Source organism: Gordonia sp. 852002-50395_SCH5434458, from assembly GCF_001665905.1.
In the GTDB taxonomy this organism is placed as follows: domain Bacteria; phylum Actinomycetota; class Actinomycetes; order Mycobacteriales; family Mycobacteriaceae; genus Gordonia; species Gordonia jacobaea.
This window is the reverse complement of sequence record NZ_LZTC01000018.1, coordinates 1-57,671: the sequence shown is the minus strand read 5'-3', so window position 1 is coordinate 57,671 and position 57,671 is coordinate 1. Positions and strand designations below refer to the sequence as shown.

The 57,671-nt window shown below is 65.9% G+C and carries 56 protein-coding genes and 2 tRNA genes (1 of these 58 running past the window's edge); 20 read left to right on the top strand and 38 right to left on the bottom strand.

Annotated elements, in window-relative coordinates:
- From A5785_RS03690 to A5785_RS03630, 13 genes are all read right to left on the bottom strand, one after another.
- Window positions 1-515 carry the beginning of a ComEC/Rec2 family competence protein gene (locus tag A5785_RS03690; RefSeq protein ID WP_005205139.1) on the bottom strand. Its footprint begins 1,012 nt before the window's first position, so the window shows 515 of its 1,527 coding nt (coding positions 1-515); the start codon lies at window positions 513-515; the stop codon falls past the left edge of the window.
- A 7-nt stretch (window positions 516-522) separates the two neighbouring features.
- Entirely contained in the window at window positions 523-1,620 is a 1,098-nt protein-coding gene (locus A5785_RS03685) for a ComEA family DNA-binding protein (protein WP_082946525.1), read from the bottom strand.
- 76 nt (window positions 1,621-1,696) lie between these two features.
- On the bottom strand, window positions 1,697-2,578 hold the full coding sequence (locus tag A5785_RS03680; RefSeq protein ID WP_005205144.1) for a DegV family protein: 882 nt from the start codon (window positions 2,576-2,578) through the stop codon (window positions 1,697-1,699).
- 9 nt (window positions 2,579-2,587) lie between these two features.
- A complete protein-coding gene (octT, locus tag A5785_RS03675) occupies window positions 2,588-3,412 on the bottom strand; it encodes a diglucosylglycerate octanoyltransferase (protein ID WP_005205146.1) in 825 nt (274 codons plus the stop codon).
- The gene (locus A5785_RS03670; RefSeq protein ID WP_064863024.1) at window positions 3,409-4,122 is read right to left on the bottom strand and encodes a histidine phosphatase family protein; all 714 of its coding nucleotides are present in this window, start codon (window positions 4,120-4,122) and stop codon (window positions 3,409-3,411) included. The genes octT and A5785_RS03670 overlap by 4 nt, the downstream gene beginning before the upstream one ends.
- Complete coding sequence (rsfS, locus tag A5785_RS03665) at window positions 4,119-4,481, bottom strand: ribosome silencing factor (RefSeq protein ID WP_005205149.1); 363 nt, start codon at window positions 4,479-4,481, stop codon at window positions 4,119-4,121. Before rsfS ends, A5785_RS03670 begins: the two co-directional genes overlap by 4 nt.
- On the bottom strand, window positions 4,478-5,248 hold the full coding sequence (gene nadD, locus A5785_RS03660) for a nicotinate-nucleotide adenylyltransferase (protein WP_064864591.1): 771 nt from the start codon (window positions 5,246-5,248) through the stop codon (window positions 4,478-4,480). The genes rsfS and nadD overlap by 4 nt, the downstream gene beginning before the upstream one ends.
- A gap of 23 nt (window positions 5,249-5,271) precedes the next feature.
- Window positions 5,272-6,711 (bottom strand): vWA domain-containing protein, encoded by a 1,440-nt coding sequence (locus A5785_RS03655; protein ID WP_064864589.1) that lies wholly within the window; start codon window positions 6,709-6,711, stop codon window positions 5,272-5,274.
- Window positions 6,711-7,643, bottom strand: a complete 933-nt coding sequence (locus tag A5785_RS03650) for an AAA family ATPase (RefSeq protein ID WP_005205154.1) — start codon at window positions 7,641-7,643, stop codon at window positions 6,711-6,713. The genes A5785_RS03655 and A5785_RS03650 overlap by 1 nt, the downstream gene beginning before the upstream one ends.
- Window positions 7,643-8,926 (bottom strand): glutamate-5-semialdehyde dehydrogenase, encoded by a 1,284-nt coding sequence (locus A5785_RS03645; protein WP_064864666.1) that lies wholly within the window; start codon window positions 8,924-8,926, stop codon window positions 7,643-7,645. The genes A5785_RS03650 and A5785_RS03645 overlap by 1 nt, the downstream gene beginning before the upstream one ends.
- Window positions 8,927-9,076: 150 nt before the next feature.
- Window positions 9,077-9,835, bottom strand: a complete 759-nt coding sequence (locus A5785_RS03640; RefSeq protein ID WP_005205158.1) for an HNH endonuclease family protein — start codon at window positions 9,833-9,835, stop codon at window positions 9,077-9,079.
- Window positions 9,836-9,990: 155 nt separating this feature from the next.
- Complete coding sequence (gene recG / locus A5785_RS03635; protein WP_064864587.1) at window positions 9,991-12,273, bottom strand: ATP-dependent DNA helicase RecG; 2,283 nt, start codon at window positions 12,271-12,273, stop codon at window positions 9,991-9,993.
- On the bottom strand, window positions 12,273-13,934 hold the full coding sequence (locus A5785_RS03630) for a DAK2 domain-containing protein (protein WP_064864585.1): 1,662 nt from the start codon (window positions 13,932-13,934) through the stop codon (window positions 12,273-12,275). Before A5785_RS03630 ends, recG begins: the two co-directional genes overlap by 1 nt.
- 328 nt (window positions 13,935-14,262) lie before the next feature.
- Here A5785_RS03630 and rpmB point away from each other — a divergent pair, with 328 nt between their 5' ends.
- From rpmB to bluB, 3 genes are all read left to right on the top strand, one after another.
- On the top strand, window positions 14,263-14,454 hold the full coding sequence (rpmB, locus tag A5785_RS03625; protein ID WP_005180428.1) for a 50S ribosomal protein L28: 192 nt from the start codon (window positions 14,263-14,265) through the stop codon (window positions 14,452-14,454).
- An 87-nt stretch (window positions 14,455-14,541) separates the two neighbouring features.
- Entirely contained in the window at window positions 14,542-15,354 is an 813-nt protein-coding gene (locus A5785_RS03620) for an enoyl-CoA hydratase/isomerase family protein (protein ID WP_082946524.1), read from the top strand.
- Entirely contained in the window at window positions 15,351-15,983 is a 633-nt protein-coding gene (gene bluB / locus A5785_RS03615) for a 5,6-dimethylbenzimidazole synthase (protein ID WP_064864581.1), read from the top strand. Before A5785_RS03620 ends, bluB begins: the two co-directional genes overlap by 4 nt.
- Window positions 15,984-16,013: 30 nt before the next feature.
- Here the strand turns inward: bluB and A5785_RS03610 are convergent, their stop codons facing one another.
- The 3 genes from A5785_RS03610 to thiL are packed head-to-tail and all read right to left on the bottom strand — an operon-like array spanning window position 16,014 to window position 18,314.
- Window positions 16,014-16,694, bottom strand: a complete 681-nt coding sequence (locus A5785_RS03610; RefSeq protein ID WP_064863032.1) for a uracil-DNA glycosylase — start codon at window positions 16,692-16,694, stop codon at window positions 16,014-16,016.
- Window positions 16,695-16,696: 2 nt separating this feature from the next.
- Window positions 16,697-17,218 (bottom strand): gamma carbonic anhydrase family protein, encoded by a 522-nt coding sequence (locus tag A5785_RS03605; protein ID WP_064863033.1) that lies wholly within the window; start codon window positions 17,216-17,218, stop codon window positions 16,697-16,699.
- A gap of 34 nt (window positions 17,219-17,252) precedes the next feature.
- Window positions 17,253-18,314, bottom strand: a complete 1,062-nt coding sequence (gene thiL / locus A5785_RS03600; protein ID WP_064864579.1) for a thiamine-phosphate kinase — start codon at window positions 18,312-18,314, stop codon at window positions 17,253-17,255.
- A 214-nt stretch (window positions 18,315-18,528) separates the two neighbouring features.
- On the opposite strand from thiL, the gene A5785_RS03595 reads away from it, so the two are divergent.
- Complete coding sequence (locus A5785_RS03595) at window positions 18,529-18,774, top strand: Lrp/AsnC ligand binding domain-containing protein (RefSeq protein WP_049698379.1); 246 nt, start codon at window positions 18,529-18,531, stop codon at window positions 18,772-18,774.
- A gap of 46 nt (window positions 18,775-18,820) precedes the next feature.
- On the top strand, window positions 18,821-19,528 hold the full coding sequence (locus A5785_RS03590) for a DUF3515 domain-containing protein (protein WP_005205187.1): 708 nt from the start codon (window positions 18,821-18,823) through the stop codon (window positions 19,526-19,528).
- A 37-nt stretch (window positions 19,529-19,565) separates the two neighbouring features.
- Here A5785_RS03590 and A5785_RS03585 read toward each other — a convergent pair whose 3' ends face one another.
- Window positions 19,566-20,579 (bottom strand): NAD(P)H-dependent glycerol-3-phosphate dehydrogenase, encoded by a 1,014-nt coding sequence (locus A5785_RS03585; RefSeq protein ID WP_039855255.1) that lies wholly within the window; start codon window positions 20,577-20,579, stop codon window positions 19,566-19,568.
- A gap of 137 nt (window positions 20,580-20,716) precedes the next feature.
- Between A5785_RS03585 and cofC the strand changes: the two genes are divergently transcribed.
- The 3 genes from cofC to A5785_RS03570 are packed head-to-tail and all read left to right on the top strand — an operon-like array spanning window position 20,717 to window position 24,755.
- The gene (gene cofC, locus A5785_RS03580) at window positions 20,717-21,589 is read left to right on the top strand and encodes a 2-phospho-L-lactate guanylyltransferase (protein WP_231895422.1); all 873 of its coding nucleotides are present in this window, start codon (window positions 20,717-20,719) and stop codon (window positions 21,587-21,589) included.
- 7 nt (window positions 21,590-21,596) lie between these two features.
- Window positions 21,597-23,795, top strand: coding sequence for an RNA degradosome polyphosphate kinase (locus A5785_RS03575; protein WP_005205192.1), 2,199 nt, complete (start codon window positions 21,597-21,599; stop codon window positions 23,793-23,795).
- A 45-nt stretch (window positions 23,796-23,840) separates the two neighbouring features.
- A complete protein-coding gene (locus A5785_RS03570) occupies window positions 23,841-24,755 on the top strand; it encodes an NUDIX hydrolase (protein WP_005205193.1) in 915 nt (304 codons plus the stop codon).
- Between the two features lie 100 nt (window positions 24,756-24,855).
- Here A5785_RS03570 and A5785_RS03565 read toward each other — a convergent pair whose 3' ends face one another.
- From A5785_RS03565 to leuC, 3 genes are all read right to left on the bottom strand, one after another.
- Complete coding sequence (locus A5785_RS03565) at window positions 24,856-25,503, bottom strand: HU family DNA-binding protein (protein ID WP_005205195.1); 648 nt, start codon at window positions 25,501-25,503, stop codon at window positions 24,856-24,858.
- Window positions 25,504-25,679: 176 nt separating this feature from the next.
- A complete protein-coding gene (gene leuD, locus A5785_RS03560; protein ID WP_005205196.1) occupies window positions 25,680-26,273 on the bottom strand; it encodes a 3-isopropylmalate dehydratase small subunit in 594 nt (197 codons plus the stop codon).
- 70 nt (window positions 26,274-26,343) lie between these two features.
- A complete protein-coding gene (gene leuC / locus A5785_RS03555; RefSeq protein WP_064864577.1) occupies window positions 26,344-27,771 on the bottom strand; it encodes a 3-isopropylmalate dehydratase large subunit in 1,428 nt (475 codons plus the stop codon).
- A 114-nt stretch (window positions 27,772-27,885) separates the two neighbouring features.
- Between leuC and A5785_RS03550 the strand changes: the two genes are divergently transcribed.
- Both A5785_RS03550 and A5785_RS03545 read left to right on the top strand, forming a co-directional pair.
- Window positions 27,886-28,623, top strand: coding sequence for an IclR family transcriptional regulator (locus A5785_RS03550; RefSeq protein WP_005205200.1), 738 nt, complete (start codon window positions 27,886-27,888; stop codon window positions 28,621-28,623).
- An 18-nt stretch (window positions 28,624-28,641) separates the two neighbouring features.
- Window positions 28,642-29,157, top strand: coding sequence for a pyridoxamine 5'-phosphate oxidase family protein (locus A5785_RS03545; RefSeq protein WP_005205202.1), 516 nt, complete (start codon window positions 28,642-28,644; stop codon window positions 29,155-29,157).
- Between the two features lie 65 nt (window positions 29,158-29,222).
- Here A5785_RS03545 and A5785_RS03540 read toward each other — a convergent pair.
- The 5 genes from A5785_RS03540 to A5785_RS03520 all read right to left on the bottom strand — a co-directional run bounded on the left by A5785_RS03540 (window position 29,223) and on the right by A5785_RS03520 (window position 32,634).
- A tRNA-Glu gene (locus A5785_RS03540) sits at window positions 29,223-29,295 on the bottom strand.
- Between the two features lie 65 nt (window positions 29,296-29,360).
- A tRNA-Gln gene (locus A5785_RS03535) sits at window positions 29,361-29,432 on the bottom strand.
- Between the two features lie 85 nt (window positions 29,433-29,517).
- Window positions 29,518-30,996 carry a glutamate--tRNA ligase gene (gene gltX / locus A5785_RS03530; protein ID WP_064864575.1) on the bottom strand — a complete coding sequence of 493 codons (1,479 nt, stop codon included), beginning with the start codon at window positions 30,994-30,996 and terminating at the stop codon, window positions 29,518-29,520.
- 43 nt (window positions 30,997-31,039) lie between these two features.
- Window positions 31,040-31,864 (bottom strand): alpha/beta fold hydrolase, encoded by an 825-nt coding sequence (locus tag A5785_RS03525; RefSeq protein ID WP_005205204.1) that lies wholly within the window; start codon window positions 31,862-31,864, stop codon window positions 31,040-31,042.
- The gene (locus A5785_RS03520; protein ID WP_039855258.1) at window positions 31,861-32,634 is read right to left on the bottom strand and encodes a fumarylacetoacetate hydrolase family protein; all 774 of its coding nucleotides are present in this window, start codon (window positions 32,632-32,634) and stop codon (window positions 31,861-31,863) included. Before A5785_RS03520 ends, A5785_RS03525 begins: the two co-directional genes overlap by 4 nt.
- 170 nt (window positions 32,635-32,804) lie before the next feature.
- Here A5785_RS03520 and A5785_RS03515 point away from each other — a divergent pair, with 170 nt between their 5' ends.
- Complete coding sequence (locus A5785_RS03515) at window positions 32,805-34,022, top strand: MFS transporter (RefSeq protein ID WP_005205212.1); 1,218 nt, start codon at window positions 32,805-32,807, stop codon at window positions 34,020-34,022.
- Window positions 34,023-34,037: 15 nt separating this feature from the next.
- Here A5785_RS03515 and A5785_RS03510 read toward each other — a convergent pair whose 3' ends face one another.
- The 5 genes from A5785_RS03510 to serA form a co-directional block, all read right to left on the bottom strand.
- The gene (locus A5785_RS03510; RefSeq protein ID WP_064864573.1) at window positions 34,038-34,526 is read right to left on the bottom strand and encodes a hypothetical protein; all 489 of its coding nucleotides are present in this window, start codon (window positions 34,524-34,526) and stop codon (window positions 34,038-34,040) included.
- Between the two features lie 144 nt (window positions 34,527-34,670).
- Complete coding sequence (locus A5785_RS03505; protein WP_064864571.1) at window positions 34,671-35,663, bottom strand: hypothetical protein; 993 nt, start codon at window positions 35,661-35,663, stop codon at window positions 34,671-34,673.
- Window positions 35,660-36,010, bottom strand: coding sequence for a GntR family transcriptional regulator (locus A5785_RS03500; RefSeq protein WP_064864570.1), 351 nt, complete (start codon window positions 36,008-36,010; stop codon window positions 35,660-35,662). Before A5785_RS03500 ends, A5785_RS03505 begins: the two co-directional genes overlap by 4 nt.
- A gap of 277 nt (window positions 36,011-36,287) precedes the next feature.
- Window positions 36,288-37,298 (bottom strand): 3-isopropylmalate dehydrogenase, encoded by a 1,011-nt coding sequence (locus A5785_RS03495; protein WP_064864569.1) that lies wholly within the window; start codon window positions 37,296-37,298, stop codon window positions 36,288-36,290.
- Window positions 37,295-38,890: a phosphoglycerate dehydrogenase gene (gene serA / locus A5785_RS03490; RefSeq protein WP_005205222.1), complete on the bottom strand. Its 1,596-nt coding sequence runs from the start codon at window positions 38,888-38,890 to the stop codon at window positions 37,295-37,297. Before serA ends, A5785_RS03495 begins: the two co-directional genes overlap by 4 nt.
- 349 nt (window positions 38,891-39,239) lie before the next feature.
- Between serA and A5785_RS03485 the strand changes: the two genes are divergently transcribed.
- Window positions 39,240-39,902: a trypsin-like peptidase domain-containing protein gene (locus A5785_RS03485; RefSeq protein WP_064864568.1), complete on the top strand. Its 663-nt coding sequence runs from the start codon at window positions 39,240-39,242 to the stop codon at window positions 39,900-39,902.
- Window positions 39,903-40,091: 189 nt separating this feature from the next.
- Here the strand turns inward: A5785_RS03485 and ilvC are convergent, their stop codons facing one another.
- From ilvC to A5785_RS03470, 3 genes are all read right to left on the bottom strand, one after another.
- Window positions 40,092-41,105 carry a ketol-acid reductoisomerase gene (gene ilvC / locus A5785_RS03480; protein ID WP_005205225.1) on the bottom strand — a complete coding sequence of 338 codons (1,014 nt, stop codon included), beginning with the start codon at window positions 41,103-41,105 and terminating at the stop codon, window positions 40,092-40,094.
- Between the two features lie 98 nt (window positions 41,106-41,203).
- A complete protein-coding gene (ilvN, locus tag A5785_RS03475) occupies window positions 41,204-41,704 on the bottom strand; it encodes an acetolactate synthase small subunit (RefSeq protein WP_005205228.1) in 501 nt (166 codons plus the stop codon).
- On the bottom strand, window positions 41,701-43,671 hold the full coding sequence (locus A5785_RS03470; protein WP_005205229.1) for an acetolactate synthase large subunit: 1,971 nt from the start codon (window positions 43,669-43,671) through the stop codon (window positions 41,701-41,703). The genes ilvN and A5785_RS03470 overlap by 4 nt, the downstream gene beginning before the upstream one ends.
- A 336-nt stretch (window positions 43,672-44,007) precedes the next feature.
- Between A5785_RS03470 and A5785_RS03465 the strand changes: the two genes are divergently transcribed.
- From A5785_RS03465 to ilvD, 3 genes are all read left to right on the top strand, one after another.
- Window positions 44,008-44,517, top strand: a complete 510-nt coding sequence (locus A5785_RS03465) for a PH domain-containing protein (protein ID WP_005205231.1) — start codon at window positions 44,008-44,010, stop codon at window positions 44,515-44,517.
- 84 nt (window positions 44,518-44,601) lie between these two features.
- Complete coding sequence (mgtE, locus tag A5785_RS03460) at window positions 44,602-45,945, top strand: magnesium transporter (protein ID WP_005205232.1); 1,344 nt, start codon at window positions 44,602-44,604, stop codon at window positions 45,943-45,945.
- Window positions 45,946-46,273: 328 nt separating this feature from the next.
- On the top strand, window positions 46,274-48,118 hold the full coding sequence (gene ilvD, locus A5785_RS03455; protein ID WP_039855265.1) for a dihydroxy-acid dehydratase: 1,845 nt from the start codon (window positions 46,274-46,276) through the stop codon (window positions 48,116-48,118).
- Between the two features lie 102 nt (window positions 48,119-48,220).
- Here ilvD and A5785_RS03450 read toward each other — a convergent pair whose 3' ends face one another.
- On the bottom strand, window positions 48,221-49,423 hold the full coding sequence (locus A5785_RS03450) for a DoxX family protein (protein ID WP_005205236.1): 1,203 nt from the start codon (window positions 49,421-49,423) through the stop codon (window positions 48,221-48,223).
- Window positions 49,424-49,610: 187 nt separating this feature from the next.
- On the opposite strand from A5785_RS03450, the gene A5785_RS03445 reads away from it, so the two are divergent.
- From A5785_RS03445 to A5785_RS03435, 3 genes are all read left to right on the top strand, one after another.
- Window positions 49,611-50,780, top strand: coding sequence for a PQQ-dependent sugar dehydrogenase (locus A5785_RS03445; protein WP_082946522.1), 1,170 nt, complete (start codon window positions 49,611-49,613; stop codon window positions 50,778-50,780).
- A gap of 120 nt (window positions 50,781-50,900) precedes the next feature.
- Window positions 50,901-51,629 (top strand): TNT domain-containing protein, encoded by a 729-nt coding sequence (locus A5785_RS03440; protein ID WP_005205240.1) that lies wholly within the window; start codon window positions 50,901-50,903, stop codon window positions 51,627-51,629.
- A complete protein-coding gene (locus tag A5785_RS03435; RefSeq protein WP_005205243.1) occupies window positions 51,626-52,063 on the top strand; it encodes an Imm63 family immunity protein in 438 nt (145 codons plus the stop codon). Before A5785_RS03440 ends, A5785_RS03435 begins: the two co-directional genes overlap by 4 nt.
- 15 nt (window positions 52,064-52,078) lie before the next feature.
- Here A5785_RS03435 and gatB read toward each other — a convergent pair whose 3' ends face one another.
- From gatB to A5785_RS03415, 4 genes are all read right to left on the bottom strand, one after another.
- Window positions 52,079-53,581: an Asp-tRNA(Asn)/Glu-tRNA(Gln) amidotransferase subunit GatB gene (gene gatB, locus A5785_RS03430; protein WP_005205244.1), complete on the bottom strand. Its 1,503-nt coding sequence runs from the start codon at window positions 53,579-53,581 to the stop codon at window positions 52,079-52,081.
- Window positions 53,582-53,672: 91 nt separating this feature from the next.
- Complete coding sequence (locus A5785_RS03425; protein ID WP_005205247.1) at window positions 53,673-54,707, bottom strand: ATP-dependent 6-phosphofructokinase; 1,035 nt, start codon at window positions 54,705-54,707, stop codon at window positions 53,673-53,675.
- Between the two features lie 158 nt (window positions 54,708-54,865).
- Entirely contained in the window at window positions 54,866-55,561 is a 696-nt protein-coding gene (locus tag A5785_RS03420; RefSeq protein WP_039855305.1) for a response regulator, read from the bottom strand.
- A gap of 10 nt (window positions 55,562-55,571) precedes the next feature.
- Window positions 55,572-56,906 carry a sensor histidine kinase gene (locus A5785_RS03415; protein ID WP_082946528.1) on the bottom strand — a complete coding sequence of 445 codons (1,335 nt, stop codon included), beginning with the start codon at window positions 56,904-56,906 and terminating at the stop codon, window positions 55,572-55,574.
- Window positions 56,907-57,087: 181 nt separating this feature from the next.
- Here A5785_RS03415 and A5785_RS23615 point away from each other — a divergent pair, with 181 nt between their 5' ends.
- Together A5785_RS23615 and A5785_RS22790 are read left to right on the top strand one after the other, a co-directional pair.
- Window positions 57,088-57,342: a hypothetical protein gene (locus tag A5785_RS23615; RefSeq protein ID WP_231895420.1), complete on the top strand. Its 255-nt coding sequence runs from the start codon at window positions 57,088-57,090 to the stop codon at window positions 57,340-57,342.
- Between the two features lie 34 nt (window positions 57,343-57,376).
- The coding region (locus A5785_RS22790) for a helix-turn-helix domain-containing protein (protein ID WP_156527987.1) at window positions 57,377-57,671 on the top strand (295 nt) is incomplete at its 3' end.

Sequence of the window (57,671 nt, the reverse complement as noted above, 5' to 3'; positions counted from 1 at the left end):
CCCGACGCCGCCAACCTCGCAACACTGAGATCACCCCCTCGAGGTGCGCGCATACTCACCAGGACACGCACGCGCTGACCCGGCAACAATCCGACCCATCCGGGCGCGCGAGCGACGACATCGGCGACGGCGGAGGGAACTCGACGCTCCCCGACGGCCAGCACCGTCACCCGAGTGGTCACCTGACCCCGTTGTGCGGGCCCGAAGTTCCGCGGGTCGTCGCGAATCGACATCGTGACCGTCGCCTTGCCCGACATGCCCGACATCGGATGCGCGTCGCGTGTCTCGAGCCGAAGCCATAGCGCGAGTGCACATGTCACCGCCATCCCCGCACCGATCACCACGATGCCGACCATTCGCCAGGCCACATTCCACCGCCGATACGCGAACAGAGCTGCAGCACAGATCATTCCGCCGATCACCAGCACAGCAGGCATCGACCACGACGGCCCGTGCAGCCCGAGCAGCGTGACCAACCACACCACGAGCGCGGGTGTGACAAGCCGTAGATCCACCGGGGTGTCAACCTGCGGTCACGAGGTCGCGAAGCTTGGCGAGCCGTGCGGGTCCGATTCCGTCAACTTCGCCGAGTTGGTCGACGGACGTGAACTTTCCGTGCTGCGATCGCCAGTCGATGATGGCCTTCGCCGTGACAGGGCCGACCCCCGGGAGAGCGTCGAGCTGCTCGGCGCTCGCAGTGTTCAGATCGACCTTTCCGCCCGTGCCGCTCGCCGACCCCGAACCCGTTGTGCCAGTGCCCGACTCGGGCGCATCACCGGCCGTCGGTGGCGACGATGGGCCCGGCCTCCCTACACCCGCGGCGACCACCGCGCTGCGCAGTGAGGCGTTGCCGTCCTTGCTCGCGTAGCCGACAAGCACCTGGTCGCCGTCTCCCAACACCTGAGCGAGATTCAATGACGTCGTGTCGGCTCCCTCGCGGGCACCGCCAGCGCTCGACAGCGCGTCGGCCACCCGCGACCGCGGCGCCAATCTCACCAACCCGGGCTTCCGCACCAGTCCGACGACGCTCACCACGATCTGGGCTGGTGCAGCTGAGGGCGCGGCGTCAGACGGCACTGCGGCAGAAGACGCTGCAGCGTGGGACGGAATCGACGTCGACGGACCCGCCGATGAGGGGAAGGCAACGGTCGGCACGACGTCGTCGTTGCGGAGCAGTCCGAATCCCGCTATCACACAGGCGATTACACCCACACTGATCAGCGCGATGGCACCGGCGGGCGCCACCGCGAATCGGCGCCGGGGACGATACCCATCGTCATCTGCATCCGGGTCGAGGTCGAAATCATCTAGACGATCGTCGTCGAATCCGTTGGCATGTAGTCTTTCTCGACTATCGAGAGAACGCCTACGTCCCACCTCGGGAGCCAGCCAACCCGGCGTCGTGTCGATCTCCCAGGAATCAGGCGACACATCGTCGTTTGCAGCCGACGAGTTCGCGTCGGGTTCGGGCACCCGGGTGGCTCCGACAGGCGTGGGGGCGGTCGCCGACAACCGGTCCAGCGGGGAGCGCCCGACCGCGGTGGACCCGGTGCGCTGTCCGCGCTCGACAACACCTCGCGCGGCGAATCCACGTGCCGTCCGGATTGGTTTGTCGCTCATAGCCTCTGACGCTACGGCGGGCACACCACGCCTTGGGGTCGGCGGCCACGCACCGACGCAGCGCTGTGGACGACGGTCAGGTTGTGGACAACCCCTCGGCCACCGACGGGCCCCTGGTGATGGGGTCGAGTTGGGTACCGATCACGACGCCGACCGCTCCGGGGCCGACGTGACAGCCGAGCACGGGACCGAGATCGACCGTGATGCTCGACGTCACGCTCCGCAGGCTCTCCCGCAGTCGGACGACGAGATCGGCTGCGGCAGCAGGAGCTTGGCAATGTTGCACGCCAAGGGTCACCGCGCGGCCGTCGGCGTAATCGACTGCTGCGTCTGCCATCTTGTCCAGCGCCTTGGAGAAGGTGCGCGTGCGTTCCCGAAGCGTCAGCGTGCCGTCGACGACGTGCAGGATCGGTTTGATCGACAACGCGGAACCGAGCATCTTGCTCGCGGCGCTGATTCGGCCACTGTTGCGAAGGTTGTCGAGGTTCTGCACACAGAGCAGTGATTCGACGGTCGCCGCCTGGCGGATGGCGGCTTCGTACGCACGGTCCCGGTCGGCACCGTCCCGGGCGGCCTGCGCCGCGGCGATGGCCACGAACCCGACTGCCAGTCCAACTGACCGCGAGTCGACGACCCGCACCTGCCCCGAGTAGTCCTCTGCGGCGAGGCGCCCTGCGCTCCACGTGCCGGACAGTTTTCGCGACATGTGGACCGCGACGACGCCGTCGCCCTTACTGCGCTCGATGGCTTCGCCATACGCCCGCACCAGATCGTGCGGAGTCGCCCCGGCGGTGGTGACTCCCGGCGTCGACACGATATCGGCGGGGACGTTGTCGTCGTCTTCGAGATAGTCGACGCCGTCGAGCGTCAGATGCAACGGAACCTGGATGATGTCGTAGCTGTCAGCAACGGCAGCGGGCAACCGCGCGGAGGAATCTGTGACGACGACAACAGGCACCCGTCTACGTTAGCCGGTTCGCCGTGCGGCTCGGACATCCGGATCGTCGAGCACGCGCAGAATCGGCTCCGCCACCACATCGGCGACCGCCCGGTGGCACGCGAAGCCCCAGTGGATGCCGTCGGGGTTCATCACAGCATCTGAGTTCATCGCAGCGTCTGGGTTAGTCGCGGCGTCTGGGTTCACGGCATCTGGATCGTCGTATGCGTCGCGTGTCGGTGGATAGAAGTCGGCATAAGAGACGCCGTGCCGGTCGCACCACGCGCGCATCGCCGCGGTCGTCGGTATCCGCCCGGTGTGGACGTAGCCGTAGTAGGGGCTCCGATGCGTCGACGGCAGACACACGACCATCGGCAGGTCGGGGCGCAACTGGGTCAGCGCCTCGTGGATCTTGTCGAGGTAGTCGACGGTCACCGTCGGCGGCAGGGCCACCGGCCACCCGATCTTCGACGCACGCGGCTGGACCCACTGATACGCCGACCGGACGATCTGGCGCAGTCGGCCCGGCCGCACGTATCTGATCTGCTCGCGCAACGCGGTCGGAAGCGGCGACGGCAACGAATCCATTCCGCCGAACGCGAGGATCACCGCGCGTGCGTGCGGTACCGCGGCCCAGATGTTCGGGTCCTGGGTCATCGCCCACCAGACGTCCCGGCTGGTCCAGCCGATCCGTCCGAAGAGCCGCACCGGCAGACCACACCGCGCGCCGACGATGTTCGGCCAGATTCGAGCGTCGTCTGCGGGCAGCCCACCCTGCGGCCCGAAGTAGGCGAGCGAGTCGGAGAGGATGAGTAGGCAGTCGTCGGGCGTACCCGCCGCAACCGAGTCGGTCACTGCACCCCTGCGTCGGCAACCTCGGCCGAGGCGTTCCACACGTCCAGCCGCCACCGCGGCTTCTCACCGGGGAGTCCGTGGCCCGACAGTTGGACCCAGCTCGTGTTGGCCAGTCCGCCGAACACCGGCCAGTTGGCGACCGGAAGGTCGAGCAGTGCGGCGGTCATCGCGGCGATCACACCTCCGTGCGCGACGAGCACGACGGGCGACTCCGGGCTCGCGCCGCTCCCCCAGTCGTCCACACTCGCGAGCAGTTCATCGACGACCGGTAGGGCGCGGGCAGCGACGTCGACGCGGCTCTCCCCGCCCGGCGGGCGCCACGTGGCGTCGTCGCGCCACAGCGCGCGCGCACCGGGCATCACGTCGTCGACCTCGTAGTGCGTCATGCCCTGCCACTCACCGAGATGTGTTTCGCGGAGCCGTTGATCGGTCTCGACAGGCAGGCCGGTCAGCACGGCGAGCGCTTCCGCGGTGTCGCGAGCACGCCGCAGATCCGACGACCTGATGAGCATCGGATTGCGTTCGGCGAGTGCGGCGGCGGCCGACTTCGCTTGTCGCACACCGAGATCGGAGAGATCGGTGTCAAGTTGTCCCTGCATCCGACTCGTCGCGTTGTACTCGGTCTGCCCGTGCCGCAACAGAATCAGCCTGCGGACCACCGGGGTGAGTCGTTCGACGGAGGTGTCGTGGTCGTCGGGCGCTCCACTCACGCCTGCGGCTCCAGGTCGATGACCGGGCAGTCCTGCCACAGACGGTCGAGCGCGTAGTAGGCGCGCTCGTCGGCATGCTGGACGTGCACCACGATGTCGACGTAGTCCAGCAGCGCCCAGCGACCCTCACGTGTGCCTTCGCGTCGGACGGGCTTGTAACCCGCCTCGCGCATCTTGTCTTCGATCTCGTCGGTGACCGCGTTGACCTGACGCTCGTTGTCGGCCGACGCGATCACGAACAGGTCGGTGATCACGAGTTGTTCGGACACGTCGATCACCGTGACATCGGTGGCGACCTTGTCCTGCGCGGCAGCGACTGCCACCTTCGCCATGTCCAGTGACTCGGCTGCTGCTGTCACGTTCGTCCTTTCGAGCGTTGCGTTTCCGCACGGTGTGTTGAGGTGTCGGAGGTTGTCGGTTCATCGTCGGCGTCGCTCGCCAGTGGCGCCGAGACACCCGGCGAGTTCACCCGCGGCCTGCGGTAGAGCCTGCGTTTGGCGATGTACTGGACGACGCCGTCTGGCACCAGGTACCAGACCGGTCGTCCCGTCGCAGCGCGTGCCCGACAGTCCGTCGAGGAGATCGCCAGTGCGGGAATCTCCATCAGATGAAGCGTATCGGCTGGCAGATGTCGCAGATGCGTGGCCAGATGGCTGGCGTTCAACTCGTATCCCGGTCGGCTCACCCCGACGAAGTTCGCCAGTTCGAACAGTTCCTCCCAGTCCTGCCACGACAGGATCGACTCCAACGCATCGGCGCCGGTGATGAAGTAGAGCGCAGCGTCGGGAAGGGTTTTGCGCAGATCCCGCAGCGTGTCGACCGTGTAGGTGAATCCCTCTCGGTCGATGTCGACGCGACTCACGCTGAACTGAGGATTCGACGCCGTCGCGATGACCGTCATCAGGTAGCGGTCCTCGGGGGGACTGACCTGCTTCGTCCGGTCGGGAACCTCCCCGCCGTCTTCGGTCAGCTTCTGCCATGGCCGTCCGGTCGGGACGAAGATCACCTCGTCGAGCGAGAACCGGTTGGCGACCTCACTGGCTGCCACGAGGTGCCCGTTGTGGATGGGATCGAACGTTCCGCCCATCACACCGATCCGGCGTACACGCGGACGGTCATGTGCCATGAGGGGTCAGTTTACGCGAGCGATCACACCGGCAGGAGGTCGGCGATGACCGCGGACAGCTGCGTGGCGTTGCGACACTCGAACATATCGATGATCTCCGCGTAGTCGTCGGCCGCGGAATCGCCGGTACCCCAGTCGCCATGCGCCTCCGGGTTGAGCCAATACGCGTGACGCGCACGCTCCACCAACTCGCGCAGCGAGTCCTCGGAGGCGTCATGGTAGTTGTTGCGGGCGTCGCCCAGGATCAGGAGCGCTCCGCGATGTGTCAGCGTGTCGCCGTAGGCGTCGACGAACCCGCGCAGCATGTGCCCGTAGTCGGAATGACCGTCACGCGTGATGAGCCGGGCCTGCGTCAACATGCGATGCGTCGCCTCACCGATGTCGGTGCCGCCGAACCCCTCGTCGTCGGTGAAATACTCGGTGACGTCGTCGACAGTGTCGACGAATGCGAAGATCCGAACCTTCGCGAACTGCTGTCGCAGCGCGTAGACGAGTTGCAGCGTGAACTGCGAGAACCCGGACACCGAACCCGATACGTCGCAGATGATCACCAGTTCGGGGCGGCCGGGGCGGGGCTTGCGGTTCTTGAGTTCGATCGGCACCCCGCCCGTCGACATCGACGCACGCAGCGTCGCACGGACGTCGACAGCACCCCGGTGGGCGCGGCGTCGTCGAATCTCCAAGCGGGAGGCCAACAGACGCGCGAGCGGTGCGACGGTCCGTCGGATCTCGGTGAGGTCCTTCTTGCCTGCCGCGAGAAAGTTGATGTTCTCGGGCAGTGTCGGCACCGCGTAGTCGCTGACCTTCTCGCGTCCGTTGCGGTCGGCCATCCGACGCTGCGTCTCCACCTCGATCGCGGTGCGTAGTCGGTTGGCCCGTTCGCGGGCGGCCCTGCGGAACGTCGGATCGTCGCCGACGCTCAGGTCGTCACCCGATCCGCCCGCCATCGCGGCGGCTATCCGTGCGATCAGCGTCTGGGGATCGATACTCGAGAGTGCCTGATACGCCGAGTACGCCTCCCCGCGGCTCGACTGGTAGCGGCCCATCTCGTCGACCACCTGCGCGACCGCGGCAGACAGACGTCCGTCTGCGTCGGCCGACTCGTCGGCGAGCAACTCTGCGAGCATTTCGCGCACGGCAGCGACGTCGACCTCGCCGGAGGTGTCGCGCGGCAGTTCTTCCTCTGCGCTGCGTGCACCGATCGCGACCGGAAACCAGAGGTCGAAGATGCGGTCGAAGGCCGGCCGGTGCATGTGATCGTCGACGAGCGTCGCCGCGAGTCCCTCGCGCAGGCTGCTGCGATCGAGCAGGTCGAGCACCTCCATCGCCCGCGCGGCGTCGATCAGCGCCGACGGACCGACCGCGATCCCCCGTCGCCGCAACGCGTCGACGAAGTCGGTGAGATGAGCGACGAGCGGCACTGCTGTCGCGATGTCGCCCGTGGCGGGTTCGGCCCCGGACATCAGCCCAACTTGAGTTCTTTGACAGCGGTCTTCAGGTCGGGGCGATGCTTGAGCACGACGCCGAGCGTGCGTGCGATCAGGCCTTCGTCGAGTCGACCACCCTTCGAGCGTTCCTCGCCCGCGCCCAATGCGAGCAGGGTGTTGGCCCAGTCGATGGTCTCGGCGACCGACGGCTTCTTGCGAATGTCGAGGGTGCGCAGCACGCCGACGATGCGGACCAGTTCGGATGCCAGCGCGTCGGGCAGGTTCGGGACCCGCGACTCGAGAATCTCTTTTTCGCGCGCAGCGTCGGGGAAGTCGATGAAGAGGTAGAGGCAGCGACGTTTCAGCGCCTCCGACAATTCTCGTGTCGCGTTCGACGTCAGGATCACGATCGGCCGACGCGACGCGACGACAGTCCCCATCTCCGGGATGGTCACCGCGAAGTCGCTGAGCACCTCGAGCAGCAGCCCCTCGACGTCGACGTCGGCCTTGTCGACCTCGTCGATCAGGAGCACGGTGGGATCGGTGCGCGAGATCGCTGTCAGCAGAGGTCGCGGCAGCAGGAACTCCTCGGAGAAGATGTCGGTCTTCGCCTCGGCCCAGTCGCGCGTACCGGTCGCCTGGATGTGCAGGATCTGCTTGGCGTGGTTCCACTCGTAGAGTGCGCGCGCCTCGTCGATTCCCTCGTAGCACTGCAGACGCACGAGCTCTGCGTCGGTGGCCGCGGCGATGGCACGCGCCAACTCCGTCTTACCCACTCCCGCAGGGCCTTCGACGAGCAGCGGCTTACCGAGCCGGTCGGCGAGGAAGGTCGACGTCGCCGTCGCGTCGTCGGCCAGATAGCCGGTGGAGCGCAGCCGGTCGACGACGTCGGGCACGGCTGTGAACGAGGGGACGATGGGTGCCGCGTCTTGCGTCGCAGGGCCGTTCGTCGTTGCGCTGTCGGTCATCACGCGGGCCGGATCTGGCCGTCGCCCCACACGATCCACTTGGTGGAGGTGAGTTCCGGCAGTCCCATCGGTCCGCGGGCATGTAGCTTCTGCGTGGAGATTCCGATCTCCGCACCGAAGCCGAACTGCTCGCCATCGGTGAAGGCGGTCGACGCATTGACCATCACGGCTGCGGCGTCGACCCGGTTCGTGAACTCCTCGGCCGCGGCGAGGTCGGTGGTCACGATGGCCTCGGTGTGCCCGGTTCCATAGGTGTCGATGTGTGCGACAGCGGCGTCGAGTCCGTCGACCACCTTCATCGCGATGTCCATCGACAGGTACTCATCGGCCCAGTCGGACTCGCCGGCCGGCTCCATCCCCGGCTCATCACCGTGGATCACGACACCCTGCGACTGCAGCGCCTGGCTGATCTTGGGCAGCGCGTCGGCGGCGATCGCTTTGTCGACAAGCACCGTCTCTGCCGCGTTGCACACGCTCGGTCGCCGCGTCTTGGCATTGAGGATGATGCGGGTCGCGACACCGACGTCGGCGAGCGCATGCACGTAGACGTGGCAGTTTCCGGTTCCGGTCTCGATCGTCGGGACCGTGGCATTCGCGACGACCGCGTTGATCAGGCCCGCACCCCCGCGCGGAATGACGACGTCAACGAGTCCGCGCGCTCGGATCAATGCGGTGACACTCGAACGGTCGTCACTCGGCAGCAGCGACACGACATCGGACGGGATGCCCGCGCCCGCGACAACATCGCGAAGAATGCGAACAAGCTCCGCGTTCGACGACGCCGCCGACGACGAACCGCGAAGCAGCACAGCGTTTCCGGACTTGAACGCGATACCGAAGGCGTCGACCGTCACGTTCGGCCGCGCCTCGTAGACGATGCCGACCACACCGAGCGGCACGCGAACCTGCCGCAGGCGCAGCCCGTTGGGAAGCGTCTTGCCCGCGACGATCTCGCCGATCGGATCGGGGAGGATCGCGACCTGACGCAGACCGTCGGCGATCCCCGCGACGCGCTCGGTGGTCAGGCGCAGACGGTCGATCAGGTTAGCCTCGGTTCCGGCCTCCTCGGCGCGCGCAACGTCGTCGGCGTTGGCGGCCAGGATGGTCTCGGTATTCGCGTCGACGGCGTCGGCAGCGGCGAGCAGCGCAGCATTCTTGGCTGTCGTGGTGAGCGCTGCCAGCGCTCGTGAGGCGGTACGGGCCGCGCGGGCCTGCGCGTGCACGACCTCTTCGACGTCGGGCCCTGTCGCGGCCTGCCTTCCGGTCACGGTGGGTGCGCTCATCAATTCCTCGATTTCGAGTTCACGGCAGATGATTGCGTCCTGCGCGGCACTGCCGGCGGACAACATGTCCAGGGTACGTCCCGCACCAAGCCACCCCAAGATCGCCCACCCGAGAACGTCACCGCGGGCCGGACGTCGAGATGCCGCACGTCAGCAACGGTTGAGTATTCCGGCGAGCACGCTGCGGGACGCGGCATCGACCGCCAATCCGTAGGCGCGGCTCACCACGACGAACTCGATCGCGTACTGACAGTGGAAACCGCGATTGGGCGGCAGCCAACGGGCGGGTTCGCTGTCGCTCTTCTCCTGGTTCGACGCCGCGTCCACGGCGACGAGGTTGGCAGGGTCGTTCGCCAGGTCGACTCGACGCCGCGTCGACCACCCGAACGCACCCATGTCCCAGGCGAAGGCCAGGGGCACGATGTGGTCGATCTGAACCGCGGTCGCACTACGATCACGCCGAAACACCACGGTCTTGCCGGTATACGGGCTGCGCAGCTCGCCTGCGAGGACAGCGCGCGGACACGAGGTCACCGGGCCGATACGCACATCACCGAGGTCGCGGGTCAGCACGTCGTTTCGGGTATCGCAGCCGTTTCCGCCTCCCGTCACGCTCGCGTCGTCGGTCCACGACGCCCCGAACGCCGACCGTTCGTAGTCGTCGCGACCGCTGCGCGCCGCGACGACGGGCACCCCTGCGAGTTCGCGCAACGCCAGCTGCGCACCGGCGTGCCACTGCCCCGCTCGGGTGCGCGGCACATCGCGGTACACACCCACGGCCACGACGACCGCAGTGAGCACGAACGCGATCGTGACCACCCACCTGCGGGCGGGCCACTGCGCGTCGCGGCGGGCGTGTCGATAGCGCATCCGCAGCCGGTACAGCGGCACCGCGATGACGGGATTCACGCCATCTTCGACGCTGCGCGGCGGCCCGCGGTTCCACTACCCGCGAGCGGCGTCGCAGACGCGGTTCGATCTGGTAAACGCGGTTGGTACACCAGCCGCGTCTGCGGGTTCGGGCCGCGTTCGGCGCGCGGGTTCCGGGACGCAGGCGAGCCGGGTCAGGATTTGTCGAGGTAGCGCACCTTGTTGGGTACGAGAATGGCGTCGACGAGGTCGGCGAGTGGCCGGTGGTCGGCCAGCGGAAGGTCGGTTGCCACCACGGATTCGGCCAGCTCGCGAGCGTCGGCGATCACGTCGACGTCGTCGAGTAGCGAGAGGTGACGCAGCGACGACACCCCACCCGACTGCAGTGAGCCGAGCAGATCACCTTCGCGGCGCTGCAGCAGGTCGACGCGAGCGAGTTCGAATCCGTCGGTCGACGCCTCGACGGCACGCAGCCGCTCCATCGCCTGCGACACAGGCTTCGTCGACGTCATCAGGAGGCACAGACCGGGATGGCCGCCGCGGCCGACACGTCCGCGGAGTTGGTGGAGCTGGCTGACCCCGAATCTCTCTGCGTCGATGATGATCATCATCGACGCATTGGGAACGTCCACACCGACCTCGATCACGGTGGTGGCCACGATCGCGTCGATCTCGCCGCGCCCGAACGCGTCCATGACCTCGTTCTTCTCGTCGGCGGGTAGCCGCCCGTGCAGGACTGCCAGCCGATGGTGGCCGAGCGGTCCGACGAGCAGTTCGTCGTAGAGGTCGAGCACGGAGGTGGTCTGCTGCTGCGCGTCGGCTTCCTCGCCCGCCGTGCGCTTGCCAGCGCCGCGCTTCGGGGCGACCGGCTCGATGTCGCCGATACGCGAGCAGACGATGTAGACCTGCCGCCCGGCCTCGATCTCCTCCGCGGCGCGCCCCCACATGCGTTCGATCCATTGGGGTTTCGCCGTCGGCACCACGGTCGTGGTGATCGGCTGACGCCCCTGCGGAAGTTCGGTGAGCACCGACGTGTCGAGGTCGCCGAACGCCGTCATCGCCACCGTCCGCGGGATCGGCGTCGCCGTCATCACCAGGAAGTGCGGCATGAGGTGGTCACGACCGCGGCCCCGCAACACATCTCGTTGTTCGACGCCGAAGCGGTGCTGTTCATCGACGACGACCATGCCGAGATCGAAGAACTCGACCTTCTCCTCGAGCAGCGCGTGGGTTCCGACGACGATGCCCGCCTTGCCGGTCACCACGTCGAGCAGCGTCTGACGTTTGCCCTTGGTCTTCATCGAGCCGGTCAGCAACACCACACTCGTCGCGCCGTCGGCGGCGCCGAGTTCACCGGCAGTACCCAGATCGCCCAGCATCGTCGTGATGGTCCGAAGATGCTGCGCGGCAAGAACTTCCGTCGGCGCGAGAATCGCGCACTGATGGCCGTTGTCGACAACGCGCAGCATGGCGAGCAACGACACGAGGGTCTTGCCGGAACCGACCTCACCCTGCAGCAGCCTGCTCATCGGTGTCGGGTGGCCGAGGTCGTCGGCGATCTCGGCGATCACCAATTGCTGCCCATCGGTGAGAGTGAACGGAAGTCGTTGCAGGAGTCGGTCTTCCAGGCCGCCGGGAACGTGCGGGCACGCGGGTGCGGATTCGGCACGACCCGCGAGGCGACGCTGCGCGAGGACTGTCTGGATCGCGAGTGCCTCGTCGAATTTCAGTCGATCGTTCGCGGCGGTGACGTGTGCATCGGAGTCGGGGACATGAATAGTGCGGATCGCCTCGTCGAGCGACATCAACCCACGCCGTTCGCGTTCGTCGTCGGACAGCGGGTCGACGAACGACTCGACGTCGTCGAGAACCTGCCGAATCGACGCCCAGATGTCCCACGTCTGGATCTCGCGGTTCGCGGGATACAGCGGCACGATTGCTCGATCGAACGCGGCGGCGATGTCGGCCGACTGCGCTCCCGGGCGCCGCTGTTCGCCGGTGATCTCGGCCTCGGCCGCGTACATCTCGGCGAGCATTGCAGACCCGACGACACGATCGACCTCGACGTCGCCGTCCGGCAGGACCATCCACTCGGGATGGGAGAGTTGCGGCTGCTCGCGGAAGAACTTCACGGTTCCCGCCACCATGAGTCGGGTGCCGGGTTTGAGTGCGTTCTTGATGAAGCGCGGGTTGAAGAAGCTGACCTCGTAGGAGCGGTTGCCGTCGTCGACGGTCACCTTCAGGAACTGCCCGTGACGCTTCTTCATCCGGATCAGGTCGGCACGGGTGATGCGTCCGACGACCGTGACCCACTCCCCCTCGGTGAGGTCCTGCTCCTCCGACGGTTGGCCATGCGTGAGGTAGCGGCGCGGCGCGTACCGCAAGAGCTCTCCGACGGTCGCAAGCCCCAACGACGCGAGGCTCGCCGCGCGTTCGGTGGTGAAGACATCGGACAGGGAGTCGGATGCACGGACCACTACTCGATACCCACTTGCATGAGATCGTCGGTCTGGCCGGTCTCGTACACGGCCAGTTCGACGCCTGGATAGGCCCGACGGATTTGCGCCTCCAGCGCCGACAGCGCGTCGCGGTCGACGCCTGATCCGGCAAGGACGGTGACCATCTCGCCGCCGGTTGCCAACATGAGATCGACAAGCGACACGACGGCGGCCGTCTGCTCCGGTGCGATGACCAGCACATCAGAGCCGATGAGGCCCAACACATCGCCGACGTCGCACGTCCCGGCGAGAGTGATCATCCGCTCGTCGGCGAGCAGCAGCGAACCCCAGCGCGCACCTGCCGCGGCTTCGGCCATCGCGTAGGCGTCGGCGTCTGGCGACTCGGAGGGATCGTGGACCGCGAGGGCCGCGAGACACTGGGCCATTGATGAGGTCGGCAACGAGATCACCGACCGCTGTGCAGACCGGACCTCCGCTGCGACGCTCACCAGATCTTGCGACGTCAACGACCCATTGGCCATGACGACCACGTGCGCCGAATCGGTGGCGCGAATGGCCGCGGCAAGCGCTTCCGGCGTCACTCCGTCGTCGGCGCGCACCACTGCAGCCCCGGCCTCGGCGAAGAGTTCCGCGGCCCCGTCGCCACGCACGACCGCGACGACGGCGCGCCGGTGACGAGGCGGCGGCTCCATCGAATTGGCTTGTGCGCGAATCGAATCGAGGGCAAAGCAGGAGATCCGGATGTCGGAGACGTTCCCGAGCGCTATCGCTGCCTCGACTGCGGCGCCCGGGTCGTCGGTGTGGACGTGCACCGAGAACCGCTCACCAGAGGGCGAACTGTCTCCGACGATCACCACGGCGTCGCCGAGTTCGCCGAGTTCGGATCGCAGCGTCGCGATGCTCTCACCGGCAGCCCCGGTGAGTAGATACATCACCTCGAAGTCCATGTCGCCCGGGCCGTCGCACGTCTCGTCGACGGGATGACCGGGCTGGCCTCCTCCGGTGAGGATTCCGCGGTACCGGCGACGTCGCTGCGTGACACCGGTGAGCACGCCGACCATCGCGTCGAGCATGGCGAGAAAACCCCGACCACCAGCGTCGACAACGCCCGCAGACGCCAGTTCGGGAAGCTGTTCGGGAGTGCGCTCCAACCCATCGGCCACGTCGTCGGCGATCGCGCGGGCCTGATCGGCGGCGGTCTCACCGGAGTGACGCGCCGCGGACTCCGCGGCGATCGTCAGCAGCGTCAGGACGGTGCCCTCCCTGGGGTCGCTCACCGCGCGCTGCGCTGCCAACGATCCAAGCCTCAGACCCGATACCGCCAGCTGCGAAAAGGTCAACTGCCCGTCCGGTGCGCCGATCTCCACGGCGTCGGCGAGGCCGACCAGGATCTGCGACATGATGACGCCGGAATTGCCGCGCGCGTTGGCCACGGCACCTTCTGCCATGGCCCGCGTCACGGCGACCACGTCGGCGTCGGCGGGAAGCGCGGTGGCGGCGTCGGCGGCAGACCGCATGGTGAACAGCATGTTGCTGCCGGTGTCCGAATCGGGGATCGGGAAGACGTTGAGGTCGTTGATCTCGCCGCGCAGTTCTTCGAGCCGGGCCACACACCCCTGAGCCCAGTCGCGCAACACCTGCGGATTCATCACGCGAATGAGTCCACCGTCAGTCGACATGGGTCCTCCTTCACCGCGGGGGCTCACGCCGTGTCTCCACGTCATCGAAAAGTGCCTCATCGAAAAAGTGCCACGACACGTGCTGCCCAGGATGTGTGAGAGATTACTCGGAGTCGCCGACACGGTCGCCGTCGGCGGGTCCGGCGCATTCGTTGCCGACCCGACGCCACGCCGCGGCAGATCACGCTCAGCCCGGATTTGGTGGTGACGCACCTGGACGGTTACCCTTGCAGGGTTGCCTTGCCGCCGCCGTGGATGACTTTGCGTTTCTGCGAGCAGCGAGCTGGCATAACCGCAAGATCATTCCATCTATCAAGGGAGTTCGACAATGGCTGCCGTCTGTGACGTCTGCGGCAAGGGTCCGGGCTTCGGCAAGTCCGTTTCGCACTCGCACCGCCGTACCAACCGCCGCTGGAATCCCAATATCCAGTCTGTGCGTGTCGAGGTGGCCCCGGGCAACCGCAAGCGTAAGAACGTCTGCACCTCCTGCCTGAAGGCCGGCAAGACCACCCTCGCCTGATCGCGAGAACTGACAATCCGATCCCGACCGAGCGAACGCTCGGCCCCGGGGTCGGGTTGTCTGCATCTGCGGGTTAGTGTGTCGTCCATGACCTCGACCACAACGTCCCCGGCAGACTCGGCTGTGACACAGGACGGCGACGTCCTCGTCCTACGCATCTCCGATGCGAGCAAGGGCGGCGCACTCGACGACGCCTCACTGAAATCGGCAACCTCCGCTCTGCGTGAGATCGCACGCGGCGAACGCGAAGTCGGCGCGATCCTGCTGCTCGGCGCTGGCCGGAACTTCTGCGCGGGCGGCAATGTGCGCGATTTCGCCTCTGCCGAGCACCGCCCCACCTTCATCCGCGCTCTCGCCGACACCTTCCACGACTTCGTCACCGCCCTGCTCGACGCTGATCGTCCGGTCGTCGCGGGTGTGCGCGGATGGGCCGCAGGGGCCGGGCTGAGCATCGTGCTGCACGCAGACATCGCGATCGGTGGGCCGTCGACCAACCTGCGTCCCGCGTACACCGGGATCGGCTTGTCGCCGGACGGCGGCATGACGTGGACCCTCCCGCGCACCGTCGGAGCGGCCCGCGCCCGCGACATCATCCTCACCGACAGAGTCATCACCGCCGACGAGGGACTCGCGTGGGGCATCCTCTCGCGCCTCGTCGACGACACCGAGATCGACGACACCGCCGCCGAGATCGCCCGCACACTTGCCGCGGGTCCGCGCGCCGGACTGGCCGCGACGCGTGCACTCCTGAGCGCGTCGCCCACCGCGACACTCCGCGATCAGCTCGCCGCCGAAGCTCACGCGATCTCGACCAACAGCGGCTCCGCGGAGGGTGTCGAGGGCGTCGACGCATTCGTGGGCAAGCGGACCCCCGACTTCGCAGCGGCCCGCGAGCGGTGACGACGTTCGGCGCCTCCTTCATCGCAGACCTCGACACGTTGTTCGCGTGGCGTCGTGACGTCCGACATTTCCGCTCCGACCCACTCGAGCCGGGGCTGCTCGACGAGTTGCTGGCACGAGCCGAGCTCGCGCCGTCGGTCGGCAACAGCCAACCGTGGCGATGGGTGCGCGTCGACTCAGTTGAGGCCCGCGCTCACATTCGCCGCAACTTCGTCGCGTGCAACGCCAAGGCCCTCGACGGGTACGCGGGCGAACGCAAACGTGCGTACGCGGCGCTGAAGCTCTCCGGACTCGACGACGCTCCGATCCAGCTCGCCGTCTTCACCGACCATGCAGGCACGCAGGGGCACGGCCTCGGTAAGCGGACGATGCCGGAGACACTTGACTACTCGACGGTCACTGCCGTCGCGACCCTGTGGCTGGCAGCACGGGCGCGCGGCGTCGGAGTCGGCTGGATATCCATCCTCGACGCCCCCACCGCGGCAACCGATCTCGGTGTGCCCGACACGTGGCGACTCACCGCATACCTGTGCCTGGGTTATCCCACCGAGGCCGACGACGTCCCCGAACTCGAGAGAGTGGGCTGGCAGGAACGCACCGACGCCGAAGCCCGACGCTTCGTCCGCTGACAGGAAGGGGGCTTCAGCAGAGCAGGGGCTTCAGGAGGGTAGGCGCCAGTCGACCGGTTCGCCGCCGAGATCTTCGAGTTCGGTATTGGCCCGACTGAACGGACGCGAGCCGAAGAACCCCTTGCTCGCCGACAACGGTGAGGGGTGCGGCGACACGATCACCGGTACGTCGGGCATCCATTGCTGAAGGCCTGCGGCATCGCGTCCCCACAGGATTGCCACGAGCGGCTCGTCGCGTGACACGAGCGCTTTGATCGCGCACTCGGTCACCGCCTCCCACCCCTTGTTGCGGTGCGACGCGGGCTCGCCGGGAGCGACGGTCAACACTCTGTTGAGCAGCAGCACACCCGATTTCGCCCACGGTGTCAGGTCGCCGTTGGCCGGCTTGGGATAACCGAGATCGGCGCAGTACTCGGTGTAGATGTTGGCCAACGAGCGCGGAATGGGCGAAACATCCTCTGCGACAGAAAAACTCAGCCCGACCGCATGGCCGGGCGTCGGGTACGGATCCTGTCCGACGATGAGCACGCGGACGTCGTCGAAAGGTTGTGTGAATGCGCGCAACACATTTCGTCCGGCTGGGAGGTAGCGGCGACCAGCGGCATTCTCGTCACGCAGGAACTGCCCCATCTGCGCGATGTTCTCCTCGACCGGCGCGAGTGCCTGCGCCCAACCGGGATCGATGAGTTCGCTCAACGGTTGTGGGGTCATGATCAGTCGAGTCTCCTGAGCTTCGATCGGTAGTACAGCGAATTCTGGTGGTACATCTCGACGTTCAGGTCGATATGGTCGGCGGGCACCTCGAATCCCTCGCGGATACGCGCGGGCACACCGAGTGCCATCGCCCGTGCGGGAACCGAGAACTTGAAAGGCACAACGGCTCCCGCGCCGACAATGGCGCCGTCACCGACCGTCGACCCGTTGAGGACAACGGAACCCGACGCGATCAAACAATTGTCGCCGATCGTCGCACCCTCGATGTGGGCGTTGTGTCCGACGACGCAACCGGCACCGATGACCGTCGGATCGATCGGCGTGCAGTGGATGACCGTGCCGTCCTGAATGTTGGTTCGCCGACCGATGGAGATTGTCCCGTAGTCACCCCGCAGCACAGCCCCGGGCCACACCGACACCCCGTCTGCGAGGGTGACGGCGCCGATCACCGTCGCGTCGGGGTGGATGTACACGTCCTCACCGAGGATCGGTTCACGATCGTCGAGTGCGTAAATCGCCATGGGTCGATCTAATCACCGCGGTGACGGCCGCCACCTACTGGTGTCCGAAGGACTGCCATCCGCGCAGGTCACTCGTCGCGATGCCGTCGAGAGACACCGGTGCGCGATCTCCCGTGCGTTCGCGGACATCACCGATGACGACCCACCCCAGCGGAACGTCGTCGGCGGCGAACGCAGCCAGTAACTGGTGGTCTTCACCCCCGGTGAGTGCCCAGATGTCGTCGGACTCACCGAGTTCGGCCGCGGCACGGGTGGTCGCCTCTGTTCGCGGAACACTCGAAACGTCAACTGCGAGAGCCACATTCGACGCCGCCGCCAGGGTTTTCAGCTCCTCGACAAGTCCGTCGGAGACATCGGTCATGGCGTGAGCGCCTGCTCGCGCCGCCACCACACCCGCCGAGAGGTCGGGGTTGGGCAGACGGTGCGAATCCACCACCTCGGCGTGCTGCGCACGTAGTCGGTGGGAGCGCTCGGCACTCCGCTCGCCGTCTTCGTCGCATCCATCAGCGGCGAGCAGGACGGCGAGCCCGGCGGCGGCGCTGCCGAGTGGTCCGCTCACAGCCAGCACATCGCCGACCTGCGCGCCGGTCAACGCCACCGGGGTGAGTCCGTCGAGTGCGCCAACCGATGTGACGGTCAGCACCACCTCGTCTGCGGCGACGAGGTCGCCGCCGAGCACGCGACCGCCGAGACGATGGGTTGCGGCGAGGATGCCGTCATTGATCTCGGTCAGAGTGGCAGCGGGAGTGCTCACCGGACATGCGATCGATACGACGACGCCGACCGTACGTGCCCCCATCGCCGCGATGTCAGCCGCGCTCTGGATCACCGCCCGCTCTCCGATCTGGCGCGGCGTCGACCACTCGAAGCGAAAGTGACGGTTCTGCACGGCGGTGTCCGTACTGATGACGGTCGGACCACCCGCGTCGAAAATGGCGGCGTCGTCACCGGATCCGACGACGATGTCGCGGGACGTTGCGGTCGTCGCCGCCGAGGTGAACAGCGAGATGAGCGCCCGCTCACCCAGGTCACCGACTGTGACACCACTGGGCTCCGGGTGGTCGGGGGTCGTGGCGTTCTCGTCGCCACCTGCCACTGTCAACTCCTCGTCGGCTCCACGGTTATTCGTTTCGGTTCGCGCTCTCGCGGCGTTGTGGTGACAATATCCCCACAGTGTAGTGACTTCGTGTGGCGCTTCGACGCGCGAAGTGGTTTCCGGGAGACCGGAGCCAGATGCCTTCGGCGGCTTGCCGCGGGCGTCGACTCGCCGCTCCCCAGCCCGGGGCCGACGGCACAGTGGATACGAGAGGATGGCCGTGGTTCAGGCATACATACTGATCCAGACGGAGGTCGGACGAGCCGCATTGGCGGCTGCGACGATCGCAGAGATCTCCGGAGTTGCCTCCTCCGAGGAGGTCAGTGGGCCCTATGACGTGATCGTGCGGGTCGAGGCCACCGATGCGGGCCACCTGACCAACGACGTCGTACCTCAGATCCAGAAGGTCGACGGCATCACACGCACCCTGACATGCCCGGTGGTGAACGCAGCGCACTGACCGGCACGCCACAGGAGCTGCGCGGCGATGTCCTAGGGTTGTCGTCGTGACCCCACCCGGACCGGACGAACCCGACAACAACGCCGACCGCGCGGAAGAGACCGACGCCGAACGTGTCAGCGCGGCCGAAGGCGTCGAAAAGTCCGGCTCCGCCGACAGCGTCGAAAAGTCCGGCTCCGCCGAAAGCGTCGAAAAGTCCGGCTCCGCCGAAAGCGTCGAGGACACGACGCACGCGCGCTACGGCGACTCAGGACCGCGGCTGAGTCCGGCGCTGATCGCCACACTGGTGACGATTCCGGTGATGGTGATCGTGGGCTTCATCGTGTTCGCGGCGCTTCGTCCGGGCAACTCGGACTCGACGCCCGTCGACTCGTACGCCGCGGAGTCGTCGACTCCCGCCGAATGCCCGAAGTTCCTCGCCGCGCTGCCGCAGACCTTCGAGGGATACGGCAACAAGACGATCTCGGGAACACAGGCCAGTTGGCCTGCGAGCAAAGACGGCGATCCGGTGATCGTGCGGTGCGGCGTCTCGCGCCCGGCGGAGCTCTCCCCCACCAGCAACCTGCAGGTGGTCAACCCCGTGCAGTGGTTCATCACCGATTCCATCGAGGGTTCCGGGCAGGCGTTCATCTGCGTCGATCACCGCCCGTACGTTGCGCTGTGGGTTCCGGTGAACGCGGGCAACGGACCGATCACCGACGTCTCGGCCGCCATCGAACGGACACTCCCCCGAGGACCACTCGACTTCGGCTGAGCGGCAACCGCTTTCGTACCGTCCGGCCGCGGGTAGATCACGCGTCGCCGGCTCGGAACTCCGGTTTGGTCTTGCGACCCAGCAATGAGCTGACCGCGTCGGCGACGGGCAGGCCGTCGTGGCAGACACTGTTCACAGCTTCGGTGAGCGGCATGGAGACCTGGTATTTCTCGGCGAGTGCCGTGACGGACGTGCACGATTTCACGCCCTCGGCGACCTGACCCGACGCTGCGGCCTGCGCCTCTTCCATCGTCGCACCCTGCCCGAGATGGGCACCGAAGGTGCGGTTGCGCGACAGCGGCGACGAGCAGGTGGCGACGAGGTCGCCGATACCCGCGAGACCGGCGAGGGTCTCGATCTGCCCACCGACTGCGCTCGAGAGTCTGATGGTCTCCGCGAGGCCACGAGTGATGATCGTCGCGAGGGTGTTCTGCCCGAATCCGACGCCGCTGGCCATACCGCACGCCAGCGCGATCACGTTCTTGACCGCACCGCCGATCTCACAGCCGATGACGTCGGTGTTGGTGTACGGCCGGAAGTACCCGGTGTTGAACATCTGCTGTAGCTGTTCGGCACGCGCGAGGTCGGAGCACGCGATCACCGTTGCGGCGGGCTGGCCCTCGGCGACCTCACGCGCGAGATTCGGCCCGGTGAGCACCGCGATCTGCTCGGCGGGAACCTCTGCGACCTCGGCGATCACCTCGCTCATACGCATCAGCGTCGACGTCTCGATGCCCTTGGCCAGCGAGACCAGCGTCGCGTCGTCGCTCAGGTGCGGGCGCCAGTTGGCGAGGTTGTCGCGCAGCGACTGCGCCGGGACAGCACACACCACGAGATCGGCGTCGGTCAGCGCCTCGGCGATGTCGCTCGACGCCGTGAGATTCGCGGGAAGGGTGATTCCCGCCAGGTAGTCGGCATTGGTATGCGACTCGTTGATCCGATCGGCGAGTTCTTCTCGCCGACACCACAGGGTGGTGTCGGTCCCCGCGTCGCTGAGTACCTTCGCCGTCGCCGTGCCCCATGACCCGGCACCCATCACAACCGCCCGCACAACTCTCCTCATTCGCCCGACATCGCTTCGGTCAAGGGTAGACCGCCGACGATGCCCGTCCGATCGATTCGAGAACCTGCGACGCCGATCACCCCTCGCGTCCACACGTCCTCTCGTGCATGGGTCATCATGTCTACATGACCCTCTCCTGTGTACGCGGTCATCCGAACGAGCGACGACGCATGCCCGCCGACGCTCCGGTACCCGCCGATCGCGGGCAGCACTGCGGCGACTCCGGCGACGAGTGCGCGCTCGGCACCGTGGTCGCGGTCCTCGCGGTCAAACGACTCGGCGACGCCAAATCGCGTCTGGTCTCCACCATGAGCGACGCCGCAGGGGTTGAGACTCCCGAGACGTCCCTGATCGAGCTCTCCCCCGCACAGCGCGAGCGCCTGCGGGCCGATCCGGGCGCCTTCGTGCTCGCCATGCTCGCGGACACCATCGGCACCCTGCACGAAGCAGGAATTCGCGACGTCGTCGTCGTGACCCCGGACGACCGGGTCCGCGAGCGGGCCCAGCAGCTCTCGGCACACGTCGTCGACGAGCCCGGCGACGTCGCAGGCGACCTGAACGCGGCCTACGCGCTCGGCGCCGCGGAGGCTCGAACCATGTGGCCTTTGCATCGATGGGTCGTGATCGTCCAGGCCGACCTTCCCGCGGCGCAGCCGTCGAGTCTGCGCGAGATCGTCGACGCCGCAGTCGAGCGCGGCGAGTCGATGGTGACCGACCGCGCAGGCACGGGCACATCTCTTCTGCTGCGGCCGATGACGGCGCACGAATTGCCGCGTTTCGGGCCGGATTCGGCTGCGGCGCATCGTTCCGCGGGCGTTGTCGAACTCGACCCAGAGCATCTCCTCTGGCCCGACGTGCGCACCGACGTCGACACCGTCGATGATCTCGCCGCCGCACTGCGACTCGGCGTCGGCGAGCACACACTCTCTGTGCTCGGAAATGCCGAGATCTCCGACGCGACGGCCAGCGGTGTCGGCGATCAGTCCGATGCGTCATGATTGAACGGTGAGCACAGCTGACGACACCACGACGACTCCGGTCACCACACAACCGATCAGTGCGATTCCTGGTGCGCCGCCCGCGGCAACTCTCGAACCGGGCGAGTCAGCCGATCTTCCCGAGGACAGATACCTCAATCGCGAGCTGAGTTGGCTCGACTTCAATTCGCGTGTTCTCGCCCTCGCCGAGGACACGTCGATCCCGCTGCTCGAACGCGCGAAGTTCCTCGCGATCTTCGCGTCGAATCTCGACGAGTTCTTCATGGTCCGCGTCGCGGGTCTCAAGCGCCGTGACGAAACCGGCCTGTCGGTGCGCTCAGCCGACGGACTCTCCCCGCGCGAACAGTTGCTGCGGATCGCCGGACGCACCCAGACCCTCGCCGACCGGCACGCCAGAGTGTTCCTCGACTCGGTGCGTCCTGCACTGGCGGACAACGACATCTACGTCGTCGGCTGGTCGGATCTGACCGAGGCCCAGCAGGCCCGGATGGTCGAGTACTTCCACGATGACGTGTTCCCGGTGCTGACGCCCCTCGCCGTCGATCCCGCCCACCCCTTCCCCTACATCAGCGGACTGAGCCTCAACCTCGCTGTCACGGTGCGCGACGCCGGCGAGGGTGGCGAGCACTTCGCGCGAGTCAAGGTGCCCGACAACGTCAATCGGTTCGTCCGTGTCGATCGACTGATGCCGCCCAGTGCGGAAGCCGACGGCAAAGGACATCGCACCGCGATCTTCCTTCCGATGGAAAATCTGATCGCCGCCAATCTCGGACATCTGTTCCCTGGCATGGAGATCGTGGAGCACCACGCGTTCCGTATCACGCGCAACGCAGACTTCGAGGTCGAAGAGGATCGCGACGAAGACCTGCTTCAGGCGCTCGAACGTGAACTCGCACGACGCCGGTTCGGTTCGCCGGTCCGACTCGAGGTCGCCGACGACATGACCGAGCACATGCTCGAACTGCTCCTGCGTGAACTCGACGTCAACCCCGCCGACGTGATCCAGGTTCCCGGGCTGCTCGATTTGGCGTCGCTGTTCGAGATCGGTTCGCTCGACCGGCCACAGCTCAAGGACCCCCCGTTCGTACCGTCGACACATCCCGCGTTCGGCGAGCGGGAGACGCCCAAGAGTGTGTTCTCCACGTTGCGCGAAGGCGATGTCCTCGTGCACCACCCCTACGATTCGTTCTCGACGAGCGTGCAGCGATTCATCGAGCAGGCTGCAGCCGACCCGCAGGTCCTCGCGATCAAGCAGACGTTGTATCGCACCTCCGGTGACTCGCCGATTGTCAACGCGCTCATCGACGCTGCCGAGGCAGGCAAGCAGGTCGTGGCTCTCGTCGAGATCAAGGCTCGCTTCGACGAACAGGCCAACATCAAGTGGGCGCGCCAGCTCGAGCAGGCAGGCGTGCACGTCGTCTACGGCCTTGTCGGACTCAAAACCCACTGCAAGACATGCCTTGTGGTGCGTCGTGAGGGATCGTCGATCCGACGCTACTGCCACATCGGCACCGGCAATTACAACCCGAAGACCGCTCGGCTCTACGAGGACGTCGGATTGTTCACTGCCGCACCGGACATCGGCGCCGACCTGACCGACCTGTTCAACACACTGACCGGTTACTCCCGTAAACGCGAGTACCGCAACATCCTGGTCGCTCCCACCGGGATTCGTTCCGGCATCGTCGAGCGCATCAACCGTGAGATCGAACTCAAGCACGAAGGCGATCCCCGCGCCCGAGTTCGGTTGAAGGCCAACGCTCTCGTCGACGAGCAGGTGATCGATGCCCTGTACCGCGCATCGCAGAACGGCGTTCCGGTCGAAATCGTCGTGCGTGGAATCTGCGCATTGCGTCCCGGGATGCCGGGCGTCAGCGACAACATTCACGTGCGCTCGATCCTCGGCCAATTCCTCGAACACTCACGCATCTTCCATTTCGGGGCGCAGGATGAGTACTGGATCGGCAGCGCCGACATGATGCACCGCAACCTCGATCGACGTATCGAGGTGATGGTGCAGGTGCGCGATGACCGGCTGACCGCCGAACTCGGCGACATCTTCGACTCGGCGCTCGACCCCCGAACACGATGCTGGGTCCTGCAATCGGACGGAAGCTGGATGGCCTCACCCGCCGCGGGCGAAGAGGTACGCGACCATCAACGACAGATGATGCGGCGCACCCGCCGTCGCGACGCAGGCATGTGACAAGCCCACCCTTTTCGTAACCTTCGGCCACTAGCATCACAGGCAATGTCTAAGACACACAAGACGATCTGGGCTGCGGGCGGCGTGCTGTGGCGTCCGCGGGAGAACAACGGTGTCGAGATCGGTGTGATCCATCGACCTCGCTACGACGACTGGACCCTACCCAAAGGGAAGATCGAAGCCGACGAGACACTCGTGATGACCGCGGTGCGCGAGATCGGCGAGGAGACCGGTTACCGCGTACGCATCGGCAGGTATCTCCGCGACGTCGGCTACGACATCTCGAGCGGCCGAAAGCGCGTGCGGTATTGGTCGGCTCGAGCTGTCGGCGGAGAATTCGTCGAGAACCACGAAGTCGACGAGATGGAGTGGCTCGGCATCGACGCGGCAGAGCGGCTTCTGAGCTACTCGCAGGATCGCCGCGTACTACGCGAATTCCTAAGGCTCCCAGTCGATCTCGATACTCTGCTGCTGGTTCGCCATGCCAAGGCAGGCAGTCGTTCCCGCTACCACGGCGACGACCGGCTGCGTCCGCTCGACCCCGAGGGACGCACACAGGCCGACGCGCTGTCGGTACTGCTCCCCGCGTTCGGTACCAACGAGATACACAGCGCCGACCGGACCAGGTGCGAGCAAACCGTTGCGCCGACCGCTCGTGCGCTGGGGGTGCCGATCATCACGGAATCGACGCTGTCGGAAGAGGCCTACCGCGACGACCCCGTTGCCGCGCAACGACGCATCGTCGACCTCGCGACCGATTCTGGTTCCGTCGTGCGCGCAGTATGCAGTCAGGGCAAGGTGATTCCGCCGCTCATGGAGTGGTGGGGCAAGCAGGACGGCGTCTCGTTGCCTGCCTCGCGTAACCGCAAGGCGAGCGTGTGGGTGGTGTCGACGCATCAGGGCAAGCTCGTCGCCGCCGACCACATCGACAGCCCGTTCCCCGGCCACGACGTCGAGTGACCCGCCAGCGCAGTTGAATCGGCTCCCAACGCACCTCACCCCCGACGGGGGAAGACCATCGGGGGTGAGTTGAGGATGTGAACTTGTCGCTGCGAGACTTTCAGCGACGGGTCGTCTTCTTGGCGGCTGTCTTCTTGGCCGTCGTCTTCTTTGCCGGCGTGGTCTTCTTGGCCGCAGTCGTGGTCTTCTTTGCCGGCGTGGTCTTCTTCGCCGCGGTGGTGGTCTTCTTTGCCGGCGTGGTCTTCTTCGCCGCGGTGGTGGTCTTCTTTGCCGGCGTCGTCTTCTTCGCCGCAGTCGTCGTCTTCTTCGCGGCGGTGGTCTTCTTCGCCGCAGTCGTCGTCTTCTTCGCGGCGGTGGTCTTCTTCGCCGCGGTACCTGTCGACTTCTTTGCCGCAGTGGTCTTCTTGGCCGCGGTACCCGTGGTGGCGCCGCTGCCACGCTTCACGGCCGGACCCGACGAGGCGAGCTTCTGCTTGCCGGACACGACAGCCTTGAACTGAGCACCCGGACGGAACGCGGGCACCGACGTCGCGCGAACCTTGACAGTCTCGCCTGTGCGCGGGTTGCGCGCGACGCGTGGTGCGCGACGACGCTTCTCGAAGACACCGAAGCCGGTGATGGTGACGCTCTCACCCTTATTGACTGCGCGCACGATCGAGTCGACCAACTGCTCGACTGCCTCGGTCGCGGTCTTTCGATCCGTGTCGAGTTTTACTGTCAGCTCATCGATGAGCTCTGCCTTGTTCATTGGATACCTCCGCAAGCCGATCTGGCCCTCTTATCAGGCCAGCTACCACCACACGGTAAACGTCGACGCCGAAAACTTCCATCTTCCACGCCAATTAGCGCGACGTGTCACCAATTCGTCACGCTTTCGGGCACTTCCGTCGTCGTATCGCGGAAAGGCTTGCCTAGAGCCGTAAATCAGAGCGGCAATGTTGTCGGCTTCCATGACGGGCGACGCTGCTCGTACTCAGAAATCGCGTCTACCTGCCGTAATGTCAGCCCGATGTCGTCGAGTCCCTCCATCAGACGCCACCGCGTGTAGTCATCAATTGTCAACGGCACCACGAGGTCTCCCGCGGTTACGGTCCTATCTTCGAGGCTCACAGTCAGTTCGAGGCCCGGCTGCTCTTCGAGACGCTTCCAGAGCAGTTCGACGTTGGATTGCTCGACCTGTGCGGCGACGAGACCGGCCTTTCCGGCGTTGCCGCGGAAGATGTCTGCGAACCTCGACGAGATGACAACGCGAAAACCGAAGTCCGACAGTGCCCAGACCGCATGCTCGCGCGACGACCCGGTGCCGAAGTCGGGACCCGCGACCAGAACCGAACCGCGATTCCAGGGTTCGACGTTGAGGATGAAGTCGGGGTCGGTGCGCCACCCGGCGAACAGTCCGTCCTCAAAACCGGTGCGGGTCACACGCTTCAGGTAGACGGCGGGGATGATCTGGTCGGTGTCGACGTTGCTTCGACGCAGCGGAACGCCGATGCCTGTGTGAGTGATGAATGGTTCCATGATGTGTGCCTCTTGCGATCTGGGAGTTGGCTTCGGAGATGGCGGACTCAGACGGCGCGTTGCGCGCCTGTCACAGATCCGCGGGCGACGACAGTGTGCCTCGCACAGCCGTTGCCGCGGCGACGGCGGGTGACACGAGATGCGTACGGCCGCCCTTGCCTTGTCGCCCTTCGAAGTTGCGGTTCGACGTCGACGCGCAGCGCTCGCCGGGCGCGAGCTGGTCTGGGTTCATTCCAAGACACATCGAGCAACCGGCCTGACGCCACTCCGCGCCTGCGGCGGTGAAGATCTCACCGAGACCATCCTCGTCGGCCTGCGCACGCACCCGCATCGAACCCGGGACCACAAGCATCCGAACACCTTCGGCGACCGTCCGGCCGTCGAGGATCTCGGCGACGGCACGCAGATCCTCGATCCGACCATTCGTGCACGAGCCGACGAAGACGGTGTCGACACTGATCTCACGCAACGGGGTTCCGGGGGTGAGGTCCATGTACTCAAGGGCTTTCGACGCCGCGCCCGCCGCATTCTCGTCGCCGAAGTCGGCCGGATCCGGCACCGACGCCGAGAGTGGCGCTCCCTGGCCGGGATTGGTGCCCCACGTGACGAAGGGACTCAACGACGCGCCGTCGATATGCACTTCTTCGTCGAATTCGGCGTCGTCATCGGTGCGCAACGACTTCCAATACTCGACGGCCGCATCCCAATCCGCTCCCTTCGGAGCATTGGGGCGGCCCTTGAGGAATTCGAAGGTGATCTCGTCGGGAGCGATCATGCCCGCACGCGCGCCCGCCTCGATCGACATGTTGCAGATGGTCATCCGCGCTTCCATCGAGAGTTTTTCGATGGCGCTACCGCGATACTCGAGCACGTAGCCCTGTCCGCCGCCCGTACCGATTTTGGCGATGACGGCCAGGATCAGATCCTTACTCGTGACACCGGGCGCCAATTCGCCGTCGACCGTGATGGCCATCGTCCTAAACGGTCGCAACGACAGCGTCTGCGTCGCGAGCACGTGCTCGACCTCCGATGTCCCGATTCCCATGGCGAGCGCACCGAAGGCGCCGTGGGTCGACGTGTGACTGTCGCCGCAGACAACCGTCATTCCCGGCTGGGTCAGTCCCAGCTGAGGTCCGACGACGTGAACGATGCCCTGTTCCTTGTCGCCCATGGGGTGCAGGCGAATACCGAACTCTTCACAGTTGCTTCGCAGCGTGTCGACCTGGGTCCGTGACACCGGGTCGGCGATGGGCAGGTTGGTGTCGACCGTCGGCACATTGTGATCCTCGGTCGCGATCGTCAGATCCGGTCGGTGCACGGGCCTGCCTGCGAGCCGCAGACCCTCGAATGCCTGCGGGCTGGTGACCTCGTGAACGAGGTGGAGATCAATGAAGATCAGATCGGGGTCGTTCCCGCCGTTCGCGTCTCCGCGTACGACGACGTGGTCGTCCCACACCTTCTCGGCGAGAGTACGAGGCTTACTTGCGCTGTTCGTCATCACTGCACTCATTCTGGCTGTAGCACTTGTGGTTTGGGGTGGGATGCGGCGGGAGTCGGCGGGCTGTGCCGCCTCTCGCGTGCATCTCACGATGTGGACCGCTAGTATCGTCCTATGGGAAAGGATAGCGCACCGGAACCGCAGAGCGGAATCGGTGTACTCGACAAGTCCGTGATCGTATTACGGGCCGTCGCGCATGCCCCGGCCAACCTCACGGAGCTCTGCGAGCGCACCAGCCTGCCGCGGGCAACGGCCCATCGGTTGGCCGTCGGATTGGAGACACATCGCCTGCTTGCACGCAACGCCGCCGGACGGTGGTACCCGGGGCCCGCCCTGAGCGAGTTGGCGTCGAGCGCGCACGATCCCATCCAGGAGGCCGCACTCATGGTGCTCCCCCGACTGCGTGAGATCACCGGCGAATCCGTTCAGGTCTATCGCCGAGAAGGCTCCGAACGCGTCTGCATCGCGGCCATGGAACCGCCAACCGGACTGCGCGACACCGTACCCGTGGGCACCCGCTTCCCGATGAGCGCGGGCTCGGCGGCCAAGGTCCTGCTCGCCTGGGCCGAACCGTCGACCCAGCGGGCGCTTCTACACGACAGCGTCTTCAGCGAACGCGCACTCTACGAGATCCGCCGCCGCGGCTGGGCGCAGAGCGCCGGTGAGCGAGCCGCGGGTGTCGCCAGTGTCTCGGCACCGCTGCGCGACGCCAACGGCGATGTGGTTGCGGCAATCTCGGTCTCCGGGCCGATCGATCGTATGGGCCGACGCCCCGGCGCTCGGTGGGCTGCCGATCTACTCGCCGCCGCCGAGGCCATCCAGAAACGGTTAGTGCCAACCGCGCGAGGCTGATTCGGTTAGCGTCTGGGCATGGGAACAAACCAACGTCAACAGATCGTCATGTCCGACGCCGAGATCACCGACTTCGTCGAACGCAGTCGCACAGCAACTCTCGCGACCCACGGCGCCGACGGCGGTATCCATCTCGTCGCCATGTGGTACGGCGTCATCGACGGCGAGATCTGGTTCGAGACAAAGGCCAAGTCGCAGAAGGCGGTCAATCTCGGCCGCGACGCGCGATGCTCGGTCCTCATCGAGGACGGCGACACCTACGACACTCTGCGCGGCGTCGCCTTTGAAGGACATGCGGAAATCCACGACGATCCCGACCATTGCCATCGCATCGGTGTGAGTGTCTGGGAACGCTACACGGGCCCCTACACCGACGAGATGAAGCCCTTCGTCGACCAGATGATGCACAAGCGCGTGGCCGTGCGGCTCGTCCCGGCGCGCGTTCGGTCCTGGGATCACCGCAAGCTCGGCCTCGACCCGATGCCGGTCGCCGGGTCGACGGCCGTCGTCGACTCATCGGGGTTACAGGCCTGACCCGCTTTCGAAGGCGCGGCAACAAAAAAACGCACCTCTCCGAAAGGAGAAGTGCGTTTTTCTTGTAGCCCCGACGGGATTCGAACCCGCGCTACCGCCTTGAGAGGGCGGCGTCCTAGGCCGCTAGACGACGGGGCCAAGAAACGACATCAGATGTCTCGATATTCAGTTATAAAAGCCAGGGTTTGGTGTCCCGGCTTTCGCTGGGGTACCAGGACTCGAACCTAGAATGGCGGTACCAGAAACCGCTGTGTTGCCAATTACACCATACCCCAAAGGTCTCGTTCTCCGTGAGGAAAACAACCTGCGATAGCCTAGCAGAGGCCGACCGGGTTACTACAAATCGCCTGGTCAGACCCGCTAATTGGCCACCTGGCCCGCTGCCGACCGGAGCCGTGCGAGGCTCTTGTCGCGTCCGAGCAACTCCATCGACTCGAACAGCGGCGGACTGATGTGCGATCCGGTGATCGCCACACGCACGGGCCCGAACGCCTTTCGTGGTTTCAGTTCGAGTCCGTCGACCAGCGCGCTCGTCAAGGCTTCCTGGATGGCGTCGGTGTTCCACTCGGCGAGTGAGGACAGCGTCGAGATCGCGGCGTCGAGGACCGGCCCGGCGTCGACGCCGAGGTTTTTCGCTGCCGACTTCTCGTCGATCGCGAACTCGTCATCGCTGACGTAGAGGAAGGAGATGAGCGGCCACGCCTCACCGAGAACCTGGATGCGGGTCTGCACCAGTTCGGCGATCGTGGTGAACTGCTCGTCGTCGATCGGGTCGGTGAGGAATCCCTGGGTGACCAGGTACGCCTTGAGCCTCGCCGCGAAGTCGTCGAGGTCGAGCATGCGGATGTGCTCCGCGTTGATCGCGTCGGCCTTCTTCTGATCGAAGCGTGCCGGGTTGGAGTTCACGTCGCGGACGTCGAACTTGTCGATCATCTGCTCGAGCGTGAACACGTCGGTCTCGTGGGAGTAGCCCCAACCGAGCAGCGCGAGGTAATTGAGCAGACCCTCCGGGAGGAATCCACGATCGCGATGGTGGAACAGATTCGACTGCGGGTCGCGCTTGGAGAGTTTCTTGTTGCCCTCCCCCATCACGAACGGCAGGTGCCCGAATTCCGGGACACGCTCGGCGACGCCGATCCGGATGAGCGCCTCGTACAGCGCGATCTGACGGGGCGTCGACGAGAAGAGGTCTTCACCGCGCAGCACGTGGGTGATTTTCATCATCGCGTCGTCGACGGGATTGACGAGTGTGTAGAGAGGGTCACCGTTGGCACGGGTGAGCGCGAAGTCGGGAACGGTGCCGGCCTTGATGGTCGTCGGCCCGCGTACGAGATCGTTCCAGGTGATGTCGTGGTCGGGCATCGGAAGGCGGACAACGGCTTTGCGGCCCTCGGCGCGATAGGCCTCGCGCTGTTCGTCGGTCAGGTCGCGGTCGAAGTTGTCGTAACCGAGTTTGGGGTCACGCCCTGCCGCGCGGTGGCGGGCCTCGACCTCCTCGGGCGTCGAGAACGCCTCGTAGGCCTCACCCGCGTCGAGGAGTTGCTTCACGACGTCCTGGTGGATGCCGCGACGTTCCGACTGCCGATAGGGCGCATACGGGCCGCCGACCTCGGGGCCCTCGTCCCAGTCGAGCCCGAGCCAGCGCAGCGACTCGAGGATCGCGTCGTAGGATTCCTGGCTGTCGCGCGCGGCGTCGGTGTCTTCGATCCGGAAGACGAAGGTGCCCTTGTCATGACGGGCCTGGGCGAAGTTGAACAATGCGGTCCGCACCATTCCCACATGCGGTGTGCCCGTGGGCGACGGACAGAAACGGACACGGACTCCCTGCGCGCTGCTCATGGAGGTCAGCGTATCGAATGGGCACCGACCTCCGAGCGCGTGCTCAGTCGCGGTGGCGACCGAGGAAGTCGATCAGCAGTCGATTCACCTCGGCAGGCTGCTCGAGATATCCGAAGTGCCCGGCCTTGTCGACCTGCGCATACTCCGCGGTGGGGATCGCATCGGCCACTTCACGGGCGAGCTCGACAGGAAGTCGTCGATCGTCGCTGAATCCGACGACGAGCGACGGAACGGCGATGCGGCGGTACGCATCGAGTCGGTTGGGCTCGTTCGTGTGGATTCCGAGTTGCGCACGCATACCCGGCGTCATCTTCTGCTGCGAGAACATCATGACGTCGAGCCAGTCGCGGGTCGCGCGGTCGTCGGCGAGTGTGTGCGCGGAGAGGTTCTGCTCGGCAGTGATCGCCGCCTCATACTCCGGCGGCAACTCGACTCCGTTGTCGTACAGCGCGCGCTCGCCCACCGAGAAGGTCTCCTGCAGAACGGTGGTACGCCCGTAGGTCGCCATCATCACCGCGCCGCGGACGAGATCCGGTCGCGCGAGCGCCAACTCCTGCGTGATCCGTGCGCCGAGGGAGGTTCCGACGACGAATGCCGGTGCAATGCCGAGTGATTCGATCAGGCTCGCGGTGTCGGCGACCATGTCGTCGAGGGTGAACCCGTCGGCGCACTCCGACGACGGCGCGATCCCGCGGTTGTCGAATGTGACGACCTCGTACCCGGCTTTCACAAGCGCGGGAACCTGATTGGCCTTCCACACGCGCCCCGGGCTGCCGCTGCCCATCACCATCGCGACCGCGGGGCCCGCGCCCGTGCGCTCGTAGGCGAGCTCTATTCCGTTGACGCGTGCCACGCCCGATCCGCTCACGGTTTGTCGACCACCGGATTGCTCAAGGTGCCGATGCCCTCGACCGTAACCGAAACACGTTGCCCGGCAACCATCGGACCGATCCCCTCGGGCGTTCCGGTCAGGATCACGTCGCCCGGGAGCAGGGTCATCACGCGTGAAATCCATTCCACCAGCGCTCCGACGTCGTGGAGCATGAGCGACGTGCGACTGCGTTGACGCACCTCGCCGTCGAGTTCCGTCGTGATCGCGGCGTCGGACGGGTCGAATGTGGTCTCGATCCAGGGTCCGAGCGGGCAGAAGGTGTCGTAGCCCTTGGCGCGCGTCCACTGACCGTCGATCTTCTGCTGATCGCGAGCGGTCACGTCATTGGCGACCGTGTAGCCGAGGATCGCACCGGCGGCGTCGGCGGCCTTCACGTCCTTGCACGGACGTCCGATCACGATGGCGAGCTCGCCCTCGAAGTCGACACGTTCCGACGACGGCGGGCGCACGATGGGCACCTCGGGTCCGACGATGGAGGTGTTGGGTTTGAGGAAGATCACAGGACTCTCCGGCGCTTCCGAACCCATTTCGGCGGCGTGTGCCGCGTAGTTCTTCCCGACGCAGATCACCTTGGACGCGAGGATCGGCGCCAGCAATCGAACGTCGGCCAGCGGCCACGATCTACCCGTGAACGTCGGTGTACCAAAGGGATGTTCGGCGATTTCCTTGGCGATCGAAGAGCCGTCCGACTCTTCGATCGAGACGAAAGCCACACCATCAGGACTCGCAATTCGGCCAAGACGCATACCAAGAACACTAGCGCACCCACCGCGTCCACTCTGTGGGACGCGAAATTGAGCCCGCGTCGCGTCGGTCTTAGAATGTGAACATCCAATCTCATTATTTGAGAGTGGCCCGAGAGCGCGACGACGCCACCTGGTCCCCGCTGCCAGGACACACCCGAAGGAGGTCCGCGATGACGACAACGTCCACCATCAGCAACGCCAGGCGCTGGACCATGCTCGCGTGCTCGTTGGTCGCCGCGATGACGACTGCGGTTGTCGTCGGAGGGGTTGCGTACCTCATTCCCGCGCTACACACCCAGCAAGGCATGTCACTCGCCCAGGCCTCTGTACTGGCCACGATCCCGACGATCGGCCTCATGATCGCGATCGTCGGCTGGGGCACGCTTCTTGATCGCTACGGCGAGCGGACGATCCTGCTGATCTCGGTCTCCATCACCCTTGTCGGCACGTCCGCAGCCGCGATCACCGCTGCCGCCCATGCGTCGTACGTCGCGATCGCGGTCTGCCTATTTATCGCGGGAGTGGGTTCCGGCGCGGCCAACGGCGCCAGCGGCCGCATCGTCGTCGGATGGTTTCCGCCCGAATTGCGCGGCACCGCAATGGGAATCCGGCAGATGGCGCAGCCGCTGGGCATCGGCGTCTGCGCACTGACCATGCCCGTCATCGCCGCGCGCCACTCCGTCGCCGCCGCGCTGGCGGTGCCCGCCGTGGTGACCGCGATCGGCTTGGCTGCCGTGGTGTTCGGCGTGATCGATCCGCCCGCACCGTCGGCAACCGGCGCCACCGCCCCAGCGCAACGTCGAAACCCGTACCGCGAGAGCTGGTTTCTCGCACGAGTCCATGCAGTCAGCGTCTTGCTGGTGATCCCACAGCAGATGCTATGGACATTTGTACCGACCTGGCTGATCGTCGCGCGGCACTGGTCTCCGGCCGCAGCGGGCATTCTGGTGACGATCACCCAGGTGATCGGCGCGTTGGGCAGGATCGCGGCCGGTCGCTGGTCGGATGCCTGGTTGTCACGCATGCGTCCGATTCGGCTGATCGCCATCGGCGCCGCGGCGGCGATGGCGATGCTGGCCGTCACCGACTGGCTGCACACGCCGTTGGCGCCGGCGTTGATGATGATCGCCTCGATCATCACCGTTGCCGACAATGGTCTCGCATTCACCGCGATCGCCGAATACGCAGGGCCACAATGGAGTGGCCGCGGCCTCGCGATTCAGAACACCGCCCAGTACCTGGCAACGGCGGCAACCACGCCATTGTTCGGACTTCTGATCGGCGCTGCGGGATTTCCACTCGCCTTTCTCGTCAGCGCCGCCGCACCGGTCATAGCGACGCCACTCATTCCGAAAGACGCAGTCCCACAGGAGGAATTGGTCTCCTGAGGTGGCGCCCACCCGTCATCGCCGATTCGGCGGGTCCCGTCGAAGGCACCATGTCGACGCGGCTATCGCCGTCGCCACCGCGACGACAAGCCCGAGGATCATGCCGAAGACGAACCACAGTGCAGGCAATGCGGCCGACGGCGCTCCGTGATGGCCGAGCTGAGCGCCTGTGACCCCGAACATGAAGGCGACGAGGAAGACGACCAACCCGTTGATGATGGCGAGTGTCGCGGCCAACATCGGGACCGCTCGCGCGGTGCAGCTTGTTACGGCACCGACAGCCAGGGCAACAGCGACAACGACTCCGACCGTGGCACAGACTCGCGAGAAACTGTTGGTGCCGTCGACACCGTGATGACCCCAATGCGTCGCAATGGCATCCGGCAGACCGGGTCGCCAAGCGGCCAGCAGGATTACCGCGACGACGCTCATCCCGACGGCGGGCCCGACGCCGAGCGCTGCCGTCCGCGACCGGATAACGGACACGGAGCCGTTGCCTGTCATCGGCACCTCCGTAGTCTTCTCAACCGCACAGTCTCGTAACCCGCACACCCGTAACGCCGACGTGCAGAACCAGATAGCTCGATTGTCACGCTGATCGGCCCGCGCGCCAATCCGTCGAACGCAATACGCGGGCCGTCGAGCAAGTCACCGACGCGAGTGTGCTTGCGCGACGCACGCATTGACCAAACCCGCGGCCTGCTGCGCGTCGGGGACGACGACGAGTTCACGGCCGCCGTCCAGTCGAGTGAGCATCAGTGCGGACCCGGATCGTAGGACGATGCCGCGCACTCCGCGCAACCGCCCGTGCACACAGAGCCGCTGACCGTACCCACCGAAGTCGCGCAATGCGTTGACCTGAGTGACTTCGGCGCGGACGACGTCACTCATGGGGACGGTGACCCGAGGCCATCCGAGTACGCCTCGCACGGCGATTCGCTCCCGATCAACAGTCACGCGGGCAGACCACAGGATCGCACTGGCCAACGCGGCGACGACACCCGGCAGCACCAACCATGGCTCCCGCAGCAGAACCGCGAGCACGACGATTACGAACAGCACAAGTCCTACGATGATCAGTGACGTCGCCGATGTCGATACTCGCCGCTGCCACAGAAAGCGTTCTCCCACAGCGAGTTCGGCGACAGGCACATCGCCGACCGGCGCCGGCGTCGGCAGCTCCCTGCGGCGCACCAGCGCCGCGGTGGCCAGCCCCACGACCAGTCCGATCACACCCGCGACGACGAGTTCGATTGCCGGAATGCCGATTTCGTAGACACTGGCGATACCGCGTTGGGCGCCAACGGTACTCACGATCCCGGCGACCACGAACACCGTCAGTCCGTTGACAAGGGCGAGCGTGGCCCGCAGCGGGCCCGATTCACGGATGTACCACCCCGCCACACCTCCCAGGACTGCGCCGAGTACCGCGATCACCACCACGGTGGCGACGACACCGGTCAGACTCATCGTGCCGTCGACTCCGTGCGAGTTCCAATGCGTAGCAATCTCTTTCGGCAGATCCGCACGCCAGATACGCAAGAGCACCAACGCGACGACGAGCACGGCGATGGACGGCAGAGTGCCCAGCAGGACAGCTGCCACTCTCCCCGAACGGTGTTGAGACGACGGATGGTTCATGACATCCTCCTGGTGATTTCGACGGTCAGTTCCGCTGGCCCGACTCCGAAGCGGCGGGCCGCGTCGACGAGTCGGTCGAGCGCATCGGCGAGCTCTGCAGTGTGCGGAGCGTTTCCGGACACCACGGCACCCCGACCCCTGCGCAGCTCGACCAGTCCCTCGTCGCGCAATTCTTGGTACGCGCGCAACACGGTATGGATATTCACGTCGAGCGACGCCGCCAGATCGCGAGCAGACGGAAGCCGCTCGCCCTGGGCCAACTCCCCGCGCGCGATGCCGCCACGTACCGACGCGGCGATCTGAGTGAAGATCGGCGCGCGATCTGCGGCGTCGATGCGGATGAGCATGTCCTGATCATATAGTTCTAGTTTAAATAGAACAACTTTTGATGCTCGGTCGATCCCGGTGATCTCTCGCGCGCGACGCGCTCGTAGAAAGTTGCGCCCTGTGGGTCGCTCGCATGTACCGGTACGTTCCGACGTCCCGAGGGGCGCGGTTTTCTGCGGGCCCGACCCCGACGACCGACACGCCCTCCTCGTGCGGGCTCATGTGCACTGCGTCGGTGCCCCCACAAACGACTCGGGCCGGAACCCGAAGGTTCCGGCCCGAGAAGAGGACAACTGATCAGAGACGATCCAGGATGCGCTTGCCGATCTCGCCGGTCGACAGCGTCGCGCCGTCGCGGTCGAGAAGATCGTCGGCGACGGCCTTTTCGACGCGGCGCGCTTCGTCGGCGTATCCGAGGTGATCGAGCAGGAGCGCCACCGACAGGATGGCCGCGGTCGGGTCGGCCTTCTGCTGCCCGGCGATGTCGGGGGCGCTGCCGTGCACCGGCTCGAACATCGAGGGGTTGGTGCCCGTGGCGTCGATGTTGCCCGACGCCGCCAGGCCGATGCCGCCGCTGACCGCTGCCGCGATGTCGGTGATGATGTCGCCGAACAGGTTGTCGGTGACGATCACGTCGAACCGGCCCGGATCGGTCACCAGGTAGATCGTCGCGGCGTCGACGTGGCAGTAGTCGACGCTCACGTCGGGGTACTCCGCGGCGACGGCGTCGACGGTGCGGCTCCACAACGAGCCGGCGAAGGTCAGCACGTTGGTCTTGTGGACCAACGTCAGATGCTTACGACGGTTGGTCGCACGCTCGAAGGCGTTGCGCACCACTCGTTCCACCCCGTAGCGGGTGTTGACGCTGACCTCGGTCGCGACCTCGTGCGGGGTGTCGACGCGGATCGCTCCCCCGTTGCCGGTGTACGGACCCTCCGTGCCCTCACGGACCACGACGAAGTCGATGTCGGGATCGCCGGCCAGCGGCGACGTCACGCCCGGGAAGCGATGCGACGGCCGCAGATTGACGTGATGGTCGAGCGCGAACCGCATCTTGAGCAGCAGTCCGCGTTCGAGCACACCCGAGGGCACCGACGGATCACCGATGGCGCCGAGCAGGATTGCGTCGTGCTCACGTAGCGACGCCAGATCGTCGTCGGTGAGCAGTTCGCCGTTGCGGTGGTAGCGACGAGCACCGAGGTCATACTCGGTGACGTCCACCTCGGGCACGAGCGTCGTCAAGACGCCAAGCGCCTCGGAGATGACCTCGGGGCCGATGCCGTCTCCGGCGATGACAGCGAGTTTCATGACAGATCCACCTGCTCGATCAGGGTCGCGTCAACAGCCTCGGAGATCTCGGTGACCACGGCGTCGTCGACGTTCTTGCTCACGCGCAGCATCATGGTCGCGCCGCCACCGTCGGTGTCCTGCGAGAGCGCCGCGGCGAGAATGTCGATGCCCGCGTTGCCGAGCAACGTACCGATCTTGCCCAGCGAACCCGGCTGGTCGACGTAGCTGACGAGCAGGTTGAGTCCCTCGGCCCGCAGGTCGAAGTTGCGGCCGTTGATGTTGACGATCTTCTCGACCTGACGAGGCTCGGTGATCGCACCCGACACGTTGTGCACCGAACCATCGGCGTAGACGGCCTTGACGTCGACGACGCTGCGATGGCTGGGGCTCTCGGTGTTGGTCACGACTTCGCTGGTCACACCGCGCTCGGCGGCGACCGTCGGCGCGTTGACGAACGTCACCGGCTCGTCGAGCGCGGCCGAGAAGAGTCCGCGGAGGGCAGACAGTGCGAGGACGTCGACGTTGCTCGATGCGAGCTCACCACGAACGTCGACGACGATCGACGACGGCAGTTCGCTGCTCAGCGCACCGATCAGTACGCCGAGCTTGCGCGACATCTCCAGCCACGGCGCGACCTCTTCGTCGACGGCTCCACCGGTGATGTTGACGGCATCGGGAACGAAGTGGCCCGCAAGCGCGAGACGCACACTCTTGGCGACGTCGGTGCCCGCGCGATCCTGCGCCTCACTGGTCGACGCACCGAGGTGCGGCGTGACGACAACCTGCGGCAGCTCGAACAGCGGCGAGTCGGTGCACGGTTCTGTGGCGAAGACGTCGAGGCCTGCAGCGCGCACCTGGCCCGAGGTGATCGCGTCGGCGAGAGCCTGCTCGTCGACGAGTCCACCGCGAGCGGCGTTGACGATGATGACGCCCTTCTTGGTGCGTGCGAGCTGGTCGGCGCCGATCAACCCGAGGGTCTCCGGGGTCTTCGGCAGGTGCACGGTCACGAAGTCGGCACGCTCGAGCAGTTCGTCGAGGCTGACCAATTCGATACCCAGCTGCGCCGCGCGGGCGGGCGAGACGTAGGGGTCGTAGGCGATGACGTGTGTCTCGAACGCGGCGAGACGCGCGGCAACGAGCTGGCCGATACGACCGAGCCCGACGACGCCGACCGTCTTGTCGAAGATCTCGACGCCATTGAACGACGACCGCTTCCAGGTGTGCTCACGCAGCGTGGCGTCGGCGGCGGGGATCTGACGTGCGGCCGAGAGCAGCAGCGAGACGGCGTGCTCGGCGGCGGTGTGGATGTTGGAGGTGGGAGCGTTGACCACCATCACGCCGCGTGCGGTCGCGGCAGGTACGTCGACGTTGTCGAGGCCCACGCCCGCACGGGCGATGATCTTGAGGTTCTTGCCCGCCTCGAGCACTTCCTCGTCGACGGTGGTGGCGGACCGCACGAGGATTGCGTCCGCATCGACCACTGCCTCGAGGAGCTTGGGACGGTCGGGGCCATCGACCCACCGCACCTCGACGCCATCGCCGAGCGCTTCCACGGTCGAGGGGGCCAGTTTGTCGGCGATCAGGACGACCGGACTGCCAGCTGAGGTCACAGTGAATTCTCCGTAGATCGGTTACACAGGAATCGGGACGCCGAAGACGTGTCGAAATATCGAAAAGACGTAATCGAAGCGCCAACGACGTACGGCACTCAGCTTAGAGGGGCGTCCGACGCGCCTGAACAGCCGGTCTGCGTCGTCGAAGCTCTTACTCAGGAAACACCTGTACATTGTGATCGTCATTACGCGGCCGACGATTCCAATATCGGACACGTCATCACAGACAGGTTGCAAAGCAACCGCATCTGGATTCCAGGTGCAGCTCGTCTTGGCCGCCGACCGTTACGGTGTGCAAGACCCGCCGCTCAGGCGGGACCGGTGTTAACAAGAGTGGAGCATGTGAATGATGAGGAAGCTGACAGCAATGCTGGCTGTTCTCGCCGCAGTATTGCTGGCTGGCTGGGGGGCCGGTAGCGCCACTGCTGCCCCGGCAAAGATCTATCTCGGCGGAGGGTCGGGAATCCTGGTCCTCAAGGGTGGCAACAGCGCAGCCGCCTGCACCCTCACCACGATCGGCAACGCCAAGACCGGTGAGCTGATCGGTATCACCGCAGGCCACTGCGGCAAGCCCGGCCAGAAGGTGCTCTCCGAGACATTCCAGAGTCGTGGCCAGGCAGGCACCATCACCTACTCGGATCCCAAAGAAGACGTCGCGATCATCGAGTTCGACAAGAGCCGCGTCGTGCCGCTGCGGACCGTGAACGGTGTGACGATCAACCGCATCGACACCAAGCCCCTCGGCTTCCCCACCGTCGCGTGCAAGCAGGGTCGCACCACCGGCAACACCTGCGGCATCTCGTGGTTCTCCGACGGTGACGTGCACTTCTCCCAGATCTGCGTCATCGAAGGCGATTCGGGTAGCCCCGTGGTCGTCGGCGACCGGCTCGTCGGCATGGTCAACGCGTACTACTTCGTCGGCTGCATCGGACCGGAGACCGGAACCAACATCGGCCCCGTGCTCGACTACGTGAAATCGACCAGGTACAAGGGTTTCTCGCTGATCTGATCGACTGACAAGACAACCGACGCAACACCCCGAGGCAACCACTTCGCCTCGGGGTGTTGCGTTTTCGCGTGTCCGGGTTCAGTCGACGCCGAGTGCGACCGCCGAGCGCGACCCGCCGTGGCGCGCCGGTAAAACGACACCGGCCCGACTCCCTGACGGGAACCGGGCCGGTGCTGAGTCCTTTGAGTATCAGGCGGTTTCGGTGATCGGACGATCCACCCAGCTCATCAGGTCGCGCAGCTTCTTGCCGGTGACCTCGATCGGGTGCTCGGCGTTCTTCTTACGCAGATCCTCGAGCTCCTTGTTGCCGCCCTCGACGTTGGCGACGAGGCGCTTGACGAAGGTGCCGTCCTGGATGTCGGAGAGGATGGCGCGCATGCGGTCCTTGGTATCGGCGTCGATGACACGCGGGCCCGACAGGTAGCCACCGAACTCCGCGGTGTCGGACACCGAGTAGTTCATGCGGGCGATGCCACCCTCGTAGATCAGGTCGACGATGAGCTTGAGCTCGTGCAGCACCTCGAAGTAGGCCATCTCGGGTGCGTAGCCCGCCTCGACCATGACCTCGAAGCCGGTCTTGATCAGTTCCTCGGTGCCACCGCAGAGCACGGCCTGCTCACCGAAGAGGTCGGTCTCGGTCTCTTCCTTGAAGGTCGTCTTGATGACGCCGGCGCGGCCACCACCGATAGCCGATGCATACGACAGTGCAAGCGCCTGTCCCTCACCCTTGGGGTCCTGGTCGACGGCGATCAGGGCGGGAACGCCCTTGCCGTCGACGAACTGACGACGCACGAGGTGACCGGGACCCTTCGGGGCGACCATCGCGACGGTGACGTTCTCCGGAGCCTTGATCAGGCCGAAGTGGATGTTGAGGCCGTGGCCGAAGAACAGCGCGTCGCCGTCCTTGAGGTTCGGCTCGATGTCCTCGGTGAAGATCTTGGCCTGCGAGGTGTCGGGAGCGAGCAGCATGATGACGTCGGCCCACTTGGCGGCCTCGGCGTTCGACATGACCTTGAGGCCCTGCTCTTCCGCCTTCTCACGCGACTTGGAGCCCTCACGCAGGCCGATCGCGACGTCGACGCCGGAGTCGCGCAGCGACAGCGAGTGCGCGTGGCCCTGGCTGCCGTAGCCGATCACAGCAACCTTGCGGCCCTGGATGATCGACAGATCGGCATCGTCGTCATAGAACAATTCGATCGCCACAGTTGGATTCCCTTCGATATCTACTTGTGCCCCAGTCGAAGTGGTCTTGCGGCCGGGGCTCGTATGTTGTCTTACGACAGGTTGTTTTCTTCAGAACGTCAGCGGTTGGCCGACATGCTCTTGGGTCCTCGACCCAGTGTGACCGCACCGGACTGGGCGATCTCGCGGATGCCGTACGGATCGAGCATCCGCAGCAGGGCCTCCAGTTTTTCCGACGTTCCGGTCGCCTCGATGGTCAACGACTCGGGCGAGACGTCGATCACCTTGGCGCGGAACAGATTCACGACCTCGATGACCTCACTGCGCACCGAAGCGTCGGAGCGCACCTTGACCATCATCAGTTCGCGGGACACCGACGACGCCGGGTCCTGCTCGACGATCTTGATCACATTGATCAGCTTGTTGAGCTGCTTGGTGACCTGCTCGAGTGGGAAGTCCTCGACGGAGACCATGATGGTCATTCGCGAGACACCCTTCATCTCGGTCGGGCCGACAGCGAGCGACTCGATGTTGAATCCGCGGCGCGAGAAGAGCGACGACACGCGCGCGAGAACACCGGGCAGGTCCTCGACCAGAACGCTCAGGGTATGAGTACTCACTTCCGACCCTCCTGGCCGAGATTGGTCTGCTGGTTGACGATTTCGTGGATCTCGGCGACGTCTTCGGCGGCCGACTCGTTGTCGTCGAAGAGCGGCCGGATGTCGCGGGCGGCCATGATCTCGTCGTTGCCGGTACCCGCTGCGACCATCGGCCAGACCTGGGCGTCGGCGCCGACGATGAAGTCGATGACGACCGGGCGGTCGTTGATCTCACGCGCCTGGGCGATCACGTCGTCGACGTCGGCTTCGTTCTCGACACGGAATGCCGCGCAGCCCAACGCTTCCGCGAGCTTGACGAAGTCGGGGATGCGCCGCGAGTGGGTCGAGAGGTCGGTGTTGGAGTAGCGCTCCTCGTAGAAGAGCGTCTGCCACTGACGGACCATGCCGAGGTTGCCGTTGTTGATCAGCGCCACCTTGATCGGGATGCCCTCGATCGCGCAGGTGGCCAGCTCCTGGTTGGTCATCTGGAAACAACCGTCACCGTCGATGGCCCACACCTCGGCGTCGGGATCGGCCATCTTGGCGCCCATCGCCGCGGGAACGGCGTAGCCCATCGTGCCGAGACCACCCGAGTTCAGCCACGTACGCGGCTTCTCGTAGGAGATGAACTGTGCGGCCCACATCTGGTGCTGGCCGACGCCCGCGCAGTACACGGCGTCGGGGCCCGCGAGCTGCCCGACGCGCGAGATGACGAACTCCGGCGACATCGAACCGTCGGCGGGACGGTCGTAGCTCACCGGGTAGGTGCGGCGGATGCGGTCGAGGTAGGCCCACCACTCGGTGAGATCCTGCGACGTGTCGCTGGTGGCACGCTCGTTGCGCAGCGTCTCGATCAGATCGGAGATGACAGCCTTGCAGTCGCCGACGATCGGGACATCGGCGACGCGGTTCTTGCCGATCTCAGCGGGATCGATGTCGGCGTGGATCACCTTCGCGTCGGGCGCGAACGACGCCAACTGTCCGGTGACACGGTCGTCGAAGCGCGCGCCGAGAGTGATCAACAGATCCGAACGCTGCAGTGCCGCAACGGCTCCCACGGTGCCGTGCATGCCGGGCATGCCGAGGTGCTGCTGGTGCGAATCCGGGAACGCTCCGCGAGCCATCAGGGTGGTGACGACGGGGATGCCGGTCAGCTCGGCAAGTTCGAGCAACTCCGGCGATGCGTTGGCCTTGATGACACCGCCACCGACGTAGAGCACGGGGTGCTTCGCGGCGTTGATCAGTCGAGCTGCCTCACGAACCTGCTTGCCGTGCGGCTTGGTCACCGGACGGTAGCCGGGCAGATCGATCTGCGGCGGCCACGAGAAGGTGGTCTGCGCCTGCAGGATGTCCTTGGGGATGTCGACGAGAACCGCACCGGGACGGCCGCTTTCGGCGATGTGGAACGCCTCGGCGATGATCCGGGGGATGTCGATGGCGTTGCTCACCAGGAAGTTGTGCTTGGTGACCGGCATCGTGATGCCGGAGATATCGGCCTCCTGGAACGCATCGGTGCCGATAAGTGCCCGGCCGACCTGGCCGGTGATCGCCACGACGGGGACCGAGTCCATCTGCGCGTCGGCCAGCGGCGTGACGAGGTTGGTCGCACCGGGACCCGACGTCGCCATCATGACTCCGGCGCGACCGGTGACCTGTGCATAGCCGGTGGCAGCGTGACCAGCACCCTGCTCATGACGAACGAGAACGTGCCGCACCTTCTGCGAGTCGAGAAGCGGGTCGTAGACCGGCAGAACAGCGCCGCCGGGAATACCGAAAACCACCTCGACGCCGAGCTCCTCGAGCGATCGAACCACCGACTGCGCACCGCTGACCCGCTCGGGTGCGACGGTGTTCTGCGGCACGGCGCGGAGCGTGCCCGCCGCCGGTGATTGTTCGCGCAGCACGTTGGCTGCGGTGCCATTACTCTTGGCTGCGGGCTCGGTTGTGGCATCGGCCCCGCTGGCGGCGCGTGCTGTTGGTGCGCTCACTGCACGGTCCTCACATCTTCTGTTCGGCGTCCTGCGACGGACTGGGATTCGATTGACTTGTGATTGCGCATGGAGATCGGTTCACCATGTCGTTGACAACAAAAAACCCCCGACAGCAAGGCTGTTCGAGGGTGGCGCGTCGATGCTGGTTGGGTCTACGAAGTGACCGATCAGGCGACGACGCGCCGGCCGATTACTACGAGAAGATCCTTGTGCATCACGTTGTTCACGGTAGGGCTGTGCACATCACTGAGTCAAACTACGGACACCTGAGTCCCACATCGTGGGAAAGCACTGCGTGGACGGGCCGTCTGGCGAGGATGACACAATGGGGTCGTGCCTTCGTCTGACCAGCCGACTTCCAGCGACCTCCCCGACGACGTCCCCCCGAGCGAGGACCTGTCTCGCGAGGATCACCTGTCACACGAGGACTCCTCGGCAGAGGATGCGGTCGAGTTGCCACAGGCTTTCCGGGTACAGAAGCTGGCCTATTTCGCGGTGCCAGCGGCGTTCATCGTCGCGATCATCCTGGCGGGCACGTCACTGGTGTGGCTCGGCTGGACACTGATCATCCCGATCCTGCTCGCCCTGTGGATCGCTCGAATCCGGACTGTCGTCACCGAGGACGGGATCACCGCGGTCGGCACGTTCCGCACCAGGCGCATCGCGTGGTCGGACATTGCGGGTCTGCAGTTCTCCAAGTGGGGACCCGTCCGGGCAGTGCTGTCCGACGGCTCGAAGGTCCGATTGCCTGCGTTGATGTTCCGCGACCTGCCACTGCTGTCCGCCGCGAGTCGCGGCCGAATCCCCGATCCATACGCCGCCGCGGCCGCAGCAGAATCCTGACGCCCGAGATCCTGATGCGCAGAATCGTGCCCAGCAGTCATCGTCAACCCGCCCGAACCCGGCCGTCGCGTTAAGGTTCTTCAGGTGGCAAGCCCCACCGTTTCCGCCCACGACATCGACGACCTCATCGACGCGGGCGAGCTGGCCCAGACGTCGGCATACCTTTCGACCCTTCCCCACCACGACGTCGCCGCCATTCTGGACAGACTCCCCCGCAAGCACAGCGGTATCGCGTTTCGGCTGCTACCCAAGGACGTAGCCGTCGACGTCTTCGACGACCTCAGCCCGCGGTCGCAGCGCCACCTGATCGACGACCTCGGCACCACTGCGGTCGCCGAGGCGTTCGACAATCTCGATCCCGACGACCGCGCCGAACTGCTCGACGAATTGCCCGCGGCCGTCGCCAACACGTTGATCGCAGACCTGACACCCGAAGAACGTGATGCCACCGGCGTCGTCCTCGGCTATCCGCGCGGTTCGGTCGGCAGGCGGATGAGCCCCGAAATCGTCCATGCCTACGTCGACGAACCGGTCGCCGCGGCTCTCGCGCGTGTGAAAGAGCGCGGCGCCGAGGTCGAGACGATCTACACCATCCCGGTGATCAACCACCATCGCGTCCTCGAGGGTGTGGTGAGCTTGCGCGATCTCCTGCTCGCCGAGCCCGAGACCCCGGTCGGCGATCTCATGCGCAAACCCGTCGCTGCTGCCGCCGACGACGACGCGGAGTCGACTGCGCAACGCTGCGTCGACCGCGGCATCCTCGCCATGCCCGTCGTCGACAGCGAGAACAGGGTCGTCGGGGTGCTGACTCTCGACGACGCCGTCGAAGTCATCGAGCAGGCCCGAGACGTCGACGAGGCGCGTGCCGGCGCAAGCGAGCCGCTCGACGAGCCGTATCTGCTCGCCTCGGTCTTCTCCATCACCCGATCACGGATCGTGTGGCTCTTCGTCCTTGCCATCTCGGCGATCCTCACCGTCAACGTCCTCGAGATCTTCGAGGCGACGCTCGACGAGATGGTGGCGCTTGCGCTGTTCATCCCCCTTCTGACCGGCATCGGCGGCAATACCGGTTCGCAAGCCGCGGTGACGGTCACCCGAGCACTCGCCGTCAACGACGTCGCACCTCGGGATGTGGCCCGGGTGGTCGGCAAGGAGTTCCGAGTGGGACTGACACTCGGCGTCAGCCTCGGGCTCGTCGGATTCGTCGTCGCGGGCCTGGTCTACGACTTCCGCATCGGCACGGTCATCGGCGTGACCATCGTGTCGATCTGCACCATGGCCGCGACGGTCGGCGGGCTCATGCCGCTGATCGCCAAGTCGATCAAAGTCGACCCCGCAGTGTTCTCCACTCCGTTCATCTCGACCTTCTGCGACGCAACCGGCCTCCTGCTCTACTTCATGATCGCCAAATCGGTGTTGGGTATCTGAGTCGCGGTACATGCACCGCCGGGCGGCCGACGCGCGCGGGCCGTCGGCCGAGATCTGTTTTGTTCCCGCACGTCAGCGGGGAGTACCGTTGATGAGCGAACCCGCTTCGCCACGCCCATCGGAGTGACGACGCGAGTTGGCTCAGCCCAGTCGAACCCGGTGCGGACCCGCCGAGGTGTCAGGCCAGACGAACGTTTCCGACGCACACGAAAACGGTGAGCGAATATTCGCGTCTGGTGTGGCGTTGAGACATCCACAGCGCCGTAGTCGGCGCATCGCGAGTCCACACGGTCCGCCTCGCGCGGACACCGAACGATCGAGGAATCCCATGCCAGCCCTGAGGTCGCGAACCACCACCGTCGGACGAGAAGCAGCCGGAGCCCGCTCACTGTGGCGTGCCACCGGCATGACCGATGACGATTTCGGCAAGCCGATTGTCGCCATCGCGAACTCGTACACACAGTTCGTGCCGGGCCATGTGCACCTCAAGAACGTCGGCGAGATCGTGGCCGACGCTGTTCGCGCCGCGGGCGGCGTTCCCCGCGAGTTCCACACGATCGCCGTCGACGACGGCATCGCGATGGGTCACGGCGGCATGCTCTACTCGCTGCCGAGCCGCGAGATCATCTCCGACTCCGTCGAATACATGGTCAACGCCCACACCGCCGACGCGCTGGTGTGTATCTCGAACTGCGACAAGATCACTCCCGGCATGCTCAACGCCGCGATGCGCCTGAACATCCCGACCGTCTTCGTCTCGGGTGGCCCGATGGAGGCTGGCAAGGCCGTGATCGTCGACGGTGTCGCGCAGGCGCCCACCGACCTCATCACCGCGATCTCGGCGTCGGCGAACAACGACGTCGACGACGCGGGCCTCACCGAGGTCGAGCGGTCGGCCTGCCCGACATGCGGCTCGTGCTCCGGCATGTTCACCGCCAACTCCATGAACTGCCTGACCGAGGCACTGGGTCTGTCGCTGCCGGGCAACGGCTCGACGCTGGCCACACACGCCGCGCGCTACGACCTGTTCAGTCGCGCGGGCACCACCGTCGTCGAGGCTGCTCTTCGCTACTACCGCGACGACGACGACTCGGTGCTCCCGCGCAGCATCGCGACCACGACGGCCTTCCGCAACGCGATGGCACTCGACGTCGCGATGGGCGGCTCGACCAACACCGTGTTGCACATCCTCGCCGCCGCGCAGGAGGGCGAGGTCGCCGACTTCGATCTCGACGTCATCGACGAGATCAGCCGCAACGTGCCGTGTCTGTCGAAGGTCGCACCCAACTCCGACTACCACATGGAAGACGTCCACCGCGCCGGTGGCATCCCCGCCATCCTCGGTGAATTGCGTCGTGGCGGACTGATCGACGACACCGTCTCCACGGTGCACTCGAAGACCATGGCCGACGCCCTCGACGACTGGGACATCCGCGGCGGCAAGGCCACCGACGCCGCGATCGAACTGTTCCACGCCGCGCCAGGTGGCGTGCGGACCGTCGAACCGTTCTCGACGAAGAACCGGTGGAGTTCACTCGACACCGACGAAGAGGGCGGCTGCATCCGCGACGTCGAGCATGCGTACACCGCAGAGGGCGGATTGTGTGTGCTGCAGGGCAACCTGGCCGAAGACGGAGCCGTGCTCAAGACCGCGGGCATCAGCGAAGACCTCTGGCATTTCCAGGGTCCCGCGCGCGTCGTCGAAAGCCAGGAGGAGGCCGTGCAGGTCATCCTGTCCAAGACGATCCAGGCAGGCGAGGTGCTCGTCGTGCGCTATGAGGGCCCGTCCGGCGGCCCGGGCATGCAGGAGATGCTGCACCCGACCGCCTTCATGAAGGGCACCGGCATGGGCAAGAAGTGCGGGCTCATCACCGACGGCCGGTTCTCCGGTGGCTCGTCGGGTCTGTCGGTCGGCCACATCTCCCCCGAGGCCGCCGCGGGTGGTGTCATCGGTCTGATCGAAGACGGCGACCCGATCCTCATCGACGTCAAGACTCGCGCGTTGAAGGTGCTCGTCGACGACGACGTGCTCGCCGAGCGTCGCGCCAAGATGGAGGCCTCCGAGCGTCCGTGGCAGCCCAAGGACCGCCAGCGCACGGTGACGACTGCGCTGCGCGCCTACGCCAAGCTGGCCACCTCCGCTGACAAGGGCGCTGTTCGCCGAGTCGACTGAGAGTCTGGGCGTCTGAGCGTCCGGCGTACAACTCCAACAAGAAGGGCCCGACCAACTGGTCGGGCCCTTCTTCATTGCGTTGGTGTCTTTACAGCGGGGCTGTCAGCCCGGGTTGCCCGGAGAGGTGAACGGGTCGGTGCCGTTGCAGAAGATCCAGATCACGCACGCGACGGCGATCCCGACGACCAGCCACAACACCGAGCCGATGAACGGTCTGCGGGCCCAGCCACGCGGATAGTCCAGTGAGTAGAGCCCCGGCCCGGTGAGGATGATGGCGGCGGCCGCCGCGGCCATCATGAGCTCGAACTCGACGCCGCTTGCGCTCGCGAAGAACTCGAACCCACCGGCGAGCGTTGTCTTGAATGCGGCTGCCAGCAGCATCACCGCGAGAATCGCCGACGCCCCGATCGGCGTGAGCAGCCCGACGATCACCATCAGACCGCCGATCGTCTCGGCGAGCGCGATACCCGCTGCCAGCGGCTTGGCGGCGTCCGCTGCGAATCCGATCGCGGGGTTCGCGGGATTGAGGAGTTCATTCTGGAACCCGTCGAGACCTGTGCCGGTCCACCAACCGAACAGGTGTGACAAACCGTGCGCCATCACGACGACTCCGACGGCCACGCGTAACAGCAGCAGCCCGAGGTCGAGGGTGCCGCGTCGCACGCGCGGCTCGGCGACCGCGAGCGACTCGTCATGGTCGGCGTGTACCGGCGCAGGCACTGCGTCGACGTCGGCCCGCGCACTGCTGAATCTCGCTGTATCGACGGGCTCAGGAGTGGCGGGGTCGACGGGTTCGGCCGTCGCGGAGTCGGCGGCGTCGTGTTCGGGTTGAGGGGTGGCCGTATCGATGATCGCGGTGTCGTGACGCTCGGTCGAGGCGGCGGTGACCGGGTGGGCAACGTCCCCGTGCTCGCGCGCAGGTTCGGGCGTTGCGGGCTCGGAGCTCGCGAAACGTTCGGTCGCGGCGTCGTCGATACGTTGCGGCGCGGGCCTGCGGCGCCGTCGATGCCCCGTCGCCCCCGCGGCCGACTCTGAGGACACTGCTGCCGGCGGCGTCGGCTTCCCAGCGGGTGGGGTCGTGGCGGAGAACGGGCGCGTCTGCACCTCGTCCGGATCGAGATCGTCGAGTTCGTCGACGCGAGTCATCCGTCCACGAGAGTGCCTGTCGTAGAAGGCATCACGGTCGTCGGCAGGACGTTGTTGGATGGGGATCTGCCCGGTCGTCTCGTCGTACGGACTCGCGGAGTCGCCGTCGGAACCAACGTAGGGTTTGTTGCTGCCCGTCTCCGCGTTGCCTGCCGCCACGCGCCCGGTGCCGCTGCCTGAACTTCCCCTCAGACCGCGATCGTCGGAGTTCGACGCCGCTCCGGAGACGTCGTCGGTAGAGGCCCGGTCGTCTCGTTCAGTCACACAGTCGACTGTAGAGCGTCGCCGACGGGCCACCGCCCAACAGCGCGCGGTGAGTCGTCGACCATCGCCTACTGTGGTGTGCATGCGAGAGGGGCGGAACAAGCGGCATCGAACCGCCGGATCCCGGCGGGTGCGCCTGTGGGCACTGCTGACGGGGGCGATCATGCTGGCGGCGGTCGTACTCACCGGGTGCGCAGACTTCTCCGCTCAGGACCGCGACCGCGCGGCAGGCGACTTCTCGGCCAACAACGATGCGCCCCAGAATCAGCAGCAGACGCCGACCCCCGAGCCCAGCACCCCGGAGAATCAGGGTCCGCCGCCGACAGGCCCGTGCGTCGACCCCGACCCCCAGGTCATCGCCACATGTCTCGCGTCGACCGGAGGACTCATGCCCGGCGACGATCAGGCGACCACAACGGTCGTCGCCGAACGCACGACGGGCAAACTGATCACCGCCAAGCGCTATGGACCGCAACGAGCGATCGCCTCGTTCGACGTCGACGGCTCGGGCGACGGCGGACTCGTCGACTTCGCGTTGTCTCCGACGTACAGCCAGGACCGGCTCATCTACGCCCTCATCACCACCCCGTCGGACAATCGCGTGGTCCGGATCGCGCCGGGCGACGTCGCCAAGCCGATTCTCACCGGGATTCCGAAGGGTGCCACCGGAAACATGGGGGCTTTGTACTTCCGCTCCCCCACCGAGCTCCTCGTCGCGACGGGCGATGCGGGTGATCCGTCGGCGGCGGCAAACCCTGCGTCGCTCGCGGGCAAACTGCTGTCCGTCACCTCGTTCGGGTCGGGCGCCAATCCGCCACCGAAAGTCGTCGCCTCCGGATTCGGATCGAACGTGGCACTGTGCCACAACGACACCGGAGCGCTCTACGTCGCCGATCGCACCTCGACCGAGGATCGCTTGCAGATCGTCGAGTCGGCCGGGCCCAAGGTGCTGTGGACGTGGCCGGACAAACCCGATGTCGCGGGTTGCGCGGTCTCATCGGGCCAGATCTTCGTAACCACCACGCGCACCCAGCAGATCCTCGCGCTCACCGAACCGACACGAGAGAAGCCGACGATCACTCCGCCTGCCGTCGTTCTCGAGAAGCGTTACGGCGCTTTGGGTCGGATCGTCAGCTCCGCAAGTGGCGCAATGCTTTTCGCGACCGTGAACAAGGCGTCGGGCAAGCCTGTCGCCACCGACGACCGCGTCGTGCGCTTCATTCCGCCCGCGTCGTCGGAGAATCGGACCTGAGGTACGAGCCTCGTTTTCCGTCACCCGTTCGTCGTACGGATTTCGCGATACTGCCGATCGGTGACATGGGCGCGCTCTACGCTGCCTTCACCACTGATCATTCAGCGAAAGGCACGGCCCATGCGTCGTCGCGTTCTGGTTCTCGTACTCTCGTTCTTCCTCGCCCTCGCATTCGGGTCTGCCGGTGTGGCCACCGCGGCACCGGGTTTGGGCTCCTCCGATTTCGGCAGTCTCGGCGGCATCCCCGGCCTGCCGGGCACCTCGGCCGGCTGTTCGGCGGAACTCTACAGCCCGGGCGATTGGCGCCTCGGCCCGAAGGAATTCGCCACGGAGGCGCCGGTCGGACCTCAGTTGGCCGGCTATAAGCGCCTCGGCAACTTCACCGACGGCAAGGACTTCCTGACCAAGTGGTGGGACCCGGACGCGAAGCCCAAAGCAAACTGGCGCTATCCGGAACAACAGGGGTACGTTATCAGGAACGGCAAGCCCATCAAGCACCGCGCCGCGCTGGACGTCGGCAAGAGCATCGACCGGTACGGCGGTGAGGGTGGCAACTTCTTCGCACCCACCGGCACGAGTTACATCAAACGGTCACTGCCGCCGTCGAATCTCGTCAACAGCTCCAGCCCCCGGTATTGCAACTACCACGTGTACCGCGTGGTCAAGCAACTCCCGATCTACACCGGCCCGATCGCACCGGCCTTCGAACAACCCGGTCTCGGCACTCAGTACGAGGTGGTCCCACAGCTTCTGCCGAGCCGCCCGGAGTGTGGAACCGACGTCAACGTCGGCTGGCTGCTGTGCGCCGGATACCTGCTGCAGACGTTCCCGCCGGTGACCAGCGGATGACCGGTATCGACAGCGGGCTCGGCGAGTCGATGACGACGCGCATCGTCGAGCTCGGCCGTCGTATGGGGGCGACCACCGACGACCTCCCCGAGCTGTCACGTCTGCGCGACGACGGTGTTCCATCATGCTGGCAGCAGGACGGCGTGTGGCATCTGACGGTCAGAGAACGTGCACGCATTCTCTCCGACCGACAGACCACCTCTGCCGACGAGTTTCTCTTCTTCGTCGCCGAACAGATATCGGATGCGAAGTCGCGACGACTGCACCCGCCCGGCACCCCGGATTTCCGCAGGGTGTCGTGGCAGGCGCAGTACGACATCCTGCACGGCGTCGACCCGGAGTGGGCAGACACGTGGCTCGGTCAGACGCGGTCACGACTGGTCGACGCCGGCGTCGACGACGATGTGCTCGCGCTTCTTCCAAACGCGAGCTGATCGGCTCGGGCGTCGTCAGGAGCAGGCGGCGATGACCAGTTCTTTCACACGAGCCGGGTCGGCCTGACCGCGCGTCGCCTTCATGACGTCGCCCACGATCTTGCCTGCGGCCGCAACCTTGCCGCCCCGGATCTTGTCGGCGATGTCGGGGTTGGCGGCCAGTGCCTCGTCGACGGCCTTCTGCAGTGCGGAGTCGTCGCGCACCACCTCGAGGCCACGGTCGGCCACGATCTGCTCGGGTTCGCCCTCGCCGTCGAGCACCGCGACCGCGACCTGCTGCGCGAGCTTGGTGGTCAGCTTGCCCTCGTCGACGAGTCCGATGACCGAGGCGACCTGCGCCGGAGTGATGGCCAGATCGGCGAGTTCGACCTCGCGCGTATTGGCCTGTTGCGCGAGGAATGACACCCACCAGCCGCGCGCGGCTTCGGGAGCGGCACCCGCATCGACGGTCGCGATGATGAGGTCGACGGCGCCGACGTTGACCAGGTCACGCATGACCTCGTCGGACACGCCCCACTCGGTCTGGATCCGCGCGCGTCGCACCCACGGCAACTCAGGCAATGCGCCTTGGATCTCGGCCACCCATGCCGAATCCGGTTGCACGGGAGGCAGATCGGGCTCCGGGAAGTAGCGGTAGTCCTCCGCGGTCTCTTTACGACGCCCCGCCGAGGTGGTGCCGTCGGATTCGTGAAAGTGACGAGTCTCCTGCACGACCTCGCCGCCCGATTCGAGAACCGCTGCCTGCCTTCGCATTTCGTAAGTGACGGCGACCTCGACACTCTTGAGCGAGTTGACGTTCTTGGTCTCGGTGCGGGTGCCGAACTCGGAGGCATCCTTGCGCATCAACGACACATTGGCGTCGCAGCGCAGCGATCCTTGATCCATGCGGACGTCCGAGACGTCGAGTGACTTGAGGAGATCTCGCAACGCCGTGACGTAGGCGCGCGCGACCTCGGGTGCGCGCGCTCCGGCACCGGTGATCGGCTTGGTGACGATCTCGACGAGCGGCACACCCGCGCGGTTGTAGTCGAGGAGGGAGTGGTCGGCGCCGTGGATGCGGCCGTCGCCACCCACATGCAGCGACTTGCCCGTGTCCTCCTCCATGTGAGCGCGTTCGATCTCGACACGCCAGGTCGTTCCGTCGGAGAGCGCGACGTCGAGGTATCCCTCGTAGGCGATCGGGTCGTCGTACTGGGAGATCTGGTAGTTCTTCGGCTGGTCGGGATAAAAGTAGTTCTTCCGCGCAAAGGTGCTCGACGGCCGGATCGAACAGTTCAGCGCCAGTCCGATGCGTATCGCGTACTCGATGGCCTTGGCGTTGGCCACGGGGAGTGATCCGGGCAGGCCGATGCACACCGAGCACACCTGCGTGTTGGGATCGGCTCCGAAGGCGGTCGGGCACGCACAGAACATCTTGGTGTCGGTACCGAGCTCGACGTGCACCTCGAGTCCCATCACGGGATCGAACTTCTCGATGACCTCGTCGTAGTCCATCAGTTCGGCGGTCGCGGCAGTCATGGCGTCCAGTTTATGCGTGCGCGCATCGCCCGGTCGGTCGGGTCGTGTGCATCGACGGCGCGCATCACCGAGCCGCGCCGAGCGGGGCCCGTCAGCCGAAGATGACCCGCATTTCCTGATACTGGGCCGCGGGGACCTGCTTGTGGTTGGCCAGCGCCTCGTCGAAGGTGGTGCGCTCGATCTCGGTGCCACGCAGCACCACCATCTGCCCCCAGCCCTTGTCGGCGACGAGATCGGTCGTCGCCATGCCGAGTCTGGTGGCCAGGACGCGGTCGAACGCCGTCGGCACTCCACCGCGCTGTACGTGGCCGAGCACGGTTGCGCGGGTCTCGATTCCGGTGCGCTCCTCGATCATCGGGGCGAGGACCTCGGCGATGCCGCCCAGTCGGGGCCGGTTGAAGCCGTCGAGCCCCTTCGTCGAATGTGCGGTCTCCATCTCGGGCAGTTTGAAGCCCTCGGCGACGACGACCATCGGTGAGCGACCGCGGTTCTTCACGCTCGTCACCCAGGCGCAGATCTGATTGAGACTCTCGGGATGCTCCGGGATCAAGATGGCATGCGCGCCGCCCGCGATTCCGGAGTGCAATGCGATCCACCCCGCGTGACGGCCCATCACCTCGAGCACCATGCAGCGTTTGTGCGAGTTACCGGTGGTACGCAACCGGTCGATGGACTCAGTCGCGATCTCGACCGCGGTGTTGAAACCGAACGTGTAGTCGGTCGCGGCGATATCGTTGTCGATGGTCTTCGGCACGCCGACGATGTTGATGCCGTCTTCGAACAGGCGCTGCGACGCTGCGGCCGTGCCATCGCCGCCGATGGCGATCACACCGTCGATCTCGAGGTTCTTGAGGACCTTCTTGATGTTCTCCGCGCCACCGTCCGGCTCGGAGTACGGACCGAATCGACTGGTACCGAGGATGGTTCCGCCCTCGTGGCTCAGACCACGCACACGGGCGCGGTCGAGCTCGATGATGTCGCCGTAGACGAGTCCGTACCAGCCGTCACGAAAGCCGACGAACTCCTGCCCATAGACGGTTTCTCCCTTGAGAACCGCACCGCGGATGACCGCATTCAGACCCGGGCAGTCGCCTCCGGAGGTGAGAATGCCGTATCTCTTCGCCATGTCTCTTCGTGCCTTCCGCCGTCCGAGTTGCCGCTATCCGAGTTAGCCGCCGGGGTGAACGCTCACTGGTGAACGCTTACTTGGGTGAACGCTGTCCAATCTAGTTGGCCGTCGTGCCGTGCGCCGTGCGACAGCGAATGCCGTACAGCCGGTGTTCATCACTTCACACCGTGCTCGTAGGCGTAGACGACGGCTTGGGCGCGATCGCGCAGGCCGAGTTTTCCCAACAATCCACTCACATGTGTCTTGACGGTCTGCTCGGTGACGTACAGTTCGCCCGCGATCTCGGCGTTCGACTTGCCCTCGGCGACCAGTTCGAGCACCTCACGCTCGCGCGGGGTGAGGGATGCGAGTTCCGGCGATGAGGTGCGGCGCTCACGCCGCGAGGTCACCTCGGCGATGAGTCGGCGGGTGATCGACGGCGCCAGCAGCGCATCGCCCGCCGCGACCACCCGCACAGCCCGGACGAGCTCGTCGGCGGGCGCATCCTTGAGCAGAAATCCCGACGCCCCGATCCGCAGCGCTTCGTACACGTAGTCGTCGATGTCGAAGGTCGTCAACATCAGCACGCGCGTCTTGCCCGCGGCGCCGTTCGCCGGAACGCCTGCGCCCGTACCGGATTCGACGCCCGCCTGACTCGCCAGGATGCGCTGCGCCGCCCACAACCCATCGCGCCTGGGCATCCGCACATCCATGAGCACTACGTCGGGGCTCACCCTGGCGCACAGTTCGACGGCCTCGACGCCGTCGGCGGCATCACCGAGCACCGAGAAGTCGGGTTGGGCGGCGAGCAACGCCGAGAATCCCTGTCGGACCATCGCCTGGTCGTCGACGATGACAAGCGTGATCGGCACCGGATGCACGCTACCTTTCTGCATCCGAAGAATCTGTATTTGATGAATCTGTATTTGATGAAGCAGTGGGGTCCGATGATGCGGTTGGGTCCGATGAAGTGATCGCGCGCTGGTTTCCGGTGGGAACCCACGCGCGGACGGCGAATCCGCCGTCAGGGGTGAGCGCGGTGACGAGTGATCCGCCGACGCTGCGCGCCCGATCGGTCATACCGGGGATACCGGCTCCGTTGCCCGCAAGATCCAGCGGCGGTTCGGTGCCCGGCCCGTTGACGACTGCGAGTTCGAGCTGACCTTGTGCACCGTCGCGCAGCCAGATGTCTGTCCGCGCTCCCGGCGCATGGCGGGTGGCGTTGGCCAGGGACTCCTGCACGATCCGATACACGGCCAGACCCGACGCCTCGCCGACGTCCGTTCCGGGCGTCGCCAGATGCAACTGCACGTCGGCTCCTGCCCGACGTGTCGCCTCAACCAACGACTCGATGTGTTCGAGCCCGGGGTTGGGCGCTGTCCGCGCACTCGACGCATTTGAGGTGTCGTCGGGTTCACGCAGCACGCCGAGGAGCTGGCGCACCTCGTCGAGCGAGGTGCGCGCCGCCACGGCGATCGCGTCGAATTCGGCCGCAGCGGCGTCGCTGACGTCGGGCAGTCGATACCGAGCGGTCTGCGCCATCACCACCACCATCGACATCCGGTGGGCAACGACGTCGTGGAGGTCACGCGCGATGCGTGCACGCTCCTGCAGGACGGCCGCCTCGGATTCCGCCGCCTTGGTCTCCTGGGTGCGCTCGGCCAGCTGCCTACGAGATGCCAGCAGCCCGCGCACAAGGGCGATGACGATGGCACCGAACGTCAGACCGAAGATCCATCCCGGCCGCTGGTCGTCGGGGGCCGAATTCGTCATCACCAACGTCGACGCCAACCAGATCACCGGCAGCCACCGGAGCGGGCATCGGAGTGCGGCCATGAACGACAGCACAAGGATTGCGATGATGTGCGTCACCTGGATCGACCACGGCCACCCGCCCACCGTGGGAACCACCGACCCGATGATCATCGCCGCGAGCAACGAGATCGCCCATCCCACAACGGGAGCCGACCACCCCAGCGCAACCGGCCATGCGATCGCCGCGGCCACGGCGGGCATCGCGTACGCCGGAACGTCGTGCGTCAGGCTCGATGTCGGCCATGCCACAGCGAACAGCACTGCGGCACACAGGAAGAAGAACACATTCGCGCGCGACGAAAAATAGCGTCGCACATCGGGATCCGACAGCGCGGGAATAGCGCGCACCTCGTCGACGAGGGCGGAGCCGGCCTTACGGAGCCCGGTCCGCACGTGCTTCATCATCAGATCACCTCGTCGTCCACCGTAGGCGAGTCGGCTCACGATGTCCTCATACCCAAGAGGGAGATCGGGGTCGCTCTGCGGTAGTGGGTCGACGACAGCGGTCACCGCGAATGGACTGTGCGACAACCCCACTCGCGGCCGATGTGGGTTGGTGCTCCGCATTTCTAGCGTCGATGACATGACTTCGAGCCACCGACTCCCCCATCGCACCCACCGACGTCGACGCTGGTCAGCCGCACTTCTGCTCGTCAGCGTCGCCGCGTTCGCCACCCTCCCCATGACGCCTGCCGGCCACGCGGCCGCGCAGTCGGCGGTCGCTTCGACGTCGAACACCGACACCTCCGACCACACCGCAACCACCGAAGACCCCGCGGCGGCCGCGGTCGTCAGGCGCCTTCTCGACGGCAACGGCGCCGGGGCACTAGTGTCCTGAGTCATTAATTGTCATTCGGTTGTTAGGCTAGGGAATGGCAACCCGGGGTCCGCGAGCAGTGGATATTGTTCTGACCGATGACGAGCGCCGTGAGCTCGAAGGGTGGGCGCGTCGGCGAACGACGGCCTCGGGTTTGGCGATGCGCTCACGAATCGTTCTCGCCGCCGCTGATGGCGGTTCGAATACTGAAGTGGCACAACGACTCGGCCTCAACCGAGGTACCGTGCGGCGCTGGCGAGGCCGGTTCGTCGGGCACCGCTGCGAGGGGTTGCTCGACGAACCCCGGCCTGGGCGACCTCGCACCGTCGGCGACGAGCAGATCAAAGACC

Coding starts and splice junctions, on each gene's coding strand:
- A5785_RS03685 (WP_082946525.1), bottom strand. CDS start 1,620: ATGAGCGACAAACCAATCCGGACGGCACGTGGATTCGCCGCGCGAGGT.
- nadD (WP_064864591.1), bottom strand. CDS start 5,248: ATGGCACATGACCGTCCGCGTGTACGCCGGATCGGTGTGATGGGCGGA.
- A5785_RS03655 (WP_064864589.1), bottom strand. CDS start 6,711: ATGTCCGGGGCCGAACCCGCCACGGGCGACATCGCGACAGCAGTGCCG.
- A5785_RS03650 (WP_005205154.1), bottom strand. CDS start 7,643: ATGACCGACAGCGCAACGACGAACGGCCCTGCGACGCAAGACGCGGCA.
- A5785_RS03645 (WP_064864666.1), bottom strand. CDS start 8,926: ATGAGCGCACCCACCGTGACCGGAAGGCAGGCCGCGACAGGGCCCGAC.
- A5785_RS03630 (WP_064864585.1), bottom strand. CDS start 13,934: ATGTCGACTGACGGTGGACTCATTCGCGTGATGAATCCGCAGGTGTTG.
- rpmB (WP_005180428.1), top strand. CDS start 14,263: ATGGCTGCCGTCTGTGACGTCTGCGGCAAGGGTCCGGGCTTCGGCAAG.
- A5785_RS03620 (WP_082946524.1), top strand. CDS start 14,542: ATGACCTCGACCACAACGTCCCCGGCAGACTCGGCTGTGACACAGGAC.
- A5785_RS03610 (WP_064863032.1), bottom strand. CDS start 16,694: ATGACCCCACAACCGTTGAGCGAACTCATCGATCCCGGTTGGGCGCAG.
- A5785_RS03605 (WP_064863033.1), bottom strand. CDS start 17,218: ATGGCGATTTACGCACTCGACGATCGTGAACCGATCCTCGGTGAGGAC.
- A5785_RS03595 (WP_049698379.1), top strand. CDS start 18,529: ATGGCCGTGGTTCAGGCATACATACTGATCCAGACGGAGGTCGGACGA.
- cofC (WP_231895422.1), top strand. CDS start 20,717: ATGACCCTCTCCTGTGTACGCGGTCATCCGAACGAGCGACGACGCATG.
- A5785_RS03570 (WP_005205193.1), top strand. CDS start 23,841: ATGTCTAAGACACACAAGACGATCTGGGCTGCGGGCGGCGTGCTGTGG.
- A5785_RS03565 (WP_005205195.1), bottom strand. CDS start 25,503: ATGAACAAGGCAGAGCTCATCGATGAGCTGACAGTAAAACTCGACACG.
- leuD (WP_005205196.1), bottom strand. CDS start 26,273: ATGGAACCATTCATCACTCACACAGGCATCGGCGTTCCGCTGCGTCGA.
- leuC (WP_064864577.1), bottom strand. CDS start 27,771: ATGACGAACAGCGCAAGTAAGCCTCGTACTCTCGCCGAGAAGGTGTGG.
- A5785_RS03550 (WP_005205200.1), top strand. CDS start 27,886: ATGGGAAAGGATAGCGCACCGGAACCGCAGAGCGGAATCGGTGTACTC.
- A5785_RS03545 (WP_005205202.1), top strand. CDS start 28,642: ATGGGAACAAACCAACGTCAACAGATCGTCATGTCCGACGCCGAGATC.
- gltX (WP_064864575.1), bottom strand. CDS start 30,996: ATGAGCAGCGCGCAGGGAGTCCGTGTCCGTTTCTGTCCGTCGCCCACG.
- A5785_RS03520 (WP_039855258.1), bottom strand. CDS start 32,634: ATGCGTCTTGGCCGAATTGCGAGTCCTGATGGTGTGGCTTTCGTCTCG.
- A5785_RS03515 (WP_005205212.1), top strand. CDS start 32,805: ATGACGACAACGTCCACCATCAGCAACGCCAGGCGCTGGACCATGCTC.
- A5785_RS03510 (WP_064864573.1), bottom strand. CDS start 34,526: ATGACAGGCAACGGCTCCGTGTCCGTTATCCGGTCGCGGACGGCAGCG.
- A5785_RS03505 (WP_064864571.1), bottom strand. CDS start 35,663: ATGAACCATCCGTCGTCTCAACACCGTTCGGGGAGAGTGGCAGCTGTC.
- A5785_RS03500 (WP_064864570.1), bottom strand. CDS start 36,010: ATGCTCATCCGCATCGACGCCGCAGATCGCGCGCCGATCTTCACTCAG.
- A5785_RS03495 (WP_064864569.1), bottom strand. CDS start 37,298: ATGAAACTCGCTGTCATCGCCGGAGACGGCATCGGCCCCGAGGTCATC.
- A5785_RS03485 (WP_064864568.1), top strand. CDS start 39,240: ATGATGAGGAAGCTGACAGCAATGCTGGCTGTTCTCGCCGCAGTATTG.
- ilvD (WP_039855265.1), top strand. CDS start 46,274: ATGCCAGCCCTGAGGTCGCGAACCACCACCGTCGGACGAGAAGCAGCC.
- A5785_RS03445 (WP_082946522.1), top strand. CDS start 49,611: ATGCGAGAGGGGCGGAACAAGCGGCATCGAACCGCCGGATCCCGGCGG.
- A5785_RS03440 (WP_005205240.1), top strand. CDS start 50,901: ATGCGTCGTCGCGTTCTGGTTCTCGTACTCTCGTTCTTCCTCGCCCTC.
- A5785_RS03435 (WP_005205243.1), top strand. CDS start 51,626: ATGACCGGTATCGACAGCGGGCTCGGCGAGTCGATGACGACGCGCATC.
- gatB (WP_005205244.1), bottom strand. CDS start 53,581: ATGACTGCCGCGACCGCCGAACTGATGGACTACGACGAGGTCATCGAG.
- A5785_RS03425 (WP_005205247.1), bottom strand. CDS start 54,707: ATGGCGAAGAGATACGGCATTCTCACCTCCGGAGGCGACTGCCCGGGT.
- A5785_RS03415 (WP_082946528.1), bottom strand. CDS start 56,906: ATGAAGCACGTGCGGACCGGGCTCCGTAAGGCCGGCTCCGCCCTCGTC.
- A5785_RS23615 (WP_231895420.1), top strand. CDS start 57,088: ATGACTTCGAGCCACCGACTCCCCCATCGCACCCACCGACGTCGACGC.